The following is a 56,111-nucleotide window of genomic DNA, read 5'->3' on the forward strand; positions in this document are numbered from 1 at the left end:
AAAAAGCAAAACTATACGATAGATGGTAAGTTTTTTAAAAGTGTAAATTTAATAGTTGATAAAGAAGTGCAATTATATGAAAATTATAAAAAATATGAAAAACGCTTTGAAGAAGAGGCTTCAAAATTACCAACTAGACTTAGTAAAGATAAGCTAATAAATTATGATATTTATGGTTATTATAAACCTTGTAGTTATGCAATAACAAATTTAAATAATTTGAGTTTAGAACTTAGCCCTAATCTTAATAGAATTTATGATTCTTTTACTAGGTTATTTATTGATAACTATTATCTTAGTTTAGGTAATTATTATAGAAGAGGTAGTTGCTCTAATGATGTTTATACAAATTATTTAAATAAATTAAAAGGAGAATTAAAATGAAAACAAGTTATAAAAATATTAGTAATTTTTATAATTAGTTTTATTAAATATAAAGGATAAATTTGAATATAGATAATTTAAAAGATTATAAAATAAAAAACGATTATTTATATAACTTAGAGCTTATTAGATTGTTTAATGAGATTTTTTCAATTTTTCTTACACTTATTTCATGTTATTTTGTAATAGATATTATCAATGAATTAAATAGTAAACCCGAAAAAACAATGACTGACATACGAAGAATTCAAAAAGGTTGGAGTGGTATTATTGATGGTATTTTTTTTGTTGCATTCTTTTTAAAACTTAGACAAATAAAAAGACTTAGATTTGTTAAAAATAATGATTTTTATATTAGCGTAGATAATGAAAAGATATATTTTGATACTTATGAGATAGATGAAGCAGGTGTTTTTGGTATAGCAAAGAGCTATAAGAAAGTAACTGCAACGATAAATAAAAGCGATATAGTTTTTAGATTACAAACCAAGCGACCTGCTTTAGCTTATTCGTATATATTCAATAAAGACGCTTATAACACTAAAGAAACAGAAAATCAAAGTTTAAATTATAGATTAGACTACCCTATAGCTAGAATAATTTTCTTTCCTATAATTATGTTTTTTGTAATATTGGATATTTTATCAAGCTATTTAGCACTATTTTTCTTAAATGGTAAAAACTTAAAAACTTACACAATATATCAAACTAAAACCAAGCTAGTTTCATTGCCTTTTGTTGATGATTTATCGGTTTATTTTTTATACACAGAGTTTAGACAAAAGTATTCTGCAATTAGCAAAGGTGGATTTGAAATGGAATTTAGAGAAGAAGAAGCACAACCACTAGGTGAAAAATATATAGCAAAACAACAAAAGAAAATTGAAAAGATTTTAAGTGAAAAGTCTTCAAATACAATTAAATAATTTTAATTTTTATATAAATTACCTTTAAAATATAATGTATTATAAAATAAATTCTAATTCAAATCACAAGAATTTGAATTAGATATTTTTGTCAATCAAGAGAATTAATATCGCTTATTTCGTGATGGATATATCTTTCATCGTTTTCTAAGGTATCAACGCTTTTAAACATTCTTTCCCAGCGGATATTATAATCATCATCCCAGCTTAGATAAACAAACCAAGGCTTACCTTCAATATATTTATAATCTACACTTCCCCAAAAGCGGCTATCATTTGAGTGGTCGCGATTATCACCCATCATAAAGTATTCATTGCTAGGCACCTTATAATAATACGCTTTAATATCACTTCTTAATTCACTAACATAAATTGGCTTCATTACAAACTCACCCTTAGCCATAAAGTATTCTATGACCTTATCAAAATCCACTCTTTCATCATAATGAATACCCTTTTTAGTATAAGGCTCTTTTATGTATAATTTGCCTTGCAAAATCACTTGTTTATTAGCAGGATAATTTGCTCTCATATATTCATCTCCTTCGTGCATTCTCACATAAAGGGTCTTATTTGCAAATATTATCTCATCATCTCCTAAAGCAACGCAGCGTTTAACATAATGTAGCTTTGTATTGTGCGGATACAAAAACACCACTATATCATCTCTTTTAGGCTTAGCATAGCTTAATAAATGCCCATCGCCTTTAAAATCAGGCAACACAGGAACTTCTAGGAATGGAATTCTAGGAGTTGGTATCCCGTAGGCGAATTTTTTTACAAATAAATGGTCTCCTACCAAAAGTGTGTTTTTCATAGAGCCACTTGGTATTGTAAAAGCTTGAGCTACGAAAAATATAAAAACAAGAACAAATACAATAGTCCCCGTCCATGAATTCCAAAAATCAACTAATTTTTGCCATTTTGTTTTATTTTCTTGCATTTTCTTCCTTTTTTAATCTTGCTTCATATGTGTTTTGCATTAGTGCATAAATAGTCATAGGTCCTACTCCGCCAGGAACTGGAGTAATCATACTAGCTTTATTACTTGTCTTAAGATAATCTCCTGATAGTTTTTTGCCATCAATTTCTTTGCAAATCCCAACATCAATTAAAATAGCTCCATCTTTTATAAAATCATCATTTATTAGATGAATTACACCTGTAGCACTTATTAAAATATCAGCGTTTAAAGTATGCTCTTTTAAATCTTTTGTATATTTGTGGCATACGCTAACACTTGCACCTTCATTAATCATCATAGCAGCAAGTGGGCGACCTACTATGATACTATCGTTTATTATGCAAATATTTTTGCCTTTTACACTGATACCATAATGCTTCATCAAAATATCAATTCCAAGCGGGGTGCAAGCATAAAAATGTGGTTTTAAATTCGCTAAAACTAAACCTAAATTAAGTGGAGTAAAACCATCTACATCTTTAATAGGATTTATAGCGTTTATGATATTGTCTTTATTGATATGATTTGGTAAAGGTAGTTGCACTAAGATAGCATCTACACTATCATTATCATTTAAATCTCTTATGATTTTTAATAATTCTTCTTCGCTAATACTACTATCTAGCTTATAATCTTTACTAATTATTCCTAATTCATTACAAGCTTTTAATTTACTTCTTACATAAACCCCACTAGCATAATCATCTCCTACTAAAATTACAGCTAAGCAAGGTTTGGTTTTTAGCTCATTAATTTTGAGTTTTAATTGTGCATATAATTCTTTGCTTAATTTTTTTCCATCTAGTATCAATTTGTAACCTTTATAAAAATAAAGATTGTATTATAACCCTTAAAAACAACGGATTATAAAATGAAATCAAAATTAATATTATTAGTTTTTAGCGTATTTGTTTATGCTAATAGTGATTTTTTAAGCAAAGATGAATATCAATTAAGCTTGTATCAAAACCCAAGGGGAATTGGTTGTGATAAATGCCACGGGCTTGATGGAAGTGAGCAAATATTTGCTACTTATAAAGAAAATGGAAAAACCATTCAAGTAATAATCCCTAGTATTAAAAATATTAGTTATGAGAATTTTTATAAAGCCTTAGTTAGTAAAACAAGTTCAAAAAATATAATGCCAAATTATTATTTAACAAATGAAGAAATAAAAAATTTATACTTATATATCAAGAAAAAAGGAGAAAAAAATGACAAATAAAGAAGCTTTCGCACAAGCACAAACATTAATAGCAGGTGGGGTTAATTCTCCTGTAAGAGCGTTTAAAAGTGTAGGTAGTGAGCCTGTATTTATAAAAAAGGGAGATGGCGCTTATATAATTGATATTGAAGATAAAAAATACCTTGATTTAGTTCAAAGCTATGGACCTTGCATTTTAGGACACGCTGATATAAATGTAACAAACGCTATTATTAATGCAGCAAAAGATGGCACAAGTTATGGTGCTCCTACATTAGCTGAAAGCAAATTAGCACAAAAAGTTATATCGTTATATCCTGCAATAGAGCAAATTAGATTTGTAAATAGTGGGACAGAAGCTACTATGAGTGCAATTCGCTTAGCAAGAGCTTATTCTAATCGTGATGGGCTTATTAAATTTGATGGTTGTTATCACGGACACGCTGATATGCTTTTAGTAAATGCAGGAAGTGGCTTAGCTACTTTTAATACTCCAAGCTCAAGTGGAGTTAGTAAAAACGCTGTAAAAGATACTTATACAGCTAAATACAATGATATAGAAAGCGTAAAAGAGCAAATTGCTATAGCAAAGAGTAATGGTAGTGAAATAGGTGTGATTATTATTGAACCAATTGCAGGAAATATGGGTTTTGTCCCTGCTAAAAAAGAGTTTTTAGAAGACCTTAGAAAGCTTTGTGATGAATTAAAAATCGTTTTGATTTTTGATGAAGTTATGAGTGGTTTTAGAGCTGCTTTAGGTGGGGCTTTAGAGATTTATAAAGTTGTGCCTGATATGGTTTGTTTTGGTAAGGTTATTGGTGGGGGACTTCCTGTTGGAGCTTATGCTGCAAAAAAAGAAATTATGCAACTTCTAAGTCCACTAGGCGGAGTATATCAAGCAGGAACGCTAAGCGGAAATCCACTTGCAATGGCAGCAGGTATTGCAAATCTTGAGCAATTAAACGATGATATTTATAAAAAATGTGATAAATGGGCAAAAAATGCAATTAATGCTATGCTAGATGAGAGTAAAAGTGCAGGAGTGCCTTTTGTAGCTAAAAATATAGGTTCAATGTTAGGATTTTTCTTTAATGAAAAATACCCATTAAATTACGATGACGCTAAGACAAGTGATACAGCTAAGTTTTCAAGATTTCATAAAATTATGCTAGAAAATGGAGTAAATCTTGCACCATCAACCTATGAAACTGCATTTATTTGCTCTAAGTTTGAAGATAAAGAATTTGAAATATTTATAAATGCGTTCAAAAAGGCTATTCGTGCATAACGAAGAAAATAAAAGAGCTAAAAAAGTAAAAAGTGTAATAGACGCTGCAAATCATCTAAGCTTAGGTATTAGCATTGTAGTTGCAGTGCTAATTGGCGTTGGTTTAGGAGTTTTACTCGCTAAGATTTATAAGCCTTTATTTTTCGTAGGACTTGCATTTGGAATAGCAGCTGCAATTTCAAATGTATATAAGGCTTATAAATTATTATTAAAAATCAACGAAGATGATAAGAAATAAAGTCTTTTTAACCTTAAATCAAGGTTAAAAAGGCCAAATAGTTTCAACTGCTTTTGTTCCCCAAGGTTTTTTAGTAGCTTTATCAATTTCGCCTTGAGTTGAATAAAGTATTTTAGCGTCTGCTATGTATTTGCTCTCAATTGTGTTTTGACCTGTTATATCATAAGGTCTAATTACTCCAGAGATTTGAACGATTTGTTTTTCTCCGTTTATTAATAATTGTCTTTTTCCTTCAATAAAATAATTTCCATTAGCTAATACCTTTATTACTCTAGCACTAATTGTTGTTTGAAATTTTTCATTTCTACTAGCTTGACCGCTACCACTAAAATCTGAATTATTTTTTGTTTGAAAGCCAATATCTGCTGATTTATTAAGACTTGATAATAATCCTGCAAAAACTCCGGAATTTAAATTAGCATTAGAAGCTTTATTCGTGCTTTTACTAGCTTTACTACTTTGGCTTGTATCTTCTTTAATAATTATTGTAACTATATCATTTACATTCATAGCTTTATTATCGCTAAAAAGTGGATTAGAGCCTTTTCCAAAAAGTGAGCCTGGACTTCCTAAATTATTATCAGCCTTAGGTTCAATTTGCTCTACATATGTTGGAGCTTTCATATCCATTTGCGGATCAGCCAAACCACAACCTGAAATTAACAAAGAGAAAACAAAATATTTTATGTAACTTTTTTTCATATTTTCTTCCTTATTTATTAATATTTTAGGCATATACTCTAGCGAAATTTAATCAATGAAGGAGTAGCAATGAATGCGATTTACTTTCAAAAACAAAGCAGGGAAAGTTTAGATAATCTTGCTATAAAATTATCAAAAAAATATTCAAATATTGTTGTTTTCCAAGCACTTGCTTGTGAAGACGGGGTGTGTGGTTTAAATAAATTATCAAAAGAGCATAATATAAAAACTGAATACTTATATGATAGTGCAACAGGCGTTAAAGAGTATTTGAAAAATGAAAATACTTTTTATAAAAATATAATCATTAAAGTTAATGAATTAAAAGCTAAATATGATTTTGTATTAGTTGCTAGTTTTGGAGTTTTTGGTGGTCTTGATACTTTTTGGATAAATCTAAAACTAAGTAAAGAGCTTAATTTAAATTATGTAATTGATAATGATTTAACCAAATTTGAGTTTGCTAAAATTCATCATAAATACGCAAGTTTATATAATGAAAATACAAGCTTAGATGAGTTATTAAATCTTAAAAAACCTGATTATGTAAGTCCAATGGCATTTGAAGTTATGCTAGAGAGCAAGGCTAAAGAAAATATTAAAACCATAGTTTTACCAGAAGGAAATGATGAGCGTATTTTAAAGGCTGCTAGTATTTTATTAGAAGGTAAAGCTGTTAAATTAATTATCTTAGGAAACAATAAAGAAATAGCACAAAAAGCTAGTGATTTGGGTATAGATTTAGATGATGTTAAGACTTATAATCCAGGTAATTCATCATTAGATGATGAATGTGCAAATGCACTTTATGAAGCTAGAAAATCAAAGGGAATGAGCCTTGAGCAAGCAAAAGAACTTATAAAAGATAGAAATTATTTTGGAACTTTACTAGTTCATTTAGGCTACGCTGATGCTATGGTTAGTGGGGCTGCATGTTCAACTGCTGATACAATTCGCCCAGCTCTTCAAATAGTTAAAACTAAACCAGGTGTTAAGAGTGTAAGTGGTGGATTTTTTATGTGCTTAAGTGATAAGGTTTGGTATTTTGCTGATTGTGCAGTAAATCCTAATCCAACTCCTGAAAATCTAGCCGAAATTGCAAGTGTTAGTGCGGCTACTTATAAGGCTTTTGGTTTTGAACCAAGAGTTGCAATGCTATCTTATTCAACTGCAAATAGCGGTAGTGGAGTAAGCGTTGATTTAGTAAAACAAGCGTGTGAATTAGCAAAATCTTATGAGGGATTAAATTATGATGGTCCTATACAATTTGACGCAGCAGTAGATATTGCAACAGCAAGTAAAAAAATGCCTGATAGCAAAGTAGCAGGAAAGGCAAATGTATTTGTATTCCCTGATTTAAATGCAGGAAATATAGCTTATAAAGCAGTGCAAAGAAGTGCAGGGGCTATTGCGGTTGGTCCTGTTTTGCAAGGTTTAAACAAACCTATTAATGATTTAAGTAGGGGTTGTTTGGTTGAAGATATTGTAAATACATGTTTAATTAGTGCAATTCAAGCACAATAAATTATAAAAAAGGAAAAATTATGAAAAAAATATTAGTTTTAAATGCAGGTTCAAGCTCACTGAAATTCCAATTATTTTTTAATGAAGATAGTGTTGCGAGTGGTTTGGTTGAGCAAATTGGAGAAAGTAATTCAAGAGCAAAAATTAAATTTGATGGCAAGGAATTAGAGCATTTAGGTGGCATAAATAATCACGAAGATGGCTTAAAAGTAGTTCGTGATTTATTTGCTAAAAGCGGACTTTTAACTGATTTTAATGAATTAGCAGCAGTAGGTCATCGTGTGGTGCATGGTGGAGATAAATTTATTAAAGCAACATTAGTTGATGATAAATGTTTAAAAGCTTTAGATGAATTAGTAAAATTAGCACCTTTACATAATCCTGCAAATATTTCAGGAATTAAAACAATTATAAATCTTGCTCCAAGTGTTAAAAATATAGCAGTATTTGATACAGCATTTCATCAAACAATGCCAGAAATCGCATATCGCTATGCAATAGCTAATAAATATTATGAAGAAGATGGCGTTAGAAGATACGGCTTTCATGGAACATCTCATGAATTTGTAACTCGTGAAGCAGAAAAATTCTTAGGTATTAAAAACATAGATGCAATTACAGCTCACTTAGGAAATGGTGCAAGTATTAGTGCTATTAAAGATGGTAAATGCGTTGATACTTCAATGGGTCTTACTCCGCTTGAAGGATTAATGATGGGAACTAGATGTGGGGATATTGATGCTGGAGCTTTATTTTATTTAGCATATAATAAAGGTTTAAGCATTGCTGAACTTGATAAAATTTGCAATAAACAAAGTGGTTTATTAGGAATTTGTGGTGCAAATGATATGCGTGAAATTGAAGAAAAAATGCAAAATGGTGATAAGAAAGCAAAATTAGCATTTGATATGTTTTGCTATAGAATTGCAAAATACATAGGCTCATACCTTGCAGTAACTCCTGCTAAGGCTCTAATTTTTACAGCAGGTATTGGTGAAAATGATGATTTAATGAGAGCTGCGGTTTGTAAGCAACTTGCACATCTTGGCTTTAGCATTGATGAAGAAAAAAATGCTAAGCGTGAAAAAGTAGCTAGAAATATAGCAAAAGCTGATTCAAAATACCCAATTTTAGTTATTCCAACTAACGAAGAATTATCAATAGTAAAACAAACAATGGAACTTATTTAATCCTATTGATTTAAATTCTTGTAAAACTATAAATAATTAAACATTATTTGTAGTTTTACTGCCATTATATCTTCTTAATTGTATTTTATTTTATATGTTTGGATTACATAACCACACCCATCTATATAATATTCTCTCTTCTTTTTCCTTAGTATATGAGTTATATAACATTACTTGCATTTTATATCCATCTATAAATTGAAATGAATTTTTATCAAAAAATCTATTTTTAAAAAATACTAGATTATTGTTAAATTCATTAACTTCTTTTAATTCTAAACTATCTAAAGTTTTAAGAGATTTAACTTCATCAATGCTATTATAATTTTGCACTTCATATATTTTTGCATTACTTAATTTAAAATAATTTACAATTGCTCTTTTATATTTTTCTTCTTTTTCCAAATTACATTTATATCCGCTTTTAGAATAATCATATTTATAATTTGTATACTCATTTTTAAAATCCCAAAATAATAAATAGCCTTCTACTTCTAATTGCCTTTCAAGAGAGCAAAGCTCTTCTTTAGTTTTAAGAAATTTATCATAAGTTGAACTAAAGTATTTACTATAGATATCGTATGAATACTGAACAAGCATTAAAAAAGCGAAAATAGGAATGATAAAAAACGCTAAACCCAAACCAACAAATAAAGATTTTTTTATTAATTCTTTCATAAAAGAAAGCATTTAACACTCCATATTTTTAATATAATCTTGTATTCTAATTTAAATCCTTTAAGGAATTTAAATTAGATTAATTATTTTTTATTGATTATATTTTTTATGATTGTTTCCAATTTATCATTATTAAATTGTTTTTCAAAAGTAATATTTATACCTTTAAAAAGACTTTCTGCGTTAGTAATTTTCGCATTTTCATCTCTTCTTAGATTGATTTTGCTATCTACGCCTTTACTTTCAAGCACAAAATAATGGATATTTTCTTTATCATCTTTTAATACATAAGCAAAATCAGGCGAATAGCTAAATCCACCCACTACAGGGATTTTTAATGAGTTTTTAGGTATTTTCATAAAGACTTGTATGCTTTTTATATCTTCTTTTATTATCTCTTGCTCAATTTTACTATCATAAAAAATCTGCTCGTATAAAAAGGTATTATTTGCTAATTCATCTCCACCTAAAACACCTATATCACTAGCATTTATTTCATTTAATATTTCACCTTTTTCATTAGTGATTTTTGTAGGATGAATGTGGTGTGAAAACTCTTCGTAAGATATGCTAAAAAGCTTACTAGAATTACTTAAAAGATAAAAATTAAATTCCTTACAAATAGCATTCAAACTAGGCTCATTTAAATAATCATTTATGTTAAATAAACCATCTTTCATTAACTCATAAAAGGCTTTATGTAAAGTGTTTAGATTAAGACCTAATTTTGTGCTAAGTCCTAGCAAAAACTCTCCATAATTTAGAGTTTTTATATTTATTTTATTATTTAAAATATCTTTTTGGCTTTTTAATTGATTATTATTTACGCTTAATTGTGTAATTTTTATATAACTTGAATTATCTTTTGCTTTAAATTCTTTTAAAAACTCTTTAAAATTAGCTAAAAACACATTTTCAATGGCATCGTATTTTAAAAATACTTTTTTGTTTATTTCTTCCCATAAAGCCTTGATTTGTGGATATAAATTAGTTTTGATTTTTACTTTATTTTCTAATTCATTAGAGTTTTTAATCTTACCTTTTTTAATGTTATTTTTGCTAAATGCTTTTGGATATTTTGCTTTTAAAACATCTACATTTATTATCTTACTTCGCTTGTTTATAGCACCGCATTCTAAAAGCTCATCATAAATCAAATCTTCATCTAAATCATATTCACTTAAAATTATTTTATAAATTTTCTCATCTAATAAATCATCTATTTTTATATCAAAACACTCATCACTTATCTCAATTTCATTTATAAGTTTTTGAGTAAAATCACTCTCACTAGCATCTACGAAATAATTTAAATAATATTCTTTATTAGTAATTCTATTGCCGTATTCATCAACAGGAAGCCTAAGCCCACGCCCAACTTCTTGAAGCTTACTTATCTCACTTCCGCTACTTCTAAGTTTGCAAATATTAAATACATTTGGATTATCCCAACCTTCTTTAAGTGTCCATTTTGAAAATATAAATCTTCTAGTATTATTAAGACTAAGTAGGCTCATTTTATCGTGCAAAATCTCATTGATTTCTTGCTCTATTTTATCATCTTTATCACTATTATCTTTTGAAAAATAACCGCCGTGAGTAAGGCTAATATCGTTTAAAGATTTTTGTAAATATTCTTTATAAAATCCTGTGCTAAGCTTTAATTCTTCTTCTAGTTTGCTTTTTAATGCCTTTTCAAAATATTCTTTTAGCCTTGCGTTTTCTCCACGATAAGAATTTATATCATCTATAAAAAATAAGCTTAAAGGCTTTAATTTTATCTTTTGATTTAAAAACTCTCGCTCTAATTTAAAATGCTCATCTAAACAAGCATTTATCATTTGCTTAGCTAAATCATCATTAAAGCTAAAAGGATTAAATTTGTTATCTTTAATTAGCTCTACGCCATTTGATAAAAGCACTTTTTGCTTGTTTAAATCTTGCACGAAAATATCTAAAAAATCATAAAAACAAGCGAAATTTTGCCCTTTGCTAAGTCTAAACTCACGCTTTTTATCATCACAAAAAATAGCTTCATTATCTACTATATCTTGAAGTTTAATATAAGCTTTATTTCCTATTTCAAATTCTTGCACGAAAGTTTTTACACCTTTAACCAAATTATCATTAAAGGCTTTAAGTGGGGTTAGATTATAAAGTAGGTTTGAGTTTTCTTTAAAAGTCGCTCCATATCTTAATATAAATTGTGGTTTTAGTTTTAAAACATTCTCCCAAGTTTTACTTGCTTTATCAAATTTATGTGGCTCATCAACGATTAAAATACTTTTAGTATCTGCTAATGCGGGAAATATGCTAAAAAATTTATCAAAAAGATTGCTTTCAAATTCTTTTTTAAAAGTTTCTGAATTAAGCATTCCTGCATTTATTAAAAGCACTCTTATAGAAGCTTTATCATCGTGATTGCAAAAATCTTTTATGCTTTGTGGCATTTGCTCTTTTTTACTTGATTTTTCGCTTTTTACTTCGTAAAAACTTAAGCTTTTTTTAAACTCATCTATAAAATGTTGGCGTGATAGCTCAAAAAAACTTTTAGTCCCTGATTTAATAGCTAAAGTTGGCACAAGCACTATAAAGCTATCATATCCATAAGCTTCATTTAGCATAAACATAGTTTTTGTGTAAGTGTAGGTTTTACCTGTGCCTGTTTGCATACAAATATCATAAGTGTTATCATTTATAAAGTTTTGATTTTTTATACCATTAAACTCTTGAATTTCTTTAACATTTGCCTTTATATCATTACTTGAAAATATTTTTAAAACACTTTGAATAGCTATATTTTGATATTCTAAATCATTAGTATAATTAAAGCTACCCATCTTAAAATCTCACTTGTAATTTAATGCCTAATTTAATTAAAGCTTCTTTTAAACTCTTGTGTTCGCTACTCGTAAAACTAGCATTGTATAAAATAACTCTTTCACAAATTAGCTCACTATCTTGTAATTTTTGCATTAGGGTTTTGATATTTTCGCTTTTAAAATGTGGGAAAACTAAGTAAAGCAATTTATTACAATAATAAGCCTTATAATCGTTTATATTTATTATTTTAAATTCCATATCTAAAGCTATACCATCGGCTAATTTATAGCTAGTTAGAATTTCATTTGTTTTATCGTTATTAAATGGTGCAAAAAGATTATCGCCTAAGCTTAAATCTAGTTTTTCTATTTTTTCTAGTTCTAATTCATCTTTATATACTATCTTAAATTCACTAAAGTCTAAATTAGTAGCGTTTGGATAATCTTGTTTGATTTTTTTCGCAGCTCTTATTAATCTTTCTTTGGTAATTGCATAAATTGTTGGCTTACAATTAAGCTCATTTTTTACAAAATCATAAGCAATTTTACTCTTTTTCTCATCTATTGGCTCATCAAGTTGAACTAAAATAAACTTTCTATTTCCACCATCTTCGGCATTTAATTGCATAATAGCGTGTGCAGTAGTTCCTGAACCTGCAAAAAAATCTAGGACAATATCATTTTTATCGGTTGAAATTTGTAATATTCTTTTTAATAATTTAGTTCCTTTTGGATCGTTAAAAATACCTTTACCAAGCAAAGAAGATAATTCTTCATTATTGCTATGTGTATGCCCCACTTCATCATAACTCCATACACTACCACAAGAAATTCCTTGTCTAACTTCAGTAATATAAGTTTTTTTATCTATTCCACCTTTTGAATTAAAATACAGTTCGTTATCATAAAATAGCTGTAATAACTTATCTTTAGAATATCTAGGGTATCTACCTATCGGAGCTTGCCAAGTTATTCCATTTGGAAAAGTTATACTATATTTACCCAGCTCACTTCCACTTCTTGCATGAATTGGTGTTGGTTTCCAAGCACCTTTAGGATCATTATCTCTATTTTTATATGCAGAATTTTGTTTCTCGCTTCTTGGTAATAAATTTAATTTATTATTAATCCTATTCTTAAAATAGCAAAAAATATGTTCGTGTTGATAAGACATATCTGTATCATTAGAAGTTGTGTATTTGTTATTCCAAATAAAATCAGCTACGAAATTCTCTTCACCAAAAATCTCATCACACAAGAGCTTTAATTGAGCTGCTTCATTATCATCAATTGAGATAAATATCACTCCATTATCTTTTAAAAGCTTTCTAGCTAAAAATAGCCTTGGATACATAAAGGTAAGCCACGCTGAATGTGAGCTTGATTTTTTGGTGCTAAACTCTAGCACTCTTTTAGCTTCATCTTCACTCATTCCAGCGTTTATTAAATCATCTAGCTTATAAGCTCTAGTATCATTATAGACAAAATCCTTATTAGCGGTATTGTAAGGTGGGTCTATATAAATCATTTTGATTTTTTTATAATAGCTATTTTGTAAGTGTTTTAAGACTTCTAAATTATCGCCTTTTATGAGTAGATTTTGCTTTAGATTTTCATTAAATGTGCCGTTTTGTTTAAGGTAGCTTGATGGTTTTAGATTTGCTAGATATTTTGCGTGTTTTTTGCCTAAAAAATTTAAACTATAACTCTCATTTGTAAAATCCCCCCCCCCGTTAGCAGCTATTTCGCTTTGGAATTTTTCTAAATTAAATTTTCCATCTTTATCAAAACATTCAGCAAAATGTTCTTTTAATATATCTAATTTACTTTTGCAGTCCTTATGTAAAAGCTCCATTTTCTCTCCTTTTTTCGTGGAATTTAAAATAGGAATTTCATAAAGAAATTCCTAAAATTATTTTTTATTAAACTCTTTATATAATTTTATTAGATTTGTAGTTGAGCTATCGTGCTCGTAACTTACGTCACTTCTTAGCTCTTCAAGTATTGTTTTAGCTAAAGTTTTGCCTAATTCAACGCCAAATTGGTCAAAACTATTTATCCCCCAAATCACACCTTGAACGAATATTTTATGCTCATATAATGCAATTAGGCTACCTAGATTTCTAGGGCTTATTCTTTCTAATAAAATCGTATTGCTAGGGCGATTTCCCGAAAATTCTTTATGTGGGATTAGCTTTTCTATCTCACTTTCACTTAAATTACTTTTACTAAGTTCAGCTCTTACTTCATCCTTGTTTTTGCCTTTCATAAAGGCTTCAGCTTGAGCGAATACATTGCTAATTAAAATTTCGTGGTGTTCTGGCATATCGTGTGGTTTTTCAAGACTTACTATTAAATCAATCGGACTTATATGAGTTCCTTGATGAAGTAGTTGAAAAAATGCGTGTTGAGCGTTAATTCCTGTTTCACCCCAAATGATTGGAGAAGTTTCGTAATTAATTAATTCCCCATTTTTACTAACTTGTTTTCCATTACTTTCCATATCAAGTTGTTGAATAAATCTTGGAAAATGCTTTAAATATTCATCATAAGGTGCGATTATATGTGAGCCACCACCATAAAAATTAATATACCAAATACCTATTAAAGCTAAAATTACAGGCAAGTTTTTAGAATATTCAGCCGAGCTAAAATGCGAATCCATTAAATACGCGCCTTCTAGCATTTGCCAAAAATGTTCTTTTCCTAAATAAATCATAATAGGAAGACCAATTGCAGACCACAAACTATAACGCCCGCCGACCCAGTTCCAAAACTCAAACATATTATTACTATCTATTCCAAATTCTTCAACAGCTTTTTTATTAGTTGAAACTGCTACGAAATGTTTAGCTACAAAGCGTTTATTAACTGCGTGATTTAAAAACCACTCTCTAGCAGTTAAGGCATTTGTTAGGGTTTCTTGAGTTACGAATGTTTTTGACGCTATTATAAAAAGTGTAGTTTCTGGATGAACGCTATCTAATACATTTTGTAATTTTGAGCCATCTACGTTTGATACAAAGTGCATTTTTAGTCTTGGGTGTGCGTATTTTTTCAAAGCATCACAAGCCATCAATGGTCCTAAATCAGAGCCACCAATTCCTATATTTACAATATCAGTTATTACTTGATTTGTATAGCCTAGCCACTCGCCTGATCTTATTGCGTGAGAGAATTTCTCCATTTTGTTAAGCACTGCATTTACATCATCCATTATGTTTTCATTATCTACATAAATAGGTGTATTTATACGATTTCTAAGAGCAATATGTAAAGCCGCTCTATTTTCTGTGGTATTAATCTTTTTACCACTAAACATATCTTTAATGTTTTGTTCTAAATTAGCTTCTTTTGCAAGATTAATAAGATTGCTTAAAATCTCTTCATCTATTCTATTTTTAGAATAATCAACCTTAATCCCACCAACTTCTAAAAAGTATTTATTCGCTCTATTATTATCATTAGCAAATAATTCTTTCATATGAGTATCTTTTGATTTGTTGTATAAAGACCATAATTTTTCATAGCTTTTTAATTTGCTTAACATTATTTATCCTTTAAATGATTTTGCAGTGCCACACTAGCGCCGTTTATACCTGGAAATTTTGATAAAACCACAAATACAGGAATTGCTGCTAAATAACTATCAAATCTACCTTTATTCTCAAATCTTGCTCTAAATGATGAGTGTTTAAAATACTCTAATATCTTAGGAATTATTCCACCACAAATATAAACACCGCCCCTAGCACCTAGAGTTAATGCTAGATTTGAAGCAATTGTTCCTAGCATTGCACAAAATATATCAAGACTTAATCTACATAAAGCTGATTTTTCGCTTAATGCTAGTTCGCTAATTTTACTAGCGTCTAAAGTATCATTTATACCTTCTTTATGTGCTAAAGCTTCATATATTAGCTCAAGTCCCATTCCGCTAAGCAATCTTTCAGCCGATACATGCCCGAATTTGTTTTTTGCATAATGCCAAATCATTGATTCAATCTCATCAAAAGGTGCAAAGCTAACATGTCCACCTTCACCTGATAGTGCAATATAACCATTTTTACTAGGGATTAATCCACTAACTCCAAGTCCTGTTCCAGGCCCTAAAACAGCTTTTACGCAATTTTCTTCAGCTTCTCTTCCACCAATTTGAACTAATTCATCACTATTTAATTTTGTAATAGCAAGTGCTTGAGCAGTAAAATCATTTAGAATTAATAAAGTATCAAATCCTAATGCAAGTCTTGTGGTATTGATTGAAAAAGCCCAATGATTATTAGTCATTTGTATAAAATCACTTGTAACAGGATTTGCCATTGCAAAAGCAGCGTGTTTTACATTTACATTTTTATCTTTTAAATACGCTCTTACAGCATCTATTATAGTATCGTAGTCTTTGCATTGTAAGACTTCTATTTTATCTATATTTCCTGATTTAAATTCTAATGCAAATCGAGCATTAGTTCCACCAATATCTGCTAATAATCTTGGATATTCATTTTGCGTAATAGACATCTAAATTTCCTTTTGAATTAATTACATAACTTATTGGATATTTTTTATTTTTTTCTTTACAAGCTAATAAAAATACTTGATATTTCTCATCTCCACTGATATTTAAAAATATTCTTTTAGCTTTTAATATGCTTTCTAAACTAAGGCTAATTCTATCGTAATTAGGAGTTTTTACTATGTGATAAGCTTGGTTTTCATCACTTAATAATTCATCTAAATTAGCAGCCGTTGGAAAGATTGATGCAGTATGAGCATCAGCTCCCATACCTAAAATCAAAATATCAGGAGTTTGATAAATATTATTAGCGTGGTTTTTTAAAGCTTCATAATCATTAATTAATTCATCTTTAATGCAAGTAATTAAATTAGCCTTACTAGCGTCATTTTGTAATAGATTTTGCTTTACTAGATTTGTATTACTATCTTCGTGATTTGTAGGTAAAATCCTTTCATCTACTAAAAATACATTTACTTTAGTCCAGTCAAGCTTTTCTTTACTTAATTTAATAAATAAATCTTTAGGACTTTTACCACCTGATACATAAAAATTTACGCTACCTTTACTATTAATACATTCATTTAATGAAAATACTAATTCTTTATATAAAGCGATTTCGCTTATGTTTTTGTCATTGAATGTAAATAATCTCATCTTAGTCCTTAAAAATAATTTCATTTGTGTAGGCTTTGTATTTATGCATTGTAAAATCATCATTATCAATTACATCTTGCACCCATTTCCAAGCACTCTCTAGCTCATCTTTTTCATTAAATGAACTTAAATCTTTATTAATTACATTTAAAAGTAATCTTTCATAAGGTGGCATTTTTTCAATATCACAAATTCCTATTTCAAATTCTTTAAACTCTTCGGCTATTTTTAAAAGGAATTTGATTTTAGGTTTTGGTTGGATTTCTATATACATTTTTCCACCATTTTTAAAGTCAATATCAAAATATACTTTATTTTCAGCCATTCTTTTGCCTGTTGCAAGTTTTATTAAAACGCCTTTGTAATTTTCTTGATTTGAACTAGTTTTAATTGATACGAAAGTTTCTGTCCTACTATCTTTAGCTACATTTAATTCGTCTAAATAACTTAAGCTATCTTCATTAGCTTCATATTGAGCTTTAATTACATTTTTAAAATCAATTTTTTCAAGTGAGTTAAAAAACTCAAGCTTAGCTTTTCTAATATTAGTTGAATTAATATCAATCATAAATAAAGCTAACATTTGTAACATATGATTTTGTAACATATCTCTTAAAGCACCGCAACTATCATAAAACTCTCCACGACTTTCAACACCTAAACGCTCTAAAACATATAAATTAATGCTTTTTACATAGTCTTTATTAAGTAGTGCATTAAAATGTGGATTTTGTTTTCTAAACTCAAATAATTCTTTAACCATACTTTTACCAAGATAATGATCAATTCTATAAATTTGTTCTTCTTTATAATATTTTGCTACGCTTTCATTGATTGCTCTGCATTCATTTAAGCTCATTCCTAAAGGTTTTTCAAGAACTATTCTAACATTGTCTTTATTTATATTTAATTCGCTTAAATTCTTACAGCAAGTGATGAAAAATTCAGGCGAAATTGAAAAATATATAATAGTATCTTTACCATCTCTTAAATTGTTTTTAAGTTTTTTAAAATCTTCAAGATTATTAATATCTACGCTCTCATAAGATATTTTTTCTAAAAAATCGTTCCATTTTGTAGTATCTTTTAAATGGATTTTTGATTTGTCGTTTAATTTTTGCTTAAATTCTTCTAAGCTAAGCTTGCTTCTACCTGTAGCAAGTATTTTAAAATCTTCGTGAAGCAAGTCATTTAAAAAGGCTTCATAAAGTGAAGGAAAAAGTTTTCTAAGAGCTAAATCTCCAGTAGCTCCGAATAATAAAAAATCAAAATTAGTTTTCATAAATAATCCCTAAATAAAAATAATTTTTTAAATCTTACTAAAAAGGATTTAACATTAATAACATTTATTTATTTATAATAAATCAAATATTTTAAATGAAAGAAGCTTATTTATGACAAATAAAAAATTATTAGAAATCACTGAAAAGATTATAAAAAGAAGTGAAAAAACTAGAAAAGATTATCTTAATTTAATAGATAATGCTAATGAAAAAATCAATCGCTCAAAGTTAGGTTGTGCTAATTTAGCTCACGCTTACGCAGCAATTCCTGAAAGCGTAAGAGAAAAATTAAATAATTCAAATAGCACTCATTTAGCTATTATTTCAAGCTATAACGATGTTTTATCAGCTCATGAACCTTACAAGGATTATCCTTTAAAATTAAAGCAATCTTGTATAAAAGAAGGTGTAAGCGTTCAAGTTGCAAGCTGCACTCCTTCAATGTGTGATGGTATTACTCAAGGCTATGATGGTATGCAACTTAGCCTTTATTCTCGTGATGTAATAGCTATGAGCACAGCGATTGGATTATCTCATAATATTTTTGATGGGGCGTTTTATCTTGGAGTGTGTGATAAGATAGTTCCTGGGCTTTTAATGGGAGCGTTAAGATTTGGGCAATTACCTGCTATGTTTATTCCAAGTGGTCCTATGCCAACAGGACTTAGTAATTCTGATAAAAGTATTGCTAGAGAAAAATACGCTCAAGGACTTATTTCTAAGCAAGATTTATTAAATACTGAAATGAAAATGTATCATAGTTCAGGCACTTGCACCTTTTATGGAACTGCTAATTCAAATCAAGTTATGATTGAATTATTAGGTCTTCATATGCCAAATTCTGCTTTTATTAATCCAAATACAAAGCTAAGAGAAAAAATAATTGATTTTAGTGCTAGACATTTTGCAAAAGGTGTAAAAGATAAAAGTATTTTACCAATAGGTAAAATGATAGATGAAAAAAGTATAGTAAATGCAATAGTAGGGCTTATGGCAACAGGTGGCTCAACCAATCATACTTTACACTTAATTGCAATTGCAAAGGCTGCGGGAATTATTATTAATTGGGATGATTTTAATGATATTTCAAATATTACTCCACTTTTAGCTAAGGTTTATCCTAATGGTAAGGCTGATATAAATGATTTTTATGAAGCTGGTGGATTGTCGTTTGTGATTAATGAATTATTAAATAATGGTGCATTACATGATGATGTAAATACTATAGCAGGGTTTGGGCTTAGCAATTATACGAAAGATCCTATTTTAAAAGATGATGAAATTACTTATGAAAAATGCCTTGAAAATAGCAGAAATGTTGAAATAATCACGACTTATGATAAGCCATTTAGCACTACAGGTGGGCTAAAAGTTTTAAGTGGAAATATTGGTCGCTCGGTAATTAAAGTAAGTGCTGTAAGCGATGATAATTTATATATTAAACAAAGAGCTATCGTATTTAACGATCAACTTGAGTTAATGAAAGCTTACGAAAAAGGCGAATTAAATAAAGACTTCATAGCAGTTGTAAAATATCAAGGCCCAAGAGCAAATGGAATGCCTGAACTTCATAAATTAATTCCACCTTTAGGGGTATTAATGTCTAAAGGATATAAAGTTGCATTAATTACTGATGGTAGAATGAGTGGGGCTAGTGGAAAAGTTCCTGCAGCAATTCATACAAGTCCTGAAGCCTTGTTAAATGGAAATATTGCTAAGATTAAAGATGGGGATTTGATAGAATTTGACGCAGTTAATGGCACTTTAAATGTATTAGAAGATGATTTCTTAACTAGAGAAATTAAGCATATTGATTTAAGTGCAAATGAGTTAGGTAGTGGTAGAGAGCTTTTCAAAGCTTTAAGAAATAGTTGTTTAAGCGCCGAAGAAGGCGGAGTAAGTTTTTAAGGAAAAAATAATGAACGCAAGAGAAATTTTAAAAATAAATCCAGTAATTCCTGTGATAGCAATTGATGATATAAATGATGCCTTACCTTTAGCTAAGGCTTTAGTTTCAGGTGGAGTAAGAGTGCTTGAAATTACTCTTAGAACTCCTGTAGGTCTAAAAGCAATTGAGTTAATTAGTAAAGAAGTTCCTGAAGCAATCGTTGGAGCAGGAACAGTAATTAACGCTAAGCAATATAAAGATGTTGTTAATGCTGGTGCAAAGTTTGCAATAAGTCCAGGTATTACTGAAAAATTATTAAAAGAGATTGATTATAAAATCCCTTTAATAGCAGGTATTGCAAGTCCAGCAGAGCTAATGCTTGGGCTTGAATATGGGCTTGATACCTTTAAATTATTTCCTGCTAGTGTTGTTGGTGGAGTGCCTATGTTAAAGGCTATTTATGGGCCATTTAGTGATGTTAGATTTTGTCCTACGGGTGGTATTAGCGAAAATAATGCTAAAGAATATTTAAGCCAACCAAATGTGCTTTGCGTTGGTGGTTCTTGGCTTGCACCAAAAGAGCTAATAAAGGCTAAAAATTGGGATGAAATCACAAATATTGCAAGAAAAACTTTAGAGTTAAAAAATACTTTATAAGGCTTTTATTTATAAGTAGGCTTAGTGCGAAAACTAAGCCTATAAAAATTAAATTCTTTACTTAAAAACATTAGCAAGATTAGAATTTAAATTAGCATAAACCAATTAAGCAAAAACTTTAATAAAATAATATTTTTAAGTTTAATTGTAAGAATTTTATAAAAAATTCAATTATCAAAATTAAATAATTTTAAGATTTATTTTGTCTTTTTTGTAACTTTTAGATTTTAAAAAAATACTATTATTAATAAATTTTTTTAAGGAGAGATTATGCAAATAAATCCTAATAATAAAAAAGATTTAATGCAAATACTAGGCGAACACGGCTTTAGTAGAAGAGATTTTTTGAAATGGTCTAGTGGAATGGCTACTATGCTAGGACTTGGAGCTACTTTTGCACCAAGTATTGCAAATGCTGTTGAAAATAATGCTAGCAACACCCCAGTAATTTGGCTTCATATGGCAGAATGCACAGGCTGTAGTGAGAGTTTATTAAGAAGTGATGCACCTACTATTGATAGTTTGATATTTGATTATTTAAATATTGAATATCACGAAACTGTTATGGCAGCAAGTGGTCATCAAGCTGATGAGAATTTAGAAAACGCTATTAAAAAACACGCAGGAAAATATGTATTATTAGTAGAAGGTGCAGTTCCTGCAGGAAGCTCTAGCTTTTATCTAACTTTAGGTGCTAAAGGGCATACAGGCGAAGAAATAGCAAAAAATGCCTGTGCTAATGCAGCTGCTATTTTAGCAATTGGCACTTGCTCAAGCTTTGGTGGTATTCAAGCAGCAGCACCAAATCCAACAAACGCAGTTCCGATTAGTAAAATCACAAATAAAAGCGTAATTAATGTCCCAGGTTGTCCGCCTAGTGAAAAAAATATCGTAGGTTCAATCTTACAAATATTATTATTCGGAACAATGCCACTTGATAATTTTAATCGTCCAAAATGGGCATACGAGCATAGAATTCACGATTATTGTGAGCGTAGGGGACATTTTGATGCGGGTGAGTTCGTAGAAAGTTTTGGCGATGAAGGTGCAAAGAAAGGCTATTGTCTTTATAAAGTAGGATGTAAAGGTCCATATACATTTAATAATTGTGCTAAGCAAAGATTTAATCAGCACATAAATTGGCCTATTGGTGCAGGACATGGGTGTATAGGTTGCTCTGAGCCTGATTTTTGGGATAGTATGAGAACTTACGAAGAACCTTTAAAATCACATTTATTTCAAAGCGTATTTAGCGGAATGGGTGCTGATGCTATGAGTGATAAAATAGGCATTGGTGTTTTAACTCTAACAGGAGTAGCAATAGCTGCTCACGCAACAATTTCAGCAATTAAAAAAGACAAGGAATAAAAAATGCAAAAAATAGTAGTAGATCCAATTACAAGAATTGAAGGACATTTAAGAGTAGAAGTAATAGTTGATGATGCAAATGTAGTAACTGATGCTTATGCGGGCTCAACATTATGGCGTGGAATTGAAACTATTGTAAAAGGAAGAGACCCTAGAGATGTTGGCTTTATGACTCAAAGAATTTGTGGAGTTTGCACTTATTCGCATTATAGAGCAGGTATTGAAGCGGCTGAAAATGCTTTAGGTATAGTTCCACCAAAAAATGCAAAACTTACAAGAACATTAATGAATGCAGCTTTATATATGCACGATCATTGTGTGCATTTTTATCAATTACACGGGCTTGATTTTGTTGATGTAGTGAGTGCTTTAAGTGCTGATCCAGCAAAAGCTGAAGCTGAAGCTTTAAAATGGTGTGATAAGCCTTTAGTTTGTGGTGTAGGAGAACTTAAAGCAGTTCAAGAAAAATTAAAAACATTCGTAGATAAAGGAGAATTAGGAATATTTGCGAATGCTTATTGGGGACATAAAACTTATCGCTTTAGCCCAGAGCAAAACTTAGTAGCGTTAAGCCATTATTTAGAATGTTTAAAAGTGCAAAGAACAGCAGCACAATTAATGGCTATTTTTGGTGCAAAACAACCACACCCACAAAGCTTAACCGTAGGTGGTGTAACTTGCGTTATGGATATACTTGACCCTGCTAGAATTGGCGAGTATAAAACTAAATTCTTAGAAATTAGCGATTTTATTCATCGTGCTTATTTAGCTGATATTAAGATGGCTGCAGCTGTTTATAAAAATGAGCCAAGTGTAATGAATGATGTTGGTGTTGATAATTTTATGTGTGCTGATGAGTTTTATTTAGGAGATGATTATTTATTTAAAGGTGGAATTGTAACTAATATGCTAAGCAATCCTGTATTAGGTGCTATTGATGAGAGCAAAATCACAGAAGAAGCAACAAGGTCTTGGTATAAAAACGATAAAGCATTACACCCTTATGATGGCGAGCAAGAGCCAAATTATACAGGTCTAAAAGATGAAAAAACTCTAAACGCTAAAGGTGAATTAGAAGATTCTAAAGTATTTGATATGAATGGAAAATATAGCTGGATTAAAGCTCCAAGATATGATAATTTACCTGTTCAAGTAGGACCACTTGCTACTATAGTTGTAAATTATTTAGCTAAAAATCCAATCGTTACAAAAGAAGTTGACGCTTTATTAGCTGAATTAAATATTGAGCTTAAAGACTTACTTAGCACTTTAGGAAGAACTGCAGCAAGAATGATTGAAGCAAAAATAATAAGCGAACACGCACTTAAAGCTCTTGATAGTTTAGTTGAAAATCTAAAAGTAGATCAAAGCACTTGCGCTCCATATAAAATAGATAATTCTAAAGAATACAAAGGTCGCTTTATAGGTAATGCTCCTAGGGGAATGCTAAGTCATTGGATTAGAATTAAAGATGGTATAGTGCAAAATTATCAAGCAGTAGTTCCATCTACTTGGAACGCAAGTCCTAAAGATGCAAATGGTAAAATGGGAACTTATGAAGCTTGTTTAATTGGTCTAAAGATTGAAGATTTAACCAAGCCACTTGAAATTATTAGAAAAATACATTCGTATGATCCTTGCATTGCTTGTGCTGTGCATGTGTTAGATAAAAAAGGTAATAAGTTAGGCGAATATAAAGTAGGAGTTTGATATGAAACATTATGAGTTTTCAATAGGGCTTAGAGCAACTCATTGGCTAAGAGCATTTGCTATTTTAGCCCTTTGTATAAGTGGCTTTTATATTGCTAGTGTGTTTATTGCACCTGATAAATCAACCGAGCCAAATCTATTTATGCAGGCTAAATTTCGTTTCGTGCACAATGTAGCTGGGTTTGTTTTATTAGCTTGTTTTATTTTTAAACTTTATCTTTTTATATTTGATAAGCTTAGTAAAAAAGAAAGAGTTAGTATTAAAGATTGCTTTAGTTTAAGAGTATGGATAGAGCAAATTAAGTTTTATTTATTTTTAGGAAAACACCCGCATTTAAAAGGTGTATATAATCCACTTCAGTTTGTGAGTTATTTTTTCTTTTATATTGTTTTAGCATTATTAATAATCACAGGTTTTGTGTTATATATTAATGTTTATCACGAAGGTTTTGCTGGTGCAATAACTCCTTTTGTTAAACCATTTGAAGTAATGTTTGGCGGACTTGCAAATGTTAGGATAATTCATCATATTTTAACTTGGGTTACTATGATTTTTGTTGGTGTTCATATTTATATGGCAGTGTTTAATGCAATTAAAGGTAAAGATGGTGCAATGGATGCTATTTTTAGTGGATATAAATACAAATGAGAGTTTTAGTCCTAGGAATTGGAAATATTTTAATAGGAGATGAAGGAGCTGGAGTTATTTTTCTTGAGTATTTTAGGAAAAATCTAGCTCCTAATATTTATATTAAAGAAGAATTTAAAAATCAAGATTCGCATCAATTAGTATTTTTAGACGGCGGGACAATGGCTATGAATTTAGCTCATATAATTGCTGATTTTGATAAAGTTTATGTGATTGATTGTATAAATGCTGATGATTTAGAAGTGGGCGATGTTGTGTTTTTTGACTATGACAAAGTGCCAAGTAATATAAATTATCAAGGAAGTGCTCACGAACTTGAAATGCAAATGATGCTTAATTTTATGAGTTTAGTAGGCGATTTGCCAGTTTGCAAAATCTTAGGCATTGTGCCTAAAAGACTTGAACCTATGAAAATATCTTTAAGCGATGAGGTTAAAAAATCTTTTGCTTTAATGCAAAAATGTCTTTTAGAAGAGCTTAAACAAGATGGATTTTTGTTAGAATTTAAAAATGATTTTAGTATAGAACAAGCGATAGAAAATTATAGGAATTTAAGCAGTGTTAATTAGATATGATTTCAAAATAAAATTAAAAGATTTCGGATTATTTTTATTAAAAATTGCCAAGATAAATAATGTAAATTATAAGCTTTATTATGAAGATGATGAGTTTTCTTTAGTTATAGATGATAATGAAGATAAAGTTTTAGCCTTTAATGAATATTTTAAAAAAATACCTTATTTTTTATTTTTAGAAGATTTTAAAATAGAGCTAGAAAATACACAGAAAACAAAAGAATTTGAAATTGAAATTCCAAGATTGCCTTTAAACTTATGTGATGAAGTTTTTGATGATTTAGGTTTAAATGAGTTAGATTATACTAAAACAACAAAAAGTGATTTTGTAATAATTGCTAATTATGAATTATTACAAAAGGCTTTTATTTGTGATAAAAATACTCAAATTTTACTTAATGCTTATGAAAAACCATTTGTAAAATTAGCTTTAAAACCACTTTATAAAAAAGCACATAATTTAGGAGATTTTTTATATGTATCATTTGCTAATAGCAAAAAGCTTTTTAATGAGTTAAAAAATACAGATGAGCTTTATTTTGTAAAAAAGCCTAAAGATTTATTATTAATAGCTCCTTTTGCTGATACATTTTGTGTAATTAATAATCCGTATTCAAATCAATTATCAACTGCTTTTAATATTGATAAATTAAGCTTTAATATCCCTAAAAATAAAGATGAATTAATAAAATTATTACTTAGCTTAGAACAAGGCGAAAAATTATTAAAAAATTATCAAGAAAAGTTCATTTTAAATGAGTTTAGTTTAGAAAATAAAAATATATTTTCATTAATAAAATTAGCAGATATTTTGCTAGATTCTGATATTTTAAAAGTAGTGCCAAATACTTATACAAAGGGAGTTAGAATTGATTGTGAGATTAATGAAGATGGCTTAAATGTAGCTAAGTTTATCTCATCAATTATGAGCTTTAGATTAGCAAATGCAGCTTTAATAGAAGTTGGTGTTTTTGAAGCACTTGTTTTAATGATAGGAAAACTTAACGAAAACGAGCGTGAGATTTGTTCAAAGCTTATGAATTATCAGAGTTTTTTAAATTACAATGCGTTTTTAAACAAGCAATTTAAGTTCAGTAAATGGGCTAATTGTGAGTGTTTTAATTAAGCTTAGTGGCAGGGTGCAAGGAGTTGGATTTCGCCCTGAAGTTTGCAAATTAGCCAAAGCAAAAAAGCTAAATGGCTATATCTTAAATGATACTTTAGGAGTTAGCTTAGCACTTGATTGTGATGAAAAAATAGCAAAAGTTTTTATAAAAGACTTAAAACAAATTCTTAAAAAAAATCGTCCATTAGCAAGTATAGAAAAAGTAAAAATAATTAAAACAAATGAAGCTTATAATGATTTTGTTATTAAAAAACCAAGCAAAGATAAGCGTAATCTTGCAGTGATTTTGCCTGATTTCGCTCCTTGTAAGGATTGTATAAAAGAGCTTAATAATCCTAAATTAAAAAGAAGATTTAATCACGCCTTTATAAATTGCACTAATTGTGGCACTAGATTTAGTGTAATTTCTAAAATCCCTTACGATAGAACAAACACTTCTATGAGTGTTTTTAAAATGTGTAAAAATTGCGATAGTGAATATAATAATCTTAATGATAGGAGATTTTACGCAGAGCCTATTGCTTGTAATGATTGTGGGGCTAAGCTTAATTTTGATTTAGCAAAGGCTGTTAAATACCTAAAAGCTGGAAAAATAGTAGCTTTAAAAGGCGTTGGTGGGTTTAATTTATTATGCAATGCTAATGATTTTAATGCGGTAAATAAATTAAGAATGCTAAAAAATAGAGCTTTAAAACCACTTGCAATAATGGTAAAAGATATAAAAATGGCGAAAAAATATGCTAGTTTTACTAAGTTTGAAGAGCGTATTTTAAAGAGCAAAGAGCGACCTATATTGCTACTAAAAAGCCTTAATCAGAGTGCTTTTAATATACATTTTGATTTTAAAAATATCGGAGTATTTTTGCCAAGCGCTCCAATATTTCATATATTATTTAAAGAGCTTGATTTTGCAATAGTAGCTACAAGTGCAAACAAAAGTGGCGAGATGATTTATTCTAAAAAAAGCGATTTTAAGATTTTCAAACCTGATTTAATAATAAATCATAATAGAAAAATAATTAACAAAATTGATGATAGTGTAGGGCAAGTTGTAGCCAATAAATACCATCATTTAAGAAGTGCTAGGGGCTTTAGACCTTTTTATTACGAGCATAAAATTAAAAAAAATATAAATATCCTAGCTCTTGGAATGGAAGAAAAAAACGAGTTTTTAATATACATAAACGGGCTTTGTATTAATTCGCCTTATATTGGGGATTTAAAGGATATTAGTGTTTATAATCATTTTGTAAAAACTCTAAGATTTTTTGTGAAAAATTATAAGATTAAATTTGATTATGTTTTGTGTGATTTACACCCACATTTCATTCATAGCGAAAAAATCACAAAAGAATTTGAAATAGGAATTAGCAAAAAGACAAAGATTATAAAAATCTACCATCACGCAGCCCATGCGATGAGTATTGGACTAAGAAATATTAGAGCCTTTTGTTTTGATGGCACAGGATATAAAAATAATCATCATATAAGTGGTGGCGAAGTGCTAGATATTACTAAAAACACTATAAATACAGCTTTTTGTTTTGATGAGTTTAAGCTAGTTAATGTAAAAAATAATGAATTATTAGCTTATAGTATTTTAAAAAAATACGAAATTACGTGTAAAACTAATCTAAATTATGATATAGCATTGCAAAATTGCACTATAAATACTAGCTCATTAGGTAGAATTATTGATGCTTTTGCCTTTTTAGTTTTAAGGGTCAAAAAAAACGAATTTGAAGCACATTCAGGAATGCTTATTGAGAGTTTTTATGATGAAAATATCAAAGATATTTACAAAATTGAGTTTAAAAATAATAAGATTATTTATAAGGATATTTTTGCAACTTGCTTAAATGAAAGCAAGGTTTTAGCTTGTTCAAAATTTATTAATACCATTGTTTATATTATTAAGTTTTTAAGCCCTAACAAAAGGGCGATTTTAAGTGGCGGGGTGTTTTGTAATAAAAGCATTTTAAATCTTTTGCTAAATGATAAAGAATATAAATTCTATACTCCAAAAAACGAAGCGATAAACGATGGCTGCATAGCTTTAGGGCAGTTAAACTATTTCTTAAACAATATGGAATTTAAGGATTAATTTATTATTTATTGTTAAAATCTCGCCTTTTTTTCAAGGAGAGAATATGAAAATATTACAAGAATTTAAAACATTTGCAATGCGTGGAAATGTTGTAGATTTAGCTGTGGGTGTGGTTATAGGAACTGCTTTTGGTAAGATTGTAAGCTCACTTGTGGCTGATATTATTATGCCTATTGTTGGAGTTTTAACAGGCGGAGTTGATTTTAGTGATTTAAAATTAGTTATTAAAGAAGGTGCTAAAGAAGCTGAAAATGTAACCGTTAATTATGGTTTATTTATTCAAAATATAGTTGATTTTTTAATCATTGCGTTTTCAATTTTCGTTGTTGTAAAGCTAATCAATAAGCTTAAAAAAGCAGAAAAAGAAGAAGAAAAACCAGCTCCTGCTCCAGTTCCAAGCGAAGATATAGTGCTGCTAACAGAAATCAGAGATTTATTAAAAAATAAAAACTAATTTTATTAGTATTAGCTATAATCTCCTAATTTAAAGGGGGATTTTATGCTAATTATTAAAAAATTAATTATATTTTTATTTTTTATAAGTTCTATAGAAAATATTGATAAATTAACACAATCTTCTAATATTAACGATAAAAATCAAGCTATTAAAATTTATAAATATTATTGCGACTTAAACTATGCTTTAGCTTGTTATAAACTAGGTTTAGAATATTTTAATAATGAAAAATTATTTATAAAATCGTGTGATTTAGGATATGCAAATGCTTGCAATAAATTAGCTGATATTTATATTTTAGATATAAATAAAAGTAGGTTTTATAATAAATTATCTTGCGAGTATGGTAATGATTTTGATTGTTTAGCTTCGTTTGATACAGATTCTATTGATTTTGATAGACTAGCTAAATATTGCAGAAAAAATAAAAAATATACTTGTGATTTTCTTAGAAAAGAAAGCATAAAACATAATAAAATTGATTATTTTGTAGTTTCTGATAAAAATTATGAAAGGCTTTATAAATTATGTAAAGAAGATAATTCTAAAGCTTGTTTTACTCTTGCATTAGAACTAAATAATATAAATATTTTTAGTGATATTTTATATAAAAAATCTTGTGAATTAGGTGAGAGTAAGGCTTGTATGTTTTTAAAGGATAATAAATGAGAATTTTTATAATTATTATGATATTTTTTATTAATATAAATGCTAATGAGTTTTGTGATATTTTGGTTAAAAAATATGTAAAAGATTATGATTTTATAGATAAATTTAAGGATAAATGTAAAGCAATAAATGAGATTTATTTAAGTTTAGATAATAAAGAAAAATACAAAATAAATGAAATATATTTAAAAAATTGTAATGATAAAAATTATAAATATTGTGATTATTTAAAACAACTTTATTTAAATTCTTTAATTACTGATAAAAATATTTATTTTAGAGCATTAGAGCTGGGTTGTTATGATAATAATTCTTGTTTTGATATAGTTTATGCTTTAATAAATGAGAATTCTAAAAATCAAGAATATTTTTATAAATTGCTTGAAAATAAATGTAATGAAGATAGTAGGTTTTGCTATGTTTTTATAAATTATAAATATAAAACTAATGATGATTTGATGTGTGAGAAAAACCCTAGCACTTGTTATGAATTAGCAGTTAATAAAGATGAAATTAAAAAGGCTAAATATTTAAGAAGAGCTTGTGATAATAATATAAATGAAGCTTGTATGCTAATAAAAGATTATAAAAAAGCGTGTGATAATAAATATGCTAAAGCTTGTGAAATTTTAGCTAAAGAATTTAAAGATAAAAAGGATTATAAAGCTTTAAAGCATTATATGAAATTAGCTTGTAAGTATGGTGGAAGTTGTTATAGTTATGATTTTAATCAAGATAATATGCTTAATATTTATAAAGATGAATGCGATATAACAAAACTAAATTCTTGTAAAAAATATATAGAAAATACTACTAATTTAAATAAGGATTTTTACAATAATTATTCTAAAATATATGAGAATTTGTGTTTAAATAGCAATATTATGTTTTGTAAAGATGCTGTTATGATTGAATATAAAATGAAAAATTATAAAAGAGCAAAATATTTTATAGATTATATATGTTTAAAAAATAATGATTTATGTAAAGAATTATCAATTAATTATCTAAAAGATATTTATAAGGAGGAATTATGAAAAAGATTTTAATTTTATTTTTATACTTGTTTTGTTGTTATGCAGATGATGATTATGAATGTAAAAATAATGATTTAAATGCTTGTTATAAAGTGATAAAAAGTAGTCCTTCACCTATTGATTTTTGTCAAAATGTTGAAGAGTTTAATTATAAAAAAACTTGTGCTGAATATTTTTATGATATTACAAGAGTTGCTCATCAATATCAAGCTAAGGAATTAAGAGATAAGTTATATATGGATTTTCCAAAAGTTTGCATTGATTTTATATATGCTCAAAGACATCTTTCTAATACTATAATAGAAGAAAGTTTATCTATGGCTTGCGAAATAGATTATATAAAAGCTTGCGATTTATTGGTTGAGCAAAAAATGGTAGATAATGTTAAATATGTTGAAAAATCGTGCAATGCGGGAAATTATAATGCTTGCGTTGAGCTTGAATATATAAAATTAAAAAACAATAATTTAGCGTTAGCAGAAACTGAATGCTTACAAAATAATAATTGTGAAAAAGCTTTTAATGAAGGCACAAAAAATCAAGAAATTTTATTAAAACTATGTGAAAACAAAAATGAAAAAGCTTGTTTAAGATATGCTGAATTAAACGCTAGTGAAAATAATGGAAAATATGATGAATATAGTTTAAAAGCTTGTGAAATTAATGTTAATGTTTGTATGCAAAAAGCTAAATCTTTAGAGCAATTTTTACAATTTGATTTTGAAGGCAATATCAAAACACTTAAAAGATATTATGAAATAGCTTGCGAAAAAGGACTTGATATATCTTGTGAAGAGTTTAAAAGGGTTGAAGCACTAAACCCAGATGATTATAAATTTGATGGTAAGGTAAAAACAATTAGGATTAAATTTTGATATTTTGATTAAGAATTTAAAATAGAAATTACAAGACTTATGAAATGCTAGTATTTTTGTAATTATAAAATAATTAAGGAGAAAAAATGTATATAGATGAAAATACTTTAAAATTTTATTTAGATGATGATAATTATAAGAAACTAGAAAATAGCAAGCGAGCTATTAATAAAAGATTTGATAGTGTAAAGGAAGTTTTTGAAATTATTACTGATAAAGACAATGTTTTTGATACATCAAGCATTATCAATGAAGTAAAAGAACTTTATAACAAATTAGATGTTAAAAAGCTTATAGATGATGACAATGATAATAGAGGTTTGGCTAGAATTTTTATTAATGATACTAGGTTTTATGGTATTAAAGAGCAGAATAAAGAACTACAAAAATTTTTACAATTAAACAAAGAAAGCAATAAAAAAAATATAAGAAATGACAATTTTATTACGCATTTACTTAGCATTATGGGTGGTTTTGATTTTACAGAAAATCCAAAAGTTATAAATGAATATAGAATTTTAAGTAATAAACAAAAAGAATATGATTTTGAAGGTTCTACATACTCTCAAGGGACTTGCGCTTGGATCAATTCTCATTTCTCTGATAATACTTTGTTTATAGAATTTGTTGATTTTATAAAAAATTATTATAGTAAAACAAATGAAAATATAAATAACAACCAACCAAGTATAGTTTTATGTTTTCCAGACAGAATAAGAAAAACAGATATAAAAAATTCTGAAGATGTAAAAAAAGACTATGATAAACAGCAAGAGATTTTAAAATTTCGCTTTCCGTATAAATTTATGTGGATGTGGGCGAATACTGATAATGTAATACACCCTATAAGCTTAGATGCTTTTAGAAATTTTTTAAAATCTAATTTTATGCAAGAGATTTTTGTTGAATTATTTAAAGATAAAAATTTTAAAATATTGAAATACAAATGGCATGACAATAAGGAATATAATTTCGGAGAAAACTTAGAAGAATATCCTTGGATTATCACTGATTGTCATTTTGATAGTTTTCCACAAATTTGGCAAAAAGTAAGTGATAAAATATATAGCAAGTTTTTTCAAAGCGATAGTGAAAAACCAAATAATTTACAAACACTATCAAAAGTTATATCTCTTTTATGTATAGGCGAAACTGATATGAAAAATATCTCAGATTTACTTAAAACTCATAAGCAAATCATACTTTATGGAGTGCCAGGGACAGGCAAGACTCATTCAGCTAAAGAGATTATAAAAGAATGGCAAATTAAATCACAAGAAGAAAACTTGGTAGAAAAAGCTAAGGATGATGAGAAAAATGAGCTAGATGATTGTAAATTTAGCAAACTACTTGTAAAAGAAAATAAAAATAAAAAAGATGAAGAAAAATATAAAAATATTAGCAAAGATAAAAATATAATATGGGATATAGTGCAGTTTCATCCAAATTATTCTTATCAAGATTTCATAGGTGGTATAGTTCCAAATGTAAAAAATGATGGTATCTTATCTTATACGCTAAATGATGGGATATTTAAAAAGTTTTGCGATTGTGCAAAAGAAAATAAAGATAAAAAATTTATTTTTATAATAGATGAGATAAATAGGGCTAATCTTAGTGAAGTATTTGGGGAGTTGCTTTATGCTCTTGAGTATCGTGGTGAGAGTGTAAGTGTGGCTAATTTTGATGAGTTTTGTATACCTAACAATGTCTATATCATAGGCACTATGAATAATGTGGATAAAAGCTTGGCTACATTTGATCTAGCACTTAGAAGAAGATTTGGCTTTTATGAAGTAGGTGTGGATTATGGTGCAATACATGAAGCTTTTAAAGAATATAAACAATCAAATGATGAAAAAGATAATTTTAATAATATAGATAGCTATATTCAAAGATGTATAGAACTAAATTATTTTTTATCAGGTAGTGAAGATTTAAGCGATTATGAAGAGAAGAAAGTGAAAGAGTTAGAAACTATAAAGCTAGAAAACACTCAAGATTATTACAAAATCGGTCATGCGTATTTTATGAAAATAAAAAGCTTTATAAAAGATGATGAAAAAAATATCAACCGAAGCCACTTAGAAAAGCTTTGGGTTTATCATATTGAGCCACTTTTGATGGAATATCTAGGATTAAGTTATGATGATAGCAATGTTAAAAAGAGCATAAATGAGATAAAAAAACATTTTGTTAAAAAGTTAGATGAAGAATGATAGAAATTAATAATATAAACAAGCAAGGAGAGATTAAAAGTATAGAGTTAGACGATTGCACTGAGTATAGGTATTTTTTCAACACTCAAGCAAACACACGTTTAACCATGCAAGCCATAAAAGAGCTAAAAGACAATAAGCTAGATTTTATAAATATAAGCACGAATGCTTATAAAAAAGATGATGTTAATATAATTGATTGTGATTATATTGATGAAAATAATATCATTTTAAAAACTTCTTATTATGTAGGCTTTTATTCAAAAGGCACTGTAAATATCACTATCTCTCCACGCTTTGGAGATACTATTAGGGATTATCTTTACTCATACGCTTTAGGGCTTTATCTACCTAAAAGCGTAACAGGTTCAGCAAGTTCTGAGCATAATCACTGGCTTTTATGTATGCTTTGGGTTGGCTCGCTTGAATACGCCTTAAACAAATCAAACATCCCTAAAAACTACGAAAGAATAAAGAAAAATCAAAAGTATTTTAAAGGTAGCCTAGATATATCAAATCATATAAACCATAACCTTGTAAATGCTAATAGATTTTATTGTTCTTACTCAAAGCAAACTTATAATACACCTATAAATAGAGCTATTTTAAAGGCATACAATCATTTTTTAAGGTTGGGTTTTAGTAGTATGTTAAATAGTGTTTCATCACACATTCAAATGTTAAGAGATTTTAAAGTTGGTGATGATGTGGGATTAGATGAGCTAAAAAGCATACACTATACCCCACTAAATAAAGCTTATCAAAAGGTAGTATCTTTAAGCGAGCTAATCATCAAAAATCAAGGTTCAAAATCAAGTTTTAATAATTCAAATGGTTTTGGATATTTTTTAGATTTAAGCGAAGTTTGGGAAGGGTATTTATATAAGCTAATGAGTAAAAATTTGCAAGGTTTTAAGGTTGTTAATGGTAATTTTGCTAGTAAAAATTATCTTTTTAATGATAATAAAAGAGAGCTTAGACCTGATTTTTTTATTTATAAAGATAGTAAGCTCGTAGCTGTGCTAGATGCAAAATATAAAAATTATTCTTGTTTTGGTCAAATATCTTGTGTGGATGGTGCTATAAGTAGAGAAGACTTGTATCAAATGAGTGCTTATATGTATAGATTTAACGCACCTTTGGGGATATTTTTATCTCCAAACACTGATGATGTGGCTATTGAGCAAGTAACTGGTAAAGATAGCAAAATGGCTATTTTAGGGATTAACTTAAATAGTATTAAAGAAGATGAAAGTCCAATATTAGAATTAAAAAGCAAAGAACAAATTTTTATAAGTAATTTATTATATTTATTAAAAGATTATTAATATAAAAATTATTTTAATATTTGTAATTTTTAATAATTTTATATATATTTCTAATAAATTTCATAAATTATTGGCGGATTTAAATGTTAGAAAATGAAACTAGGGCAAAATATATTGATATAAAGCTAGAAAACGCTGGGTGGCTTAAGGAAAACATTAGGAAAGAGTATTATTTCACTGATGGTAGGATACTAATCGGCGGTAAGCGTGGGGTTAGAAAATTCGCTGATTATCTACTTCATCACAAAAACAACAACCTAGCAATAATAGAAGCAAAAAGGATAGGTAAAGACTGCCAAGACGGCTTACAGCAAGGCAAAGAATATGCAAAAATCCTAAATATTCGCTATGTATATTCAACCAATGGGCGTGAGCTTTATGAGTATGATATGAGATTTTCAAAAGGCGAATTTATAGATGAGTTTCCAACTCCAGATGAGCTATATCAAAAAACTTTTGGCGAGTTAGCAAAGCAAAAACTTCTAAGCCAAAAAGAGCTAGTAGTAGAAAACAAACAGCTAAGATACTATCAAAAAATAGCCGTTGATAGCGTGATAAAAGGCATTTTGCAAAACAAATCAAGAATGCTTCTAACCCTAGCCACAGGCACAGGCAAGACCACCATAGCCTTTGCGATAGTTACAAGACTACTTAACGCTGGATGGAACAAAAATAGCGCCCCAAGAAAGCCAAAAATCCTTTTTCTATGCGATAGAATAAGCCTAAGAAATCAAGCCTTAGGAGAGTTTAACCCAATAGAAAATGACTGCGTTAGTCTAGAATCAAGCCAAAAAGATGGCATGATAAAAAGTGCAAATGTGTATTTTGGAATATATCAAAGCTTAGCAAGTGAAGACAAAAACTACAACGAGTTTTATACTAAATTCCCAAAAGATTTTTTTGACCTTATAATCATTGATGAGTGCCATAGGGGCGGAGCGAACGAAAATGGCTCGTGGCAAGAGATTTTAAAATATTTTGAAAGTGCCACCCAGCTAGGTTTAACAGCCACACCAAAAGCAGATATTAATATAGATACTTATAAATACTTTGGCGAAAGTATCTATAAATACAGCCTAAAAGACGGCATAAACGATGGATTTTTGACCCCGTATAAGGTAAAAAAGCTAAGCACAAGCCTAAGCGATGGCTATATTTACAGCACTGGCGATATAGTAAAAGGAGAGCTAGAAAAACCACGCTATAAATTTAGCGAGTTTGAAAAAAACATAAGCATACCAGCCTACAACGACCTAGTAGCAAAGCTAATTCTAGAAAATATGGAAAATCCTATGGATAAGACCATCATCTTTTGTGCTAATCAAAAACACGCAAGTGAAATAAGACACTACATAGATAAACACAAAAGCGTAAATCACAATGATTATTGCGTAAGAGTTACTAGCGATGAAAGTAAAATCGGGCTTGATTATCTAAGCCTTTTTCAAGACAACGACAAAGCCTACCCAGTAATACTCACAAGCTCAAAAATGCTAACCACAGGAGTAGATGCTAGAAATGTTAGAAATATAGTTTTACTTTCAAACATCGCATCTATGGTAGAGTTTAAACAAATTATAGGTAGAGGAACTAGAGTTTATAAAGGCAAGGATTTTTTCACGATAATTGATTTTACTAACTCAACCGAGCTTTTTTATGATAGCGAATGGGACGGCGAGATGATGAGTGATGAGCCCATCAAGCTAAAGCCAAAGAGCAAAGAAGAAAAAGAACCGAAAGAAATCATAAAAAAGCCTAGCAAAAATAAGCCTGTGGTATATCTTGGCAAATACCCAAGACTAGACAAGGTAGAGATAAAATACACCCTAAACGATGATATCCCACTAGATACAAAAGAGTTTTTAGAAGCAGTGCTAGGTAAAGTTAGAGCAGTTGTAGCAAACGAGCAAATGCTAAGGCAAATTTGGAGTGAGAAAAAAACTAGGCTTGAGTTTTTAAAGACTTTAGAAGCAAATGGTATAAGCGATGAAGACTTAGAAGAGCTAAAGCATATACTAAATGCTGATGATTGTGATTTGTATGATGTGTTTGCTTATCTTAGCTTTGGGGCGTTTAAAAAGAGTAGAAAGGACAGAGTACAAAGCCTTAAAAATACGGAGTTTATAAAAGATATCAAAGATGATAATGCTATGGCTTTTATGAATTTCTTGCTTGATAAATACGAAAGATTTGGCATAAAAGAATTTGACGCAGGGCTTGGCACCTTGCTAACAAATAGCACATTAGATAAGGACAAAATCGCACAAGGCTTTGGTTCAAAAGAGCTATTAAAGGCAAGTTTTGAAAAGCTCCAAGAAGAGCTTTTTAGGGTATGATTTTTATTTAATTTATTTTTATAAGGAGAAAATATGCAGCAATATCGTATAAAAATAGAGAATGTTAGAAAAGTAAAAGAAATGACTTTTGATTTAAATATAGAAAGTGGTGTTAAATTATTTATAGGTGATAATGCAAGTGGTAAATCAACATTATTGACTTGTATTGGTATTTTTATAAGAAAAGATAAAGATAATTTTTTTGCCGATAACAAAACTAGTTTATCATCTAATTTTAAAGGAAGACATAAAGAAGCAAAAATAACATATATATCAAGTTGTGGTAATGAGGAAGAAGTATGGGAGAAAAAATCACAATGGAGTAAAACTTCAACAAAACCAATAAAAAAAATTAAAGGTTTTTTTGAATTATCAATTTTATCTGGTGTGAGATTTGAACATTTAAAAAATAAAAACAATTTTAAATCTAATATGTATAAAAAATTTAAAGAACCAAACGACAAAGATAATCTAGTAAATACATATAAAAAAACAAAAGAAAAATTAGACTTTATTATAGAAAATTTAGAATATATAATAAATGACAAGGAAGATTGTAAAGATGGTTATTTTAGTAATTTAAATTTTGATTTATTATATAAGTTTGATAGCAATTTTAAAAGTGATAATTTAAAACAAAATAATAAAAATATAAAAATTATTTATTATATAGAGCATAATGGTAATATAATCAGAGAATTTGATTTTAGTACTGGTGAATATTTTTTATTATCAATTTTAAAAATAATATCTTTTTATATAACAGATAATAAAGAATGTAAGCTCATAGTGATAGATGAATTTGAGCTAGGGTTAAGTCCATTAGCACAGCAAAGATTTTTAAAAAGGCTAAAAATATTTGCTAAGAAATATAATATTTTATTTATACTTGCAACACACTCGCTTGTAGCAATTAATCATATTAATCCTAATGATATATATTATTTTAACAATCAAACATATTCAACTCCAACATATCCAGGAATGATAAATTCCGAGCTTTATCAATTTAATTGTTATGATTATGTTGTACTTGTCGAGGATGATTTAGCTGAAATGTTTGTAAATGCTATATTACATAATATGGTAAGTATCATAGGAAGGAAAACTATAGTTATACCTGTAGGTGGCGAAGGTCAAGTGAAAAATATGCTAGATAAACATAATAAAAATAATATTTATGGAACAGCGAAAGTTATACCAATAAAAGATGGAGACCAACGTGATAAAGGAAGCAATAAAAATGATTTTTTATTTTTACCTATAGAAGATGTTGAAAAAGAGCTAGTGAAACAACTTATAAAAGATGAAATGTTTTATAATGAAATAGATGGTAATCATCTAGAAAATTTAAAAACTCATAAGTTAAAATATAATAACGAAGAAAAAACCATAAAAGAATCATGTGATGAATATCATAAGTTATCTAGAGAAAAAGAAAAAGCCAAAGAAAGCAAAGAAATAGCAAAACGCATATTTGGTGCAATAGTTTCTTATGTAAATGATAAACATTTAAATACAAAAGACATAACTCCGCAACAATACATTATCAATAAAATAATATCAAAGTTGCAAGAAGATGAGTTATTTAAACAGTTTAAACAAGATTTGAGTAATGAGCTTAAAAAAGGTAATAAATGACAAAATTACCGAATGGTTGGGAAGTTAAAAAGCTTAAAGATTTAGGTATATTTATAAGGGGAGTTTCATATAAAAAAGAACAACTACTTAACGAAAAAGATGAAAATTCTGTATTTTTATTAAGAGCTAACAACATTCAAAGCCAATTAAATTTAGATGAACTTCAAATAGTCCCTAAAGAATTAGCAGAAAATAAAATTATTCAAGATAATGATATTTTATTTGCTATGAGTAGTGGTAGTAAGCATATTGTAGGTAAAAACATTATATTAAAAGATTTAAATGACTTTTCTTTTGGTGCTTTTTGTGGAGTTTTTAGGGCAACAGATGAAAGCTTAAATCCTTATTTTTTATCATATTATTTTAAAAGTTTTGAATATCATAAATATATTCAAGGGGTTTCAAAAGGGTCTAATATTAACAATCTAAGATTTAAAGATTTGGAAGAATTTCAAATCACATTGCCATCACTTGAAGAGCAAAGGAAAATTGTAAAGATACTTGATGAAAAATTTGCAAGTATTGATGAGAGTATAAGGCTAGTAAAAGCTGATTTGCTAAGCCTTGATGAGTTGTGGCAAAGTATCCTAAATGATAGTTTTAACCCCCTAAAATCAAAGCTAGACAACGACACCTACACACTCCCACCCACTTGGAAATGGGAAAAACTTGGGGATATTTGCGAAAAAACAAAAAATGCAAATCTCAAAGATTTTAACGATGATATTTCTTACATAGATATTTCATCAATAGATAATAAAAATTTTATGATTTTAGATTACAAGAAAATCAATAGCACACAAGCTCCAAGCAGAGCTAAAAGGCAAGTAAAATTTGGAGATATTTTATATGCCACCACTAGACCAAATCTTAAAAATATAGCTATGGTTAATCAAGAATATTATAACCCCATAGCTTCTACGGGTTTTTGTATTATAAGAGCTAAAAAAGATGTCAAAAAATATATTTTTTATTTTTTACTTAGTGATTATGTAACGGATTTTGTAGCTAGATTTATTAAAGGAGCACAATATCCAGCAGTATCGGATAAGGATATATTTAATATTCAAATCCCGTTGCCACCATTAAAAGAGCAAGAGCGTATCGCAAAAGAGCTAGAGAGCAAAGCAAAGACCATAAAAGAACTAAAAGAGCTTTATGCAAAAAGGCTAAAAGATTATGAAGAGTTAAAAGAAAGTTTATTAGACTTAGCCTTTAAGGGTGGGTTGTGAGTGGAATTTAGATCCGTAATTTAGTTTAAATTTCGTTTGTTGGTAACTACCGAGCATTACTCGGTGGTTGGATAAGTCTTAGAATTTCTATGCTAAAAATTAGACTTTTTAGGATTTATGCTTTTTTAAGTGGATTTGTGTGTTTTAGGTGTTTTGGCTTTAAAATAAGTGTAAAATACATAAATTTTAAAACAGCAAAGATTTAAAATACACGAAATAAATTCTAAGCTTAATATGTTAAAAAATTTAACATATCAAAAAGATATAAAAGGACAAAAATGCAAAACAAAATAGACCAAATAACAGACATTTTAAGGCGTGATGATGGCATAAGTGGGGCTATGCATTATACGGAGCAAATTAGTTGGATACTATTTTTAAAATTTTTAGATGATTATGAAAAAGAGCTTGAAGAAAAGGCGTTTTATGATGATAAGGAGTATGTAAGCATACTTGATAGCAAATTTGCGTGGAGTAGTTGGGCAGCACCTAAAAAAGAAGATGGCACACTAGATATCAAAAACGCCCTAAGCGGTGATGATTTGACTAAGTTTGTAAATAATGAGCTTTTTGTCTATCTAAAAAGCTTTAAAAATAACGATGATTTTAAAAGCATTGAGTATAAAATCGGCGGTATTTTTGAAGGCATAAATAATAGAATAGTTAATGAACAAACTTTAAGAGATATCATAAATATCATTGATGAATGTAACTTTAGTAAAGATGATGATGTGTTTGCACTAAGCCTAGTGTATGAAAAACTGCTAAAAGATATGGGGAGTGATGGGGGAAATAGTGGGGAGTTTTACACCCCAAGACCACTTATAAAAGCTATCGTTGAAGTGATAGACCCAAAGGCAAATGAGCGTGTGTATGACCCTGCCTGTGGTAGTTGTGGGTTTTTGTGTGAGAGCTTTTTGCATGTGATGAGAGATAAAACAAGCCTTAGCAATGATGAGATAGATTTTATACAAAATGACGCCTTGCACGGCAAAGAAAAGACCCCACTAAGCTATGCAATGGGTGTGATGAATATGATTTTGCACGGCATAAAATCCCCAAATATCATTAAAACAAACACCCTAAATAAAAAAATCACCGACATAAGTGAAGATGATAGATATGAAATAATCCTAGCAAATCCACCATTTGGTGGCAAAGAAAAAGAGCAAATCCAAAACAACTTTTTAGTAAAATCAAACGCCACAGAGCTACTATTTTTACAACATATCCTAAAAAGCCTTAAAATAAACGGCAGATGTGCTGTGGTAGTGCCTGAAGGAGTGCTGTTTCAAAACTCAAACGCCTTTACAAGTGTAAAGCAAGATTTGGTAAATGAGTATAATTTGGAGTGCGTTTTAAGCCTTCCTAGTGAGGTATTTTTGCCTTATAGTGCTGTTAAAACTAATGTGCTGTTTTTCTCGCTTGGTAAAAGGTTTTTAAATGATAGTGATGAGGTATATTATTATGAGCTAATACCACCTTATAAACTAACTAAAAATAAGCCTTTAGAGTATGAGCATTTTAAAGATTTTTTAGCTTGTGTTAAGGAGCGTAAAATCACTGAAAACTCATGGCTAGTAAGCAAAAGCGAACTTGCTCTTAAAAACTACGATTTAAGTGCAAAAAATCCAAACATAAAAGAAGAAAAAGAGCTAAGCAGCGTAGATGAAATTCTAAACTCACTTAGCAAAAACCTAGCAAAATCAAGCGAACTTTTAAAAAAGCTAGGTATTTAAGCTTTGTGGAAAAATATAATAAACGAAAAAAATCGTTTAGTGATTTTAATAAATATAAATTTTAATTATTTGCAGTGGAATTTAAAATAGGAATTTCGTTTGGTATTTGTAATTTAAGCTTATTTTGTATATGATAAATATTTTAAAAATTAAAAGGAAATAAAATGATTAAAATACCATCTAATTCAATAACTAAAAAAGTAGGTTTTATATTTTTACTTGCAATATTACTTCAAATACCATTGTTTTTTATAAACGGAATAATAAATGAGAGAAATGATACTTATGAAAATATGGTTGATACTCTAGGTAATGAATGGGGTCAAAAGCAAACAATACACGGGATTTTTCTAGTAATAAATGGCACTAAAGAACAAAATATAAAAGATGAAGAAGGCAATACGATTACGCAAAAAGTCCCTTACGAAAAAATCATAATTCCAAGCCAAATTGATGTAAAAATTGATATTTTAGATGAGGTTAGACAAAAAGGAATATATAAAGCTAGTGTTTATAACGCAAATATTAGCATTGGTGGTAATTTTGCTGATTTAGATGAAAAATTACCGCAAGACTTTGATGAAATTTATTTATCTTTAGGTTTATTAGATGCAAAATCATTAGTAAATATCTCAACTTTTAAACTAAATAGCATTGATTTAAAACCAAATGCAGGGACAAATAGTAAAAATTCTCATTTAAGATATGGAATTTCATCACTAATTAATAAAAATATGTTGAAAAATAATACACCTTTTGAAATTTCTTTCACATTAAGGGGCTCAAAAGGTATAGAGATACTTCCTTTAGCGCAAAAGAATACCTTAGATATTAATTCAAAAGAAAGTAAGCCTAGTTTTTATGGGACATTGCCTGTTAGTAAAAATCTTGATAATAACGGCTTTAACGCAAAATATGAAATTATGCCATTTACTATGAATTATCAAAAAGCTATAAATAATTCAAATCATTATCTAAATGATAATCTAATCGGTATTAATCTATACGAAGGCATTACTCATTACAGACAAGTAATAAGAGCTGCTAAATACGGCATATTATTTATAATGCTTAGCTTATTTGTGGTTTATGTTTTTGAAATTTTAGGCAAAAAACCAACTCATTATATCCAATACGGAGTTGTTGGATTTTCGCTAACTTTGTTTTATTTAGTTTTGCTTTCAATGTCAGAATATTTTAGTTTTGAACTTGCCTATATTATCGCTACATTAATGGTCGTAATACCAAACGCACTTTATATAAAAGCTCTTACAAATAGCAAAAAATTTGGTTTTGGAATGCTACTATTTTTAGGCGGTGTTTATGCAGTATTATTTTCTGTGCTTCAAATGGAGCAATTCGCACTAATTACAGGAACAATTCTTATAATGATAGTTTTATATGTTCTTATGTATATTACAAAAAATATTGATAATTTTTTGGATAAAAAGGCTGAATAATTAGGATATTAAAGGATAAAAAATATTGAAATTCCGATTTTAAATTCCGTTAAAATTTAATGTATTTTCAAGATATTTTAAAAGGAATTTAAATTAGGAATTTCAATTTTATTTTTAGTGATTTTTAAATTTAAATATTTTTGCTTTTAAGGATAACAAAATGGCTTTAAAAGGTTTTTAGCAAAAGCTAATGTGATTTTTAAAAATACGCTTTTTTATCTAGCTTGGTTTTTGTTTTTTATACCATTTTATATAGGAGATTTTAGTTATATTCCTTGCTTTATATTTGCTTTTCTTTTTTCTAGGATTTATCTTTTACTATCTCAAGATGATTTGGATAGTAAGATAATCTTGCAAGATAAGTTTTATTTACTTTTAAGACATATTTCGCTTTTTATATCGTGTGTTTGCCTTGCTAAGATTATTTATAATTTTTGTCTTTATGATAAAAGCGTTTATAAGAGCATTGATACTCTTAAAAATCTCGTGCCATTTGCGATATTTGGCTTTGTATATTTATATACTGCTAGAAAAAACTATAATGTTTATTTTAAAAAATACTTAGCTTTAACTTTGGCTATGCTTTATGCTTGGTGGTATTATGATGATTTTTTAAAACAACCCAATGAGCTCATAACAAGGATTTTAAAATCAAATTTAAAGTGTAGTAACCTTGAAAGAGTTTGCCTTGTGCTTGATAAAAGCATATTAGATGATATAAATAATGATATAAAAGGCAAAAGTTATGATGAGATACAAAAGACTTTAAGCCAGTTAGAATTTAAAATGAAAAATGAATATTTTTATTTTACTAAAATACTTTTGGGCAAAAGTGTTAGCATTAGGCTTGAATTAGAAGATGATAAGATAATTGAGATTATAGTTTCTAGGTTTTAAATTATAGCTTTATTGGAAAATAATATTTTAAATTCTAGTTAAATATTGGCAAATTAAAATCTTAATTTTGCCCTAAAATAGGGCAAAATTTATAAGTAACCATAAAAACTCGCAAGAAAATATCCAAAGATACTTGAAGTAATAACACCTATAAAACCAGGAATAATAAAACTATGATTTATTACAAATCTTCCTATACGAGTTGTTCCGCTTCTATCAAATTGAATAGCTGCTAAATCACTTGGATATGTTGGCAAAATAAAATAGCCATAACAAGCTGGTGCGAATGCTAAAATAACAGCTGGATTAACTCCTATATTTAAAGCTAGTGGCACAAACGCTACAAGTGCAGCTGCTTGAGAATTTACTAATTTAGAAATTATTATTAAAACTATTGTGTAAGTCCAAGGATATTCGCTTAATATATTTCCTAAGCTATCTTTTATCATTTGAGTATGTGTTGCAACCATACTATCAGCCATCCAAGAGATTCCAAATACAGCCACAAGAGCAACCATTCCAGATTTAAATATCTCACTTTTTGAAATATTATTTGCATTAGTTTTTGTAAAGATTATTATTAATGAACCTGCCAAAAGCATAAAAATTTGAATTACTTCAACCATTCCTAAAGGTTTTGCTTGTTCTTTTTTATCGCTAAAAATAATTTTTGCATTTTCAAATTTTTCATTATTAATAATTACATAGTTATTTTCTTGTGTTATTTGTAGATTATTATCAATGCTAATTGCTTTTATATTTTCTTTCGTGTTTTTTACTTTACCATCTTTAATAGTTTTATTTAATTCATTATAAGTAATTATGAGATTTGAATTCTTAATAGGTATTTCTTTCATTGTTTTAGCATTATTATCTACGATTAAAATACTTGCTGAATCAACTTTTATGTTAAATGCAGGTCGTAGATTTGAAAAATATCCTAAAATAGCAACTAAGGCAATAGCGCCTAAAAATATCCACATTGATAACCAAGCACTATTAGGTAATTTTTCACCTATTAATGATTTGCACCCACTACCATAAACATATTTTTTAAATTCTTCATCTTTAATTTTTTCTTGAAATTCACTATCTTTATCTAAATCTTTACCTCTAAACCAGCTAAATATTCCAACGCAAAACACTCCTAAATAAGTTGATGGTATTGTAATTTTAAGTAAGTCCAAATATCCATCAAATCCTGCTAAGTGATGATTACTATTAATAATAAATGCTGTTAGAGTTACTACAGCCACTGATACTGGGCTAGCAATTATTCCAAGTTGTGCTGAAACACTACTTGCTGCCATCGGTCTTTCAGGTCTAATATTGTTTTTAATAGCTATGTCATATACAATAGGTAAAATTGTATAAACAACATGCCCTGTGCCACAAAGAATTGTTAGGGTGCAAGTTGTAATTGGAGCTAAAATACTAATATATTTTGGATTTTTTCTAAGAATTTTTTCAGCTATTTGAAGCATTACATCAAGACCACCACTGGTTTGAAGTGTTGCGCTAGCCACAACAACTGCTAAAATAGTTAGCATAACATCAATTGCTGGTTTTCCTGGTTTTACACCAAAGCCAAAAATCATCACAATAAGCCCAACGCCACCTAACATTCCAAGAGTAATTCCACCTTTTTTTGAGCCATAAAATAGGCAAATACATACAATAGCTAGTTGTATAGCAAATTGTAAAGAATTAGGTAAATTCATAAGAATATCCATTTTTTATCCTTTAATTAAAAAAAATTGATAAATTTTATATTTAAAAGTTAAATATTTAAATTAATTTTAAAAATTAAGTTTTAATTAATTTAAATATTAGTATTAAATTTTTACTTAGAATTTGGTCTATTATTTATAAAATGATTTTTGTTGCCATTGTAAATACTTTTACTTAGTAAAATGTGAAAAATTTAAGGAGTAGGTAATGAAAGTAATCATTGAAGCAAAAGCAAAAATTATGGCTGAAAACGAAAATCAAGCAAAAATCAATCAAGAGTTTTTTAAAAAATCTAATTTATATTGCCTTAATTTTATGAGCTCTCCTGGTAGTGGTAAAACCACTCTACTTGAGTATATTATAAAAAATAATTTATTAAAATTATGCGTAATTGAAGGGGATTTAGAGACTAATAAGGACGCTGATAGGATTATCAAAGCAGGTGCTAAAGCATATCAAATAAGCACAGGTCAAAGCTGTCATTTAGACGCAAAAATGATAGATTTAGCTCTAAAAAATCTTGATATTAGTAATTCAGAGTTTTGTGTAATAGAAAATATAGGCAACTTAGTATGCCCTGCATCATATAAATTGGGCGAGAATTTAAATGTTGTGCTTTTATCAAGTCCTGAAGGAAGTGATAAAGTAGCAAAATATCCTGTTATGTTTAAAAGAGCTGATGTGATAGTATTAACTAAAATGGATATAGCAAAATATTTTGATTTTAGCCTAGAAACTATCACACAAGAAGCAAAAAAATTAAATCCAAATGTAAAAATCTTTTGTGTAAGTAGCACTACAGGCGAAGGAATTGCCGAACTTTGTGAATATTTTAAATCTTTAAGGAGTTAATATGTGTTTATCTATACCATCAAAAGTTTTAAGTGTTGATGAAAATAATTTTGCACAGGTTGATACTTTAGGGATTAAGCGTGGGGTTAGCCTTGATTTGATACCTGAGCAGGTTAATGTGGGAGATTTTGTATTAATTCATGTTGGTTTTGCTATGCAAAAAATTGATGAAGCAGCTGCTAAAGAAAGCTTAGAATTATATAAGCAAATTGCAGATGAGATAGGTAGCGAAGAGATTGAAAGTAGGTTTTTATGAATTACATAAAAGAATATAAAGACGCAAATATTATTAATAATTTAAAAAAACTAATTAATAATGTTAAGCTTGATAGGGTTTATAATGTAATGGAGATTTGTGGCGGGCACACGCATTCACTTATAAAATACTCAATCCCTTCTCTTTTGCCTAATATTAACTTTATTCATGGGCCAGGTTGTCCTGTTTGTGTAATGCCAAAAAGTAGGCTTGATGAAGCTATTTTTTTAGCAAGTATGGAAGGTGCTATTTTTTGCACACTTGCTGATTTGATTAAAGTTCCTGCTAGTAATACGAGTTTAGAAAAATTAAGAGCACAAGGCAAGGATATTAGAGCGCTTTATAGTCCACTAGAAGTATTAAAAATCGCAAATGAAAATAAAGATAAAAAGATTATATTTTTTGCAATAGGTTTTGAAACTACTACTCCTATGAGTGCGGTTTTGATTGAAAAAGTGCTTGAAATGGGGCTTAAAAATGTATTTTTTCATATAAATCATGTAAGAGTTCCTGAGCCTGTTGAAGCCTTATTAAATGATAAAGATTGTAATATTGATGGCTTTTTAGCCCCATCACATGTAAGCGTGATAATAGGAGAAAACGCATATTTAAATATGGCTAATACTTATAAAAAACCATTTGCTATAAGTGGTTTTGAGCCTGTTGATTTAATGCACTCGCTATTAAATTTAAGCTTACAATTTAAGAATAAAACTCATAATGTTTATAATGAGTATTCAAGATTAGTTAGTAAAAATGGTAATGAAAAAGCTAAAGAATTAATTGAAAAATACTTTAGGCGTGATGATTTTGAATTCCGTGGCTTAGGTGTTATTAGTAATGGCGGTTTGGAGCTAAAAGATGAATATGATTATATAAACGCAAAAAAAGTATTTGATATAAAAACAAATACAAAAGCAGAAAACAAAGCCTGTCTATGCCCTAAGATTTTAAAAGGACTTGCAAAGCCAACTGATTGTAAAGTTTTTGGTAATTTATGCACGCCTAATAATCCAATAGGAAGTTGTATGGTAAGTAGTGAAGGTGCTTGTGCTGCTTATTATAAATACAATAGAATTTAAATTAACTCCTTTTTATAGGAGTTAATATGATTATTTGCTTATAAATCTTAGCCAAATATAGCCTAATACAGCTGATACAAAAGAAGCACTAAGTATTGCTAATTTTGCGCTATTAAATAATTCAGGATTATTTTCAAATACAAGAGTGTTTATAAAAAAGCTCATAGTAAAACCAATACCTGTTAGTATGCAAACCCCGTATAATTGAACTTTATTTGATGGTAATTTAAAGCCAAATTTACTAGCAATTAAGCAAAAGCTAAATACACCTAATTGTTTGCCTAAAAATAGACCTAAAAATACTCCAAAAAATACTGCATTAAAATCATTTAAATTAAGACCATTAATCAAAACTCCAGCATTAAATAAAGCAAATAAAGGCAATATAAAATAATTTATATAAGGTGTTAAATCGTGCATTATGTGTTCTAAAAATTCTTTATTATCTTTAGTGTTTAATGGTATAAAAAACGCACACGCCATACCAGCTAAAGTTGCATGAACTCCACTTTTAAGAACGCAAACCCAAATAAATGCACCAATAATCACATAAAGGCTTTTTATGCAAATATGCAAATAATTTAATAATAGCAAAATAGCTAAACCACAAGTAGCAAGGCTAAGACTTAAAATACTTAGCTCATTTGTATAAAATAAAGCGATTATAATAATTGCAGCAACATCATCAAATATTGCAAGGCTTAGTAAAAATATTGTTAAAGATTTTGGAATTTTATTTCCAAGTAATAATAAAACTCCTAAAGCAAAAGCAATATCAGTTGCAGTCGGTATTGCAAAGCCTTGTAAAGCAAAACTATCGTTTATATTAATTAAACTATAAATTATAGCAGGGACAATTACTCCGCCAAGTGCTGCAATTAGTGGCAAACTAGCAGCTTTTATATTGCTTAATTCTCCTATTAGGATTTCTTTTTTAACTTCTAATCCAACCCAAAAGAAAAATATAGCCATAAGCCCATCATTTACCCATAAAGTAAGTGGTTTTATAAGGTTTAAATCTCCAAAAATCACACCTGCTTTATAATTAGTAATGAGTTCATAATAAGTGTTTAGATTTGAATTTTTAAGAGCTAAAGCAAGTATAGTCATAAAAATCAATAAAATTGGAGCAAAAAGCTCGTGAGTTATAATTTTTTTAAGCATAATATCTCCTTGTTAAAAATTATTTTTTAGCAAGAAAAGTTTGCAATACATTAAACGAAAGCTCATTTAAGCATTGATAGGCAATGCTATTTTGCATTAATTCATTTTTTGTTTTATTAGAAAATGCTTTTGTTAAAGAAAAGCAATTTTTAAAATCACTATTATTTAAACCACAAAATATTATTAATTTTTTATCATAAATTTTACAAATTTGATTAATTTCTCCGATTACTTTTCCCATCAAACTTTGATTATCAAAAGCACCTTCTCCTGTTATTATTAAATCAGAGTTTTTAATTAATTCTTCAAGATTTAAAAGGTTTTTAATATATGAAAATCCACTTTCAAATTCTGCATTTAAAAATGCTTTAAAGCCAAATCCAAGCCCACCAGCAGCACCACAACCTTGAAATTGTGAATAATCTTTAGTTAAATATTTTTCACAAACTTTTGCAAAATTTTTTAAACCCAAATCAAGCATTTTAATTTCATCATCATTTGCACCTTTTTGCCTTGCATAGACATACGCTGCACCATTTTCTCCATATAGTGGATTTTTCACATCACAAGCTATTTTAAAGCTGCAGTTTTTAAGCTCTTTTAATACATTTTTATCATTTATTTTTGCAATTTTTATTAGATTTTCTCCGATAGGTTTTAAAATATTTTCAAATTCATCTAAAAATTCGTATCCTAAAGCACTTAGCATTCCTATTCCAGCATCATTTGTAGCCGAGCCACCAATGCCTATTATAAACTCATTTGCACCATTATTAATAGCGTCTTTTATGGCAATACCTAGTGAAATTGTGCTAGTTTTGCAAGGATTTTTTTCATTTTCATTAAGAGCGATTAATCCTGCAAATTCTGCCATTTCAAAATATGCTTTATTTTCTTTTAAAAGATAATAACCCTTATAATCTCTAATACCATAAGCATTTTTTAAGTTTAAATAGAGTTTTGTAGCATTGATTTTATCATTTATACTTTCTAAAAAACCTTCTCCACCATCAGAAATAGCTAGTTGAATTGAGTTTATATTTAATTTATCGCAAGATTTTTTGATAGCTTCGTTTGCTTGTTTTGAACTAAGAGAGCCTTTAAAGCTATCACAAATAATTAATGCTTTCATTTTTTTATCCTTTTAATTACAAAATAAATTAGTAAAAAACTAAAAAATAAAGTAGCACTTATATCAAGTATAAATTCATTCATAAAAAATCTCCGTTTTTTTAGGTAGCATTAGGGTATTATCTGTGTATTTTAAATATTTGAGCTTTAACGCATAAATTTTGTGATTTAGTGCAAAATTAGCAGCTTTATATGTATTTAAATAAAGCCTTTTTTGGGTTTCATTTGCTAATAATAATTTTCCTATTATTTGAACACCTTTAATTGGATTGTTTGTATAAATTGCTGCACTTAATAATTCATCTAATTTAATATGCCTTGAAGTAGGCGATGAGATAAAAAGCAATGCTTCATTAATCTCATCAAATTTATAAAACAAAGTAGCCGAATAAGGCTCGTTTGTAGAAACTACGCAAATATTGTTAGAATTTAAAAACTCATTTATTTTAGATTTCAATATCAATACCAACAGGACAATGATCAGAGCCCATTACATCGCTTAATATAAAGGCGTCTTTTAAATAAGGGGTAAGATTATTTGATATGAAAAAATAATCAATTCTCCAACCAACATTTCTATTTCTAGCAGCTGCACGATAGCTCCACCACGAATATTTTTCAGGAATATCTCCGTTTATATATCTAAATGTATCAACAAATCCAGCATCAAGCAATCTATCAATCCACTCACGCTCAATTGGTAAAAATCCACTTGTTTTTTCATTAGCTTTTGGGTGAGTTAAATCTATTGGGCGGTGTGCTGTATTTACATCTCCACAAATTATGATTTTTTTACCTTCTAATAATAATTTTTTTAAATATTCTAAAAAATCATCATAGAATTTCATTTTATAATCTAATCTTTCATCACCGCTTTGTCCGTTTGGAAAATATATATTAAACAAAACAATATCTTTAAAACTATGCTCTAAAACTCTTCCTTCATCATCAGGAAAAAATTGGGCAAATCTACTCTCGCATTCAAAATTTAAAAAGCTCATAACACCAGAATATCCAGCTCTTTTTGCTGAATTTGATTTAATATCTTTAAAGCCTAAATTGTTTATATCTTTTGGAAATTTATCAGGTGTTGCTTTTATCTCTTGAATACCTAAAAAATCAGTAGGGTATTTTTCTAAAAACGAAAACCCATCTTTATCACAAATTGCTCTTAAACCATTTACATTCCACGAAATTAATCTCAAAACTATTCCTTAAATTAAGTTATTTATAATGATAAAAACTATACAAAAAGGTAGTAAATGTTAAAGATAAATCCAATTTTATTTAATTTTGTTTTAAGTGCATATATAATTGCTTTGAATTATTTTTCTATGCTTGCATTTTTGAGTAATAAAATAAGTGATATTTATTTTTTTACAATAGTAAATATTATATATTTTACATTGATATTTTTAGTTGTTAATATATTATGTTTTTTTAGAATTTTGGCTTATATTTGTTCTATTATTTTAATAATATGCACTGGATTTAGTATATATTTTATTAAAACTTACAATGTAGTTATTGATGGAAATATGGTAGCTAATGTATTTTTAACAGACAAAAGAGAAATGAGCGATTTATTTTCTTTATCTTTTGTGTTTTTTATATTATTAAGCGTTGTATTACCAATAATTTTGCTAAAATTTATTAATATAAAAAAAGGTTATTATTTAGCTAAAATAGTTTCAATTATTTTAAGTGCTATATTGATTTTTGTCATAGTATTTACTAATTCTAGAACTTTTATACCTTTTATTAGAACTAATGATGACATAAGATATTACAATGTGCCATTTCATCAAATATATTCTGCTATTAAAATAACAAAATCAAAATTCACTCCTAAAGAAGAGATGGTAAAAATAGGGCTTGATGCTTCTATTCAAGATGATAATGAGAGCAAAACTTTTATTTTAGTAGTAGGAGAAACTGCAAGGGCAAAAAATTATTCTTTAGGCGGATATGCTAAAAACGATACTAATTTTTATACTAAGAATTTAAATATTAATTATTTTAGTAATTTTACATCTTGCGGGACTGCCACTGCTCAATCTTTACCTTGTATGTTTTCATTGCATGATAGGGTAGATTTTAAAAAAGGTGAAAATTATGAGAATGTTTTAAATCTTTTAAATCGTTTTATTGATGTGCGTTGGATAGATAATAATTCTGGAGGTTGTCAAAATGTTTGTAATGACATTAATTCTATTATTAAAAGTAAAGATTATGATGGATGGTTAGTTGATGAAACTAAGAATATATTAAAAAGTAAAAAAGATAAAAATACATTAATAATAGTGCATTTGCAAGGTTCTCATGGGCCAAGTTATTATCTTAGATATCCAAAAGAATTTGAAAAATTTACTCCAACTTGTAATACAAATAAATTGCAAGAATGTAGCGAAGATAATTTATATAACACTTATGATAACACCTTGCTTTATACTGATTTTATAGTAGCTAGTTTGATTGATGTTTTAAAGACCGATAATGCCGATAAAAAAGCTTTATTTTATCTAAGTGATCACGGAGAAAGTTTAGGAGAAAATGGGTTTTATTTGCACGGAATGCCATATTATTTAGCACCAAAAGAGCAAATTCAAATTCCGGCTATTTTATGGACTAATTATGAGTATAACAATAAAGATAAACTTGATTTTAAACTATCTCAAGATAATTTATTTAGTTCTTTATTAGGGTTTTTTAATATTTCTACAAAAGATTATAGGAAAAACTATGATTTATTTAGCATAGATTTAGAAAATAATTTATAAATAATATAAAAAATAAAATATTTATAAAATTTTTATTTAGTTTAATATTATTTTAATAATTGTGTGGTTATAATACGCCATTCCTTGTTTTAAAGGGTTGCAGCTAATAAATCGTTAATCATTTTTCAACTATACTCCTAAATGCAACCCTTTTAATCTCTTCAATATTTACGATTTTTACATATTATTTTTACTTTAATTTATTTGATATTTTTTAAGGAGATTGTATGAGAAAAATATTATTAGCTTTAGGTATTTTGGTATCTTTAAGTGCTAATGAAAGTTTGTTTGAAAAGGGTGAATATAAAAAAGCTTATCCTAATTTTAAACAAGAATGTAATAAAGATAATTCTAATGCTTGTTATAGATTAGGAGAGATGAATGAATTTGGATTAGGAACGGGGATTTCTTATTCTTATGCTTATAAATATTATAAAAAATCTTGTGATTTGAATAATAAAAAAGCTTGTGGAAGTCTTGGAAAAATGTATTATCTAGGGCTTGGTGTTAATAAGGATATAAAAAAAGCTAATGATTTATTAGATAATGCTTGTAAGAATGACATTTATGAAGCTTGTGATAATTATGCTTATTTACAAAAAAAAGAATATAAAGAATTTAAACAAGACGAATTATTTAAAGCTTGCAATGGTGGAATTGCTAATTCTTGTATAGAACTTGCTAATAATTTAAATCCTAATCAAGGAATTGATTTTTATTTAAGAGCTTGTGGTTTAGGCGATGATTATGGTTGTCAGATGGTGTCAAATTGGTATTTAACTACCCAAGTTGTTAATAATAAAATATCTAATTTTTCTGATTTAAGCGATAAAGAGTGTAATAATAAAAATTATAAAGCTTGCAAGTCAATAGGAGATGTTTATAGATATTTAAACAATATAGAAAAAACTCAAATGTATTATGAGCAAGGTTGCGAATTAGATGATAAAGATTCTTGTGCTAGCTTAGCGGTATTACAAGAACATAATAATGATTTTGAAAAAGCTATAAAAAACTATGAAAAATCTTGTAAGATTGGCGATGGTTATTCTTGTTCTAGACTTGGATATATGTATGAAGATGGATTAAAAGATAATGATAAGACATATATCAAAACAGATTCTTCTAAATCAAAAAAATTCTTTCAAAAAGCTTGCGAATTAGGTTTTACTAAAGCTTGTAATTAATATTTTATACATTTTTTTTGCCTTTTTTTGTAAAAATTATATTTTTGCACTGAAGGGCAATAATAGAATTTATATATTTTCGTTAAATTAACCTTGTTTTGAAATTCAACAAGGAGAAATATTATGGCGGAAGCTGGAAAAATTATTAAATTAATAGGCGATGTAAAGGCTATTAATGGTAATGGTGAGAAGTCACTAAATGTAGGCGATGCAGTATCACTAAATGATACTATTAGAACAATCGGAAAAGATACAAGTGTTGATATAGAACTTAGCAGTGGCAAAGTTTTACATATTGTAGGAGATAATATTGCAAAGATTGATAATAGTATTTTAACAAGTGAAAGCTTTGAAAATGAAGCTGCAATTGATGATAAAATCAATAACTTAATCAATAACTTAGTAAATAACAATGGAGAAATAGAATTAGACGCAACTGCTGCTGGTGAAGCTGGTGCTGCTAGTGCTACTGGAACATTAAATGATGTTGTGTTTGACCAATCAGGTAGCGAAAGCACAGTTTATGCAGATGTATTATCAAGAGAAGTTGATAATAATGTTATTACTAACTTTAACAACAACGGCTTAGGTGCTGCAAATCTTGATGATTTATTAGCACAAGGTAATCAAGTAACACCTGAAATTAATGGAGAAGCTAACAATGGCGAAATTCCTACAATTCCAGGAAATAATGGTGCTAATGACAATGTAGTTCCTGAAAATCCAGAAAATAATACAGGAAACAATACTCAACCTGAAGTTAAACCTGAAGAAGATAAAACTGAAGATAATACTCAACCTGAAGTTAAACCTGAAGAAGATAAAACTGAAAATACTGAAGATGTTGTAACTCCAGAAGTAAAACCTGAAGAAGATAAAACTGAACCTGAAGAAGATAAAACTGAAGATAATACTCAACCTGAAGTTAAACCTGAAGAAGATAAAACTGAAGATGTTGTAACTCCAGAAGTTAAACCTGAAGAAGATAAAACTGAAGATAATACTCAACCTGAAGTTAAACCTGAAGAAAAACCATTAAATTTAACTGCAAATGTATATGATAAAGATTCTAATATTGTAGATGGTAAATTAACAAATGGAACAGAATTTACTATAAAAGGTAGTGGAGCTACACCTAATTCTGAAGTAACAATAAATGTTATTGGTTATACATTAGATGGTAACAATGTAGCTCAAATCCATTTCCCTGTAAAAGTTACAGCTGATGCTAATGGTGATTATAGCTATACTTTTGACTTATCAAATGCTGAATTATTATATAAATATCATGTTGAGAATGGTAATAATAGTGTAGATAGCTCATTTAGTGTAGATAATATAGCTCCTGTAATAACAGATACTAAAGTAGAAGTTGTAGAAGGAAATGTAGTAGTATCAGGTAAAACAGAGCCAGAAGCGGTAGTTTCAACTCCTAATGGAGATAAGGCGACGGCTGACAAAGATGGTAATTTTGTAATTACTATTCCAAATGCTAGTGATAAGGTAGAAATTAGTGCAACTGATAAAGTTGGCAATACAAGTGTAAATCCAGCAATTATTGAAGTTCCAGCTTCTGAAAATA

The 56,111-nt window shown here is 28.4% G+C and carries 48 protein-coding genes; 33 read left to right on the forward strand and 15 right to left on the reverse strand.

The annotated features are described in order from the left end of the window. Together AVBRAN12642_RS05710 and AVBRAN12642_RS05715 are read left to right on the forward strand one after the other, a co-directional pair. Nucleotides 1-384, forward strand: a 384-nt coding sequence (locus AVBRAN12642_RS05710; RefSeq protein ID WP_336608097.1) for a hypothetical protein, incomplete at its 5' end; no start/stop codon positions are given. A 62-nt stretch (nucleotides 385-446) separates the two neighbouring features. Then, nucleotides 447-1,310: a hypothetical protein gene (locus AVBRAN12642_RS05715; protein WP_336608098.1), complete on the forward strand. Its 864-nt coding sequence runs from the start codon at nucleotides 447-449 to the stop codon at nucleotides 1,308-1,310. Nucleotides 1,311-1,401: 91 nt separating this feature from the next. Here AVBRAN12642_RS05715 and lepB read toward each other — a convergent pair whose 3' ends face one another. Both lepB and AVBRAN12642_RS05725 read right to left on the reverse strand, forming a co-directional pair. Further along, a complete protein-coding gene (lepB, locus tag AVBRAN12642_RS05720; protein WP_214117914.1) occupies nucleotides 1,402-2,253 on the reverse strand; it encodes a signal peptidase I in 852 nt (283 codons plus the stop codon). Continuing rightward, nucleotides 2,240-3,085: a bifunctional 5,10-methylenetetrahydrofolate dehydrogenase/5,10-methenyltetrahydrofolate cyclohydrolase gene (locus AVBRAN12642_RS05725; RefSeq protein WP_336607214.1), complete on the reverse strand. Its 846-nt coding sequence runs from the start codon at nucleotides 3,083-3,085 to the stop codon at nucleotides 2,240-2,242. Before AVBRAN12642_RS05725 ends, lepB begins: the two co-directional genes overlap by 14 nt. Before the next feature lie 60 nt (nucleotides 3,086-3,145). Between AVBRAN12642_RS05725 and AVBRAN12642_RS05730 the strand changes: the two genes are divergently transcribed. The 3 genes from AVBRAN12642_RS05730 to AVBRAN12642_RS05740 are packed head-to-tail and all read left to right on the forward strand — an operon-like array spanning nucleotide 3,146 to nucleotide 5,004. Then, nucleotides 3,146-3,499, forward strand: a complete 354-nt coding sequence (locus AVBRAN12642_RS05730; protein WP_214120453.1) for a hypothetical protein — start codon at nucleotides 3,146-3,148, stop codon at nucleotides 3,497-3,499. After that, the gene (gene hemL / locus AVBRAN12642_RS05735; protein ID WP_214117917.1) at nucleotides 3,489-4,766 is read left to right on the forward strand and encodes a glutamate-1-semialdehyde 2,1-aminomutase; all 1,278 of its coding nucleotides are present in this window, start codon (nucleotides 3,489-3,491) and stop codon (nucleotides 4,764-4,766) included. The genes AVBRAN12642_RS05730 and hemL overlap by 11 nt, the downstream gene beginning before the upstream one ends. After that, nucleotides 4,759-5,004, forward strand: a complete 246-nt coding sequence (locus AVBRAN12642_RS05740; protein ID WP_336608099.1) for an AtpZ/AtpI family protein — start codon at nucleotides 4,759-4,761, stop codon at nucleotides 5,002-5,004. Before hemL ends, AVBRAN12642_RS05740 begins: the two co-directional genes overlap by 8 nt. A gap of 24 nt (nucleotides 5,005-5,028) precedes the next feature. Here AVBRAN12642_RS05740 and flgH read toward each other — a convergent pair whose 3' ends face one another. Further along, nucleotides 5,029-5,706 (reverse strand): flagellar basal body L-ring protein FlgH, encoded by a 678-nt coding sequence (gene flgH, locus AVBRAN12642_RS05745; RefSeq protein ID WP_336607212.1) that lies wholly within the window; start codon nucleotides 5,704-5,706, stop codon nucleotides 5,029-5,031. Between the two features lie 69 nt (nucleotides 5,707-5,775). On the opposite strand from flgH, the gene pta reads away from it, so the two are divergent. Next, a complete protein-coding gene (gene pta, locus AVBRAN12642_RS05750) occupies nucleotides 5,776-7,230 on the forward strand; it encodes a phosphate acetyltransferase (RefSeq protein ID WP_336607211.1) in 1,455 nt (484 codons plus the stop codon). 20 nt (nucleotides 7,231-7,250) lie between these two features. Continuing rightward, the gene (locus AVBRAN12642_RS05755; RefSeq protein ID WP_214117921.1) at nucleotides 7,251-8,420 is read left to right on the forward strand and encodes an acetate kinase; all 1,170 of its coding nucleotides are present in this window, start codon (nucleotides 7,251-7,253) and stop codon (nucleotides 8,418-8,420) included. A 90-nt stretch (nucleotides 8,421-8,510) separates the two neighbouring features. On the opposite strand, the gene AVBRAN12642_RS05760 is transcribed toward AVBRAN12642_RS05755, so the two are convergent. The 7 genes from AVBRAN12642_RS05760 to AVBRAN12642_RS05790 form a co-directional block, all read right to left on the reverse strand. Further along, a complete protein-coding gene (locus AVBRAN12642_RS05760; protein ID WP_336608100.1) occupies nucleotides 8,511-9,110 on the reverse strand; it encodes a hypothetical protein in 600 nt (199 codons plus the stop codon). Between the two features lie 71 nt (nucleotides 9,111-9,181). Continuing rightward, complete coding sequence (locus AVBRAN12642_RS05765) at nucleotides 9,182-11,938, reverse strand: type III restriction-modification system endonuclease (protein ID WP_336607209.1); 2,757 nt, start codon at nucleotides 11,936-11,938, stop codon at nucleotides 9,182-9,184. Between the two features lies 1 nt (nucleotide 11,939). Beyond that, nucleotides 11,940-13,775 (reverse strand): site-specific DNA-methyltransferase, encoded by a 1,836-nt coding sequence (locus AVBRAN12642_RS05770; RefSeq protein WP_336607208.1) that lies wholly within the window; start codon nucleotides 13,773-13,775, stop codon nucleotides 11,940-11,942. 57 nt (nucleotides 13,776-13,832) lie between these two features. Continuing rightward, nucleotides 13,833-15,470, reverse strand: a complete 1,638-nt coding sequence (pgi, locus tag AVBRAN12642_RS05775; RefSeq protein WP_214120226.1) for a glucose-6-phosphate isomerase — start codon at nucleotides 15,468-15,470, stop codon at nucleotides 13,833-13,835. Next, the gene (locus tag AVBRAN12642_RS05780) at nucleotides 15,470-16,441 is read right to left on the reverse strand and encodes a glucokinase (protein ID WP_214117926.1); all 972 of its coding nucleotides are present in this window, start codon (nucleotides 16,439-16,441) and stop codon (nucleotides 15,470-15,472) included. Before AVBRAN12642_RS05780 ends, pgi begins: the two co-directional genes overlap by 1 nt. Then, nucleotides 16,422-17,093 (reverse strand): 6-phosphogluconolactonase, encoded by a 672-nt coding sequence (pgl, locus tag AVBRAN12642_RS05785; protein WP_336607207.1) that lies wholly within the window; start codon nucleotides 17,091-17,093, stop codon nucleotides 16,422-16,424. Before pgl ends, AVBRAN12642_RS05780 begins: the two co-directional genes overlap by 20 nt. A gap of 1 nt (nucleotide 17,094) precedes the next feature. Beyond that, a complete protein-coding gene (locus AVBRAN12642_RS05790) occupies nucleotides 17,095-18,375 on the reverse strand; it encodes a glucose-6-phosphate dehydrogenase (RefSeq protein WP_336607206.1) in 1,281 nt (426 codons plus the stop codon). A 112-nt stretch (nucleotides 18,376-18,487) separates the two neighbouring features. On the opposite strand from AVBRAN12642_RS05790, the gene edd reads away from it, so the two are divergent. The 20 genes from edd (at nucleotide 18,488) to AVBRAN12642_RS05890 (ending at nucleotide 44,346) form a co-directional block, all read left to right on the forward strand. Then, a complete protein-coding gene (gene edd, locus AVBRAN12642_RS05795) occupies nucleotides 18,488-20,284 on the forward strand; it encodes a phosphogluconate dehydratase (RefSeq protein WP_336607205.1) in 1,797 nt (598 codons plus the stop codon). 10 nt (nucleotides 20,285-20,294) lie between these two features. Further along, on the forward strand, nucleotides 20,295-20,921 hold the full coding sequence (locus AVBRAN12642_RS05800) for a bifunctional 4-hydroxy-2-oxoglutarate aldolase/2-dehydro-3-deoxy-phosphogluconate aldolase (RefSeq protein WP_336607204.1): 627 nt from the start codon (nucleotides 20,295-20,297) through the stop codon (nucleotides 20,919-20,921). Nucleotides 20,922-21,191: 270 nt separating this feature from the next. Continuing rightward, nucleotides 21,192-22,289 carry a hydrogenase small subunit gene (locus AVBRAN12642_RS05805; RefSeq protein WP_214117931.1) on the forward strand — a complete coding sequence of 366 codons (1,098 nt, stop codon included), beginning with the start codon at nucleotides 21,192-21,194 and terminating at the stop codon, nucleotides 22,287-22,289. Nucleotides 22,290-22,292: 3 nt separating this feature from the next. Further along, entirely contained in the window at nucleotides 22,293-23,999 is a 1,707-nt protein-coding gene (locus tag AVBRAN12642_RS05810; protein ID WP_214120223.1) for a nickel-dependent hydrogenase large subunit, read from the forward strand. A 1-nt stretch (nucleotide 24,000) separates the two neighbouring features. Continuing rightward, nucleotides 24,001-24,648 carry a Ni/Fe-hydrogenase, b-type cytochrome subunit gene (gene cybH, locus AVBRAN12642_RS05815; protein ID WP_214120222.1) on the forward strand — a complete coding sequence of 216 codons (648 nt, stop codon included), beginning with the start codon at nucleotides 24,001-24,003 and terminating at the stop codon, nucleotides 24,646-24,648. Further along, nucleotides 24,645-25,217 (forward strand): HyaD/HybD family hydrogenase maturation endopeptidase, encoded by a 573-nt coding sequence (locus AVBRAN12642_RS05820; protein WP_336607203.1) that lies wholly within the window; start codon nucleotides 24,645-24,647, stop codon nucleotides 25,215-25,217. Before cybH ends, AVBRAN12642_RS05820 begins: the two co-directional genes overlap by 4 nt. Then, nucleotides 25,207-26,349, forward strand: a complete 1,143-nt coding sequence (locus tag AVBRAN12642_RS05825) for a hypothetical protein (protein WP_336607202.1) — start codon at nucleotides 25,207-25,209, stop codon at nucleotides 26,347-26,349. The genes AVBRAN12642_RS05820 and AVBRAN12642_RS05825 overlap by 11 nt, the downstream gene beginning before the upstream one ends. Then, entirely contained in the window at nucleotides 26,333-28,453 is a 2,121-nt protein-coding gene (gene hypF, locus AVBRAN12642_RS05830; RefSeq protein ID WP_336607201.1) for a carbamoyltransferase HypF, read from the forward strand. Before AVBRAN12642_RS05825 ends, hypF begins: the two co-directional genes overlap by 17 nt. 46 nt (nucleotides 28,454-28,499) lie before the next feature. Further along, nucleotides 28,500-28,910 (forward strand): large-conductance mechanosensitive channel protein MscL, encoded by a 411-nt coding sequence (mscL, locus tag AVBRAN12642_RS05835; RefSeq protein ID WP_336607200.1) that lies wholly within the window; start codon nucleotides 28,500-28,502, stop codon nucleotides 28,908-28,910. Between the two features lie 45 nt (nucleotides 28,911-28,955). Then, entirely contained in the window at nucleotides 28,956-29,582 is a 627-nt protein-coding gene (locus AVBRAN12642_RS05840) for a tetratricopeptide repeat protein (RefSeq protein ID WP_336607199.1), read from the forward strand. Then, nucleotides 29,579-30,619, forward strand: a complete 1,041-nt coding sequence (locus AVBRAN12642_RS05845; protein ID WP_336607198.1) for a hypothetical protein — start codon at nucleotides 29,579-29,581, stop codon at nucleotides 30,617-30,619. The genes AVBRAN12642_RS05840 and AVBRAN12642_RS05845 overlap by 4 nt, the downstream gene beginning before the upstream one ends. Beyond that, nucleotides 30,616-31,494 (forward strand): hypothetical protein, encoded by an 879-nt coding sequence (locus AVBRAN12642_RS05850; protein WP_336607197.1) that lies wholly within the window; start codon nucleotides 30,616-30,618, stop codon nucleotides 31,492-31,494. The genes AVBRAN12642_RS05845 and AVBRAN12642_RS05850 overlap by 4 nt, the downstream gene beginning before the upstream one ends. 86 nt (nucleotides 31,495-31,580) lie before the next feature. Then, complete coding sequence (locus AVBRAN12642_RS05855; protein ID WP_336607196.1) at nucleotides 31,581-33,713, forward strand: AAA family ATPase; 2,133 nt, start codon at nucleotides 31,581-31,583, stop codon at nucleotides 33,711-33,713. Further along, entirely contained in the window at nucleotides 33,710-35,041 is a 1,332-nt protein-coding gene (locus AVBRAN12642_RS05860; RefSeq protein ID WP_336607195.1) for an McrC family protein, read from the forward strand. The genes AVBRAN12642_RS05855 and AVBRAN12642_RS05860 overlap by 4 nt, the downstream gene beginning before the upstream one ends. Before the next feature lie 83 nt (nucleotides 35,042-35,124). Further along, nucleotides 35,125-37,377, forward strand: coding sequence for an EcoAI/FtnUII family type I restriction enzme subunit R (gene hsdR / locus AVBRAN12642_RS05865; RefSeq protein ID WP_336607194.1), 2,253 nt, complete (start codon nucleotides 35,125-35,127; stop codon nucleotides 37,375-37,377). Nucleotides 37,378-37,410: 33 nt separating this feature from the next. After that, nucleotides 37,411-39,018 (forward strand): ATP-dependent nuclease, encoded by a 1,608-nt coding sequence (locus AVBRAN12642_RS05870; RefSeq protein ID WP_336607193.1) that lies wholly within the window; start codon nucleotides 37,411-37,413, stop codon nucleotides 39,016-39,018. Beyond that, entirely contained in the window at nucleotides 39,015-40,250 is a 1,236-nt protein-coding gene (locus AVBRAN12642_RS05875) for a restriction endonuclease subunit S (protein WP_336607192.1), read from the forward strand. Before AVBRAN12642_RS05870 ends, AVBRAN12642_RS05875 begins: the two co-directional genes overlap by 4 nt. Before the next feature lie 278 nt (nucleotides 40,251-40,528). After that, a complete protein-coding gene (locus tag AVBRAN12642_RS05880) occupies nucleotides 40,529-41,989 on the forward strand; it encodes a class I SAM-dependent DNA methyltransferase (protein ID WP_336608101.1) in 1,461 nt (486 codons plus the stop codon). A gap of 164 nt (nucleotides 41,990-42,153) precedes the next feature. Continuing rightward, a complete protein-coding gene (creD, locus tag AVBRAN12642_RS05885) occupies nucleotides 42,154-43,449 on the forward strand; it encodes a cell envelope integrity protein CreD (protein ID WP_214150064.1) in 1,296 nt (431 codons plus the stop codon). Between the two features lie 192 nt (nucleotides 43,450-43,641). After that, nucleotides 43,642-44,346 (forward strand): hypothetical protein, encoded by a 705-nt coding sequence (locus tag AVBRAN12642_RS05890; RefSeq protein ID WP_336607190.1) that lies wholly within the window; start codon nucleotides 43,642-43,644, stop codon nucleotides 44,344-44,346. Nucleotides 44,347-44,435: 89 nt separating this feature from the next. Here the strand turns inward: AVBRAN12642_RS05890 and AVBRAN12642_RS05895 are convergent, their stop codons facing one another. Further along, complete coding sequence (locus AVBRAN12642_RS05895) at nucleotides 44,436-46,079, reverse strand: anaerobic C4-dicarboxylate transporter (RefSeq protein WP_336608102.1); 1,644 nt, start codon at nucleotides 46,077-46,079, stop codon at nucleotides 44,436-44,438. Nucleotides 46,080-46,284: 205 nt separating this feature from the next. Between AVBRAN12642_RS05895 and hypB the strand changes: the two genes are divergently transcribed. From hypB to hypD, 3 genes are read left to right on the forward strand one after another with little or no spacing between them, the layout of a single operon-like run. Continuing rightward, nucleotides 46,285-46,929 carry a hydrogenase nickel incorporation protein HypB gene (gene hypB / locus AVBRAN12642_RS05900; RefSeq protein WP_214117951.1) on the forward strand — a complete coding sequence of 215 codons (645 nt, stop codon included), beginning with the start codon at nucleotides 46,285-46,287 and terminating at the stop codon, nucleotides 46,927-46,929. Nucleotide 46,930: 1 nt separating this feature from the next. Then, nucleotides 46,931-47,185, forward strand: coding sequence for a HypC/HybG/HupF family hydrogenase formation chaperone (locus tag AVBRAN12642_RS05905; protein WP_214117952.1), 255 nt, complete (start codon nucleotides 46,931-46,933; stop codon nucleotides 47,183-47,185). Next, nucleotides 47,182-48,267 carry a hydrogenase formation protein HypD gene (gene hypD, locus AVBRAN12642_RS05910; protein WP_214120190.1) on the forward strand — a complete coding sequence of 362 codons (1,086 nt, stop codon included), beginning with the start codon at nucleotides 47,182-47,184 and terminating at the stop codon, nucleotides 48,265-48,267. Before AVBRAN12642_RS05905 ends, hypD begins: the two co-directional genes overlap by 4 nt. A 30-nt stretch (nucleotides 48,268-48,297) precedes the next feature. On the opposite strand, the gene nhaA is transcribed toward hypD, so the two are convergent. The 4 genes from nhaA to AVBRAN12642_RS05930 all read right to left on the reverse strand — a co-directional run bounded on the left by nhaA (nucleotide 48,298) and on the right by AVBRAN12642_RS05930 (nucleotide 51,767). After that, nucleotides 48,298-49,431, reverse strand: a complete 1,134-nt coding sequence (gene nhaA / locus AVBRAN12642_RS05915; protein ID WP_214117954.1) for a Na+/H+ antiporter NhaA — start codon at nucleotides 49,429-49,431, stop codon at nucleotides 48,298-48,300. Nucleotides 49,432-49,450: 19 nt separating this feature from the next. Then, the gene (locus AVBRAN12642_RS05920) at nucleotides 49,451-50,563 is read right to left on the reverse strand and encodes a glycerate kinase family protein (RefSeq protein WP_336608103.1); all 1,113 of its coding nucleotides are present in this window, start codon (nucleotides 50,561-50,563) and stop codon (nucleotides 49,451-49,453) included. A gap of 75 nt (nucleotides 50,564-50,638) precedes the next feature. Beyond that, nucleotides 50,639-51,019 carry a hypothetical protein gene (locus tag AVBRAN12642_RS05925; RefSeq protein ID WP_214150058.1) on the reverse strand — a complete coding sequence of 127 codons (381 nt, stop codon included), beginning with the start codon at nucleotides 51,017-51,019 and terminating at the stop codon, nucleotides 50,639-50,641. Beyond that, nucleotides 51,009-51,767 (reverse strand): exodeoxyribonuclease III, encoded by a 759-nt coding sequence (locus AVBRAN12642_RS05930; protein ID WP_214117957.1) that lies wholly within the window; start codon nucleotides 51,765-51,767, stop codon nucleotides 51,009-51,011. The genes AVBRAN12642_RS05925 and AVBRAN12642_RS05930 overlap by 11 nt, the downstream gene beginning before the upstream one ends. Nucleotides 51,768-51,824: 57 nt before the next feature. Between AVBRAN12642_RS05930 and AVBRAN12642_RS05935 the strand changes: the two genes are divergently transcribed. From AVBRAN12642_RS05935 to AVBRAN12642_RS05945, 3 genes are all read left to right on the forward strand, one after another. After that, a complete protein-coding gene (locus AVBRAN12642_RS05935) occupies nucleotides 51,825-53,342 on the forward strand; it encodes a phosphoethanolamine transferase (RefSeq protein WP_336607186.1) in 1,518 nt (505 codons plus the stop codon). A 227-nt stretch (nucleotides 53,343-53,569) separates the two neighbouring features. Continuing rightward, a complete protein-coding gene (locus tag AVBRAN12642_RS05940; RefSeq protein WP_214117959.1) occupies nucleotides 53,570-54,529 on the forward strand; it encodes a tetratricopeptide repeat protein in 960 nt (319 codons plus the stop codon). Nucleotides 54,530-54,652: 123 nt separating this feature from the next. Continuing rightward, the coding region (locus AVBRAN12642_RS05945; RefSeq protein ID WP_336608104.1) for an Ig-like domain-containing protein at nucleotides 54,653-56,111 on the forward strand (1,459 nt) is incomplete at its 3' end.

Source organism: Campylobacter sp. RM12642, from assembly GCF_020137635.1.
Classification (GTDB): Bacteria; Campylobacterota; Campylobacteria; order Campylobacterales; family Campylobacteraceae; genus Campylobacter_E.

What these genes read in the sequence shown, in the direction of transcription:
- lepB (WP_214117914.1), bottom strand. Translation starts at nt 2,253, where the DNA reads ATGCAAGAAAATAAAACAAAATGGCAAAAATTAGTTGATTTTTGGAAT.
- AVBRAN12642_RS05730 (WP_214120453.1), top strand. Translation starts at nt 3,146, where the DNA reads ATGAAATCAAAATTAATATTATTAGTTTTTAGCGTATTTGTTTATGCT.
- hemL (WP_214117917.1), top strand. Translation starts at nt 3,489, where the DNA reads ATGACAAATAAAGAAGCTTTCGCACAAGCACAAACATTAATAGCAGGT.
- flgH (WP_336607212.1), bottom strand. Translation starts at nt 5,706, where the DNA reads ATGAAAAAAAGTTACATAAAATATTTTGTTTTCTCTTTGTTAATTTCA.
- pta (WP_336607211.1), top strand. Translation starts at nt 5,776, where the DNA reads ATGAATGCGATTTACTTTCAAAAACAAAGCAGGGAAAGTTTAGATAAT.
- AVBRAN12642_RS05755 (WP_214117921.1), top strand. Translation starts at nt 7,251, where the DNA reads ATGAAAAAAATATTAGTTTTAAATGCAGGTTCAAGCTCACTGAAATTC.
- AVBRAN12642_RS05760 (WP_336608100.1), bottom strand. Translation starts at nt 9,110, where the DNA reads ATGCTTTCTTTTATGAAAGAATTAATAAAAAAATCTTTATTTGTTGGT.
- AVBRAN12642_RS05765 (WP_336607209.1), bottom strand. Translation starts at nt 11,938, where the DNA reads ATGGGTAGCTTTAATTATACTAATGATTTAGAATATCAAAATATAGCT.
- AVBRAN12642_RS05770 (WP_336607208.1), bottom strand. Translation starts at nt 13,775, where the DNA reads ATGGAGCTTTTACATAAGGACTGCAAAAGTAAATTAGATATATTAAAA.
- pgi (WP_214120226.1), bottom strand. Translation starts at nt 15,470, where the DNA reads ATGTTAAGCAAATTAAAAAGCTATGAAAAATTATGGTCTTTATACAAC.
- AVBRAN12642_RS05780 (WP_214117926.1), bottom strand. Translation starts at nt 16,441, where the DNA reads ATGTCTATTACGCAAAATGAATATCCAAGATTATTAGCAGATATTGGT.
- pgl (WP_336607207.1), bottom strand. Translation starts at nt 17,093, where the DNA reads ATGAGATTATTTACATTCAATGACAAAAACATAAGCGAAATCGCTTTA.
- AVBRAN12642_RS05790 (WP_336607206.1), bottom strand. Translation starts at nt 18,375, where the DNA reads ATGAAAACTAATTTTGATTTTTTATTATTCGGAGCTACTGGAGATTTA.
- edd (WP_336607205.1), top strand. Translation starts at nt 18,488, where the DNA reads ATGACAAATAAAAAATTATTAGAAATCACTGAAAAGATTATAAAAAGA.
- AVBRAN12642_RS05800 (WP_336607204.1), top strand. Translation starts at nt 20,295, where the DNA reads ATGAACGCAAGAGAAATTTTAAAAATAAATCCAGTAATTCCTGTGATA.
- AVBRAN12642_RS05805 (WP_214117931.1), top strand. Translation starts at nt 21,192, where the DNA reads ATGCAAATAAATCCTAATAATAAAAAAGATTTAATGCAAATACTAGGC.
- AVBRAN12642_RS05810 (WP_214120223.1), top strand. Translation starts at nt 22,293, where the DNA reads ATGCAAAAAATAGTAGTAGATCCAATTACAAGAATTGAAGGACATTTA.
- cybH (WP_214120222.1), top strand. Translation starts at nt 24,001, where the DNA reads ATGAAACATTATGAGTTTTCAATAGGGCTTAGAGCAACTCATTGGCTA.
- AVBRAN12642_RS05820 (WP_336607203.1), top strand. Translation starts at nt 24,645, where the DNA reads ATGAGAGTTTTAGTCCTAGGAATTGGAAATATTTTAATAGGAGATGAA.
- mscL (WP_336607200.1), top strand. Translation starts at nt 28,500, where the DNA reads ATGAAAATATTACAAGAATTTAAAACATTTGCAATGCGTGGAAATGTT.
- AVBRAN12642_RS05840 (WP_336607199.1), top strand. Translation starts at nt 28,956, where the DNA reads ATGCTAATTATTAAAAAATTAATTATATTTTTATTTTTTATAAGTTCT.
- AVBRAN12642_RS05845 (WP_336607198.1), top strand. Translation starts at nt 29,579, where the DNA reads ATGAGAATTTTTATAATTATTATGATATTTTTTATTAATATAAATGCT.
- AVBRAN12642_RS05850 (WP_336607197.1), top strand. Translation starts at nt 30,616, where the DNA reads ATGAAAAAGATTTTAATTTTATTTTTATACTTGTTTTGTTGTTATGCA.
- AVBRAN12642_RS05855 (WP_336607196.1), top strand. Translation starts at nt 31,581, where the DNA reads ATGTATATAGATGAAAATACTTTAAAATTTTATTTAGATGATGATAAT.
- AVBRAN12642_RS05860 (WP_336607195.1), top strand. Translation starts at nt 33,710, where the DNA reads ATGATAGAAATTAATAATATAAACAAGCAAGGAGAGATTAAAAGTATA.
- hsdR (WP_336607194.1), top strand. Translation starts at nt 35,125, where the DNA reads ATGTTAGAAAATGAAACTAGGGCAAAATATATTGATATAAAGCTAGAA.
- AVBRAN12642_RS05870 (WP_336607193.1), top strand. Translation starts at nt 37,411, where the DNA reads ATGCAGCAATATCGTATAAAAATAGAGAATGTTAGAAAAGTAAAAGAA.
- AVBRAN12642_RS05875 (WP_336607192.1), top strand. Translation starts at nt 39,015, where the DNA reads ATGACAAAATTACCGAATGGTTGGGAAGTTAAAAAGCTTAAAGATTTA.
- AVBRAN12642_RS05880 (WP_336608101.1), top strand. Translation starts at nt 40,529, where the DNA reads ATGCAAAACAAAATAGACCAAATAACAGACATTTTAAGGCGTGATGAT.
- creD (WP_214150064.1), top strand. Translation starts at nt 42,154, where the DNA reads ATGATTAAAATACCATCTAATTCAATAACTAAAAAAGTAGGTTTTATA.
- AVBRAN12642_RS05895 (WP_336608102.1), bottom strand. Translation starts at nt 46,079, where the DNA reads ATGGATATTCTTATGAATTTACCTAATTCTTTACAATTTGCTATACAA.
- hypB (WP_214117951.1), top strand. Translation starts at nt 46,285, where the DNA reads ATGAAAGTAATCATTGAAGCAAAAGCAAAAATTATGGCTGAAAACGAA.
- AVBRAN12642_RS05905 (WP_214117952.1), top strand. Translation starts at nt 46,931, where the DNA reads ATGTGTTTATCTATACCATCAAAAGTTTTAAGTGTTGATGAAAATAAT.
- hypD (WP_214120190.1), top strand. Translation starts at nt 47,182, where the DNA reads ATGAATTACATAAAAGAATATAAAGACGCAAATATTATTAATAATTTA.
- nhaA (WP_214117954.1), bottom strand. Translation starts at nt 49,431, where the DNA reads ATGCTTAAAAAAATTATAACTCACGAGCTTTTTGCTCCAATTTTATTG.
- AVBRAN12642_RS05920 (WP_336608103.1), bottom strand. Translation starts at nt 50,563, where the DNA reads ATGAAAGCATTAATTATTTGTGATAGCTTTAAAGGCTCTCTTAGTTCA.
- AVBRAN12642_RS05935 (WP_336607186.1), top strand. Translation starts at nt 51,825, where the DNA reads ATGTTAAAGATAAATCCAATTTTATTTAATTTTGTTTTAAGTGCATAT.
- AVBRAN12642_RS05940 (WP_214117959.1), top strand. Translation starts at nt 53,570, where the DNA reads ATGAGAAAAATATTATTAGCTTTAGGTATTTTGGTATCTTTAAGTGCT.